General features: G+C 55.4%; 47 protein-coding genes, 4 tRNA genes and 1 rRNA gene. 38 read left to right on the top strand and 14 right to left on the bottom strand.

From position 1 onward, the window contains the following. Window positions 1-10: 10 nt before the first annotated feature. The 6 genes from rrf to ACWVX6_RS07875 all read left to right on the top strand — a co-directional run bounded on the left by rrf (window position 11) and on the right by ACWVX6_RS07875 (window position 1,079). A 5S ribosomal RNA gene (gene rrf, locus ACWVX6_RS07900) occupies window positions 11-127 on the top strand. Window positions 128-154: 27 nt separating this feature from the next. Then, window positions 155-230 (top strand) — tRNA-Asn (locus ACWVX6_RS07895). A 60-nt stretch (window positions 231-290) separates the two neighbouring features. Further along, window positions 291-367, top strand: a tRNA-Ile gene (locus tag ACWVX6_RS07890). A gap of 14 nt (window positions 368-381) precedes the next feature. Then, window positions 382-458: transfer RNA gene (locus ACWVX6_RS07885), tRNA-Asp, on the top strand. A gap of 35 nt (window positions 459-493) precedes the next feature. Further along, window positions 494-569: transfer RNA gene (locus tag ACWVX6_RS07880), tRNA-Thr, on the top strand. Between the two features lie 141 nt (window positions 570-710). Beyond that, on the top strand, window positions 711-1,079 hold the full coding sequence (locus tag ACWVX6_RS07875; protein ID WP_118360649.1) for an Hpt domain-containing protein: 369 nt from the start codon (window positions 711-713) through the stop codon (window positions 1,077-1,079). Between the two features lie 8 nt (window positions 1,080-1,087). Here ACWVX6_RS07875 and ACWVX6_RS07870 read toward each other — a convergent pair whose 3' ends face one another. Beyond that, window positions 1,088-1,312 (bottom strand): DUF6514 family protein, encoded by a 225-nt coding sequence (locus ACWVX6_RS07870; RefSeq protein ID WP_118360650.1) that lies wholly within the window; start codon window positions 1,310-1,312, stop codon window positions 1,088-1,090. A gap of 187 nt (window positions 1,313-1,499) precedes the next feature. Between ACWVX6_RS07870 and ACWVX6_RS07865 the strand changes: the two genes are divergently transcribed. Continuing rightward, on the top strand, window positions 1,500-2,216 hold the full coding sequence (locus ACWVX6_RS07865; RefSeq protein WP_455152843.1) for a LytR/AlgR family response regulator transcription factor: 717 nt from the start codon (window positions 1,500-1,502) through the stop codon (window positions 2,214-2,216). A gap of 131 nt (window positions 2,217-2,347) precedes the next feature. On the opposite strand, the gene ACWVX6_RS07860 is transcribed toward ACWVX6_RS07865, so the two are convergent. Further along, on the bottom strand, window positions 2,348-3,145 hold the full coding sequence (locus tag ACWVX6_RS07860) for a ZIP family metal transporter (protein ID WP_455152842.1): 798 nt from the start codon (window positions 3,143-3,145) through the stop codon (window positions 2,348-2,350). 140 nt (window positions 3,146-3,285) lie between these two features. On the opposite strand from ACWVX6_RS07860, the gene ACWVX6_RS07855 reads away from it, so the two are divergent. The 18 genes from ACWVX6_RS07855 (at window position 3,286) to ACWVX6_RS07770 (ending at window position 20,189) form a co-directional block, all read left to right on the top strand. Continuing rightward, a complete protein-coding gene (locus ACWVX6_RS07855) occupies window positions 3,286-3,660 on the top strand; it encodes a DUF3783 domain-containing protein (protein WP_455152841.1) in 375 nt (124 codons plus the stop codon). Continuing rightward, complete coding sequence (locus ACWVX6_RS07850; RefSeq protein ID WP_455152840.1) at window positions 3,657-4,469, top strand: DNA-3-methyladenine glycosylase family protein; 813 nt, start codon at window positions 3,657-3,659, stop codon at window positions 4,467-4,469. The genes ACWVX6_RS07855 and ACWVX6_RS07850 overlap by 4 nt, the downstream gene beginning before the upstream one ends. 12 nt (window positions 4,470-4,481) lie before the next feature. Continuing rightward, complete coding sequence (trxA, locus tag ACWVX6_RS07845; protein WP_116705145.1) at window positions 4,482-4,790, top strand: thioredoxin; 309 nt, start codon at window positions 4,482-4,484, stop codon at window positions 4,788-4,790. A 215-nt stretch (window positions 4,791-5,005) separates the two neighbouring features. Beyond that, window positions 5,006-6,916, top strand: coding sequence for a glycoside hydrolase family 13 protein (locus ACWVX6_RS07840; protein WP_455152839.1), 1,911 nt, complete (start codon window positions 5,006-5,008; stop codon window positions 6,914-6,916). Between the two features lie 15 nt (window positions 6,917-6,931). Continuing rightward, complete coding sequence (locus tag ACWVX6_RS07835) at window positions 6,932-7,471, top strand: NUDIX hydrolase (protein WP_118285006.1); 540 nt, start codon at window positions 6,932-6,934, stop codon at window positions 7,469-7,471. 40 nt (window positions 7,472-7,511) lie between these two features. Further along, complete coding sequence (locus ACWVX6_RS07830) at window positions 7,512-8,207, top strand: response regulator (RefSeq protein WP_110436083.1); 696 nt, start codon at window positions 7,512-7,514, stop codon at window positions 8,205-8,207. 3 nt (window positions 8,208-8,210) lie between these two features. Then, window positions 8,211-9,986, top strand: coding sequence for an ATP-binding protein (locus tag ACWVX6_RS07825; RefSeq protein ID WP_455152838.1), 1,776 nt, complete (start codon window positions 8,211-8,213; stop codon window positions 9,984-9,986). Next, entirely contained in the window at window positions 9,983-11,299 is a 1,317-nt protein-coding gene (locus ACWVX6_RS07820; RefSeq protein ID WP_455152837.1) for a hypothetical protein, read from the top strand. Before ACWVX6_RS07825 ends, ACWVX6_RS07820 begins: the two co-directional genes overlap by 4 nt. Window positions 11,300-11,322: 23 nt before the next feature. Next, a complete protein-coding gene (locus tag ACWVX6_RS07815; RefSeq protein ID WP_455152836.1) occupies window positions 11,323-12,150 on the top strand; it encodes a hypothetical protein in 828 nt (275 codons plus the stop codon). Window positions 12,151-12,338: 188 nt separating this feature from the next. Then, the gene (locus ACWVX6_RS07810) at window positions 12,339-13,625 is read left to right on the top strand and encodes a UDP-N-acetylglucosamine 1-carboxyvinyltransferase (RefSeq protein ID WP_118761256.1); all 1,287 of its coding nucleotides are present in this window, start codon (window positions 12,339-12,341) and stop codon (window positions 13,623-13,625) included. Window positions 13,626-13,703: 78 nt separating this feature from the next. After that, complete coding sequence (locus tag ACWVX6_RS07805; RefSeq protein WP_455152835.1) at window positions 13,704-14,162, top strand: GNAT family N-acetyltransferase; 459 nt, start codon at window positions 13,704-13,706, stop codon at window positions 14,160-14,162. Window positions 14,163-14,184: 22 nt separating this feature from the next. Further along, the gene (locus ACWVX6_RS07800) at window positions 14,185-14,994 is read left to right on the top strand and encodes an MBL fold metallo-hydrolase (protein WP_455152834.1); all 810 of its coding nucleotides are present in this window, start codon (window positions 14,185-14,187) and stop codon (window positions 14,992-14,994) included. Further along, window positions 14,976-15,458, top strand: a complete 483-nt coding sequence (rlmH, locus tag ACWVX6_RS07795; protein ID WP_270579837.1) for a 23S rRNA (pseudouridine(1915)-N(3))-methyltransferase RlmH — start codon at window positions 14,976-14,978, stop codon at window positions 15,456-15,458. The genes ACWVX6_RS07800 and rlmH overlap by 19 nt, the downstream gene beginning before the upstream one ends. Before the next feature lie 13 nt (window positions 15,459-15,471). Then, complete coding sequence (locus tag ACWVX6_RS07790; RefSeq protein ID WP_270579838.1) at window positions 15,472-15,696, top strand: hypothetical protein; 225 nt, start codon at window positions 15,472-15,474, stop codon at window positions 15,694-15,696. Between the two features lie 166 nt (window positions 15,697-15,862). Further along, a complete protein-coding gene (locus ACWVX6_RS07785) occupies window positions 15,863-16,804 on the top strand; it encodes a 1-phosphofructokinase family hexose kinase (protein WP_158580252.1) in 942 nt (313 codons plus the stop codon). Window positions 16,805-16,889: 85 nt separating this feature from the next. Further along, the gene (locus ACWVX6_RS07780) at window positions 16,890-17,732 is read left to right on the top strand and encodes a hypothetical protein (RefSeq protein WP_455152833.1); all 843 of its coding nucleotides are present in this window, start codon (window positions 16,890-16,892) and stop codon (window positions 17,730-17,732) included. A 54-nt stretch (window positions 17,733-17,786) separates the two neighbouring features. Further along, complete coding sequence (locus tag ACWVX6_RS07775; protein ID WP_455152832.1) at window positions 17,787-19,535, top strand: S-layer homology domain-containing protein; 1,749 nt, start codon at window positions 17,787-17,789, stop codon at window positions 19,533-19,535. A 102-nt stretch (window positions 19,536-19,637) separates the two neighbouring features. Continuing rightward, window positions 19,638-20,189: an ECF transporter S component gene (locus ACWVX6_RS07770; RefSeq protein WP_455152831.1), complete on the top strand. Its 552-nt coding sequence runs from the start codon at window positions 19,638-19,640 to the stop codon at window positions 20,187-20,189. Window positions 20,190-20,420: 231 nt separating this feature from the next. Here the strand turns inward: ACWVX6_RS07770 and ACWVX6_RS07765 are convergent, their stop codons facing one another. Both ACWVX6_RS07765 and ACWVX6_RS07760 read right to left on the bottom strand, forming a co-directional pair. After that, the gene (locus tag ACWVX6_RS07765; protein WP_455152830.1) at window positions 20,421-22,559 is read right to left on the bottom strand and encodes a hypothetical protein; all 2,139 of its coding nucleotides are present in this window, start codon (window positions 22,557-22,559) and stop codon (window positions 20,421-20,423) included. Continuing rightward, window positions 22,546-25,032 (bottom strand): efflux RND transporter permease subunit, encoded by a 2,487-nt coding sequence (locus tag ACWVX6_RS07760; RefSeq protein ID WP_455152829.1) that lies wholly within the window; start codon window positions 25,030-25,032, stop codon window positions 22,546-22,548. The genes ACWVX6_RS07765 and ACWVX6_RS07760 overlap by 14 nt, the downstream gene beginning before the upstream one ends. A 198-nt stretch (window positions 25,033-25,230) precedes the next feature. On the opposite strand from ACWVX6_RS07760, the gene ACWVX6_RS07755 reads away from it, so the two are divergent. Beyond that, complete coding sequence (locus tag ACWVX6_RS07755; protein ID WP_118478834.1) at window positions 25,231-25,806, top strand: TetR/AcrR family transcriptional regulator; 576 nt, start codon at window positions 25,231-25,233, stop codon at window positions 25,804-25,806. A 66-nt stretch (window positions 25,807-25,872) separates the two neighbouring features. Here ACWVX6_RS07755 and ACWVX6_RS07750 read toward each other — a convergent pair whose 3' ends face one another. Continuing rightward, on the bottom strand, window positions 25,873-27,003 hold the full coding sequence (locus tag ACWVX6_RS07750) for an MGDG synthase family glycosyltransferase (protein WP_455152828.1): 1,131 nt from the start codon (window positions 27,001-27,003) through the stop codon (window positions 25,873-25,875). A 386-nt stretch (window positions 27,004-27,389) separates the two neighbouring features. Here ACWVX6_RS07750 and murC point away from each other — a divergent pair, with 386 nt between their 5' ends. From murC to ACWVX6_RS07725, 5 genes are all read left to right on the top strand, one after another. Then, window positions 27,390-28,766, top strand: a complete 1,377-nt coding sequence (murC, locus tag ACWVX6_RS07745; protein WP_118761265.1) for a UDP-N-acetylmuramate--L-alanine ligase — start codon at window positions 27,390-27,392, stop codon at window positions 28,764-28,766. A 281-nt stretch (window positions 28,767-29,047) separates the two neighbouring features. After that, window positions 29,048-29,659, top strand: a complete 612-nt coding sequence (locus ACWVX6_RS07740) for a cytidylate kinase-like family protein (protein ID WP_110436100.1) — start codon at window positions 29,048-29,050, stop codon at window positions 29,657-29,659. Window positions 29,660-29,757: 98 nt separating this feature from the next. Then, complete coding sequence (locus tag ACWVX6_RS07735) at window positions 29,758-30,138, top strand: hypothetical protein (RefSeq protein WP_455152827.1); 381 nt, start codon at window positions 29,758-29,760, stop codon at window positions 30,136-30,138. Window positions 30,139-30,202: 64 nt separating this feature from the next. Beyond that, window positions 30,203-30,823 (top strand): hypothetical protein, encoded by a 621-nt coding sequence (locus ACWVX6_RS07730; protein ID WP_243105721.1) that lies wholly within the window; start codon window positions 30,203-30,205, stop codon window positions 30,821-30,823. A gap of 12 nt (window positions 30,824-30,835) precedes the next feature. Continuing rightward, complete coding sequence (locus ACWVX6_RS07725; protein WP_202183523.1) at window positions 30,836-31,456, top strand: LptM family lipoprotein; 621 nt, start codon at window positions 30,836-30,838, stop codon at window positions 31,454-31,456. A 40-nt stretch (window positions 31,457-31,496) separates the two neighbouring features. Here ACWVX6_RS07725 and ACWVX6_RS07720 read toward each other — a convergent pair whose 3' ends face one another. Beyond that, on the bottom strand, window positions 31,497-32,063 hold the full coding sequence (locus tag ACWVX6_RS07720; protein WP_117489964.1) for a hypothetical protein: 567 nt from the start codon (window positions 32,061-32,063) through the stop codon (window positions 31,497-31,499). Between the two features lie 164 nt (window positions 32,064-32,227). On the opposite strand from ACWVX6_RS07720, the gene ACWVX6_RS07715 reads away from it, so the two are divergent. Continuing rightward, window positions 32,228-32,608, top strand: a complete 381-nt coding sequence (locus ACWVX6_RS07715; protein WP_455152826.1) for a metallopeptidase family protein — start codon at window positions 32,228-32,230, stop codon at window positions 32,606-32,608. A gap of 300 nt (window positions 32,609-32,908) precedes the next feature. Here ACWVX6_RS07715 and ACWVX6_RS07710 read toward each other — a convergent pair whose 3' ends face one another. The 5 genes from ACWVX6_RS07710 to ACWVX6_RS07690 form a co-directional block, all read right to left on the bottom strand. Beyond that, window positions 32,909-33,433, bottom strand: coding sequence for a transcription repressor NadR (locus ACWVX6_RS07710; RefSeq protein WP_118360670.1), 525 nt, complete (start codon window positions 33,431-33,433; stop codon window positions 32,909-32,911). A 653-nt stretch (window positions 33,434-34,086) separates the two neighbouring features. Next, window positions 34,087-34,533: a HEPN domain-containing protein gene (locus ACWVX6_RS07705; RefSeq protein ID WP_117489955.1), complete on the bottom strand. Its 447-nt coding sequence runs from the start codon at window positions 34,531-34,533 to the stop codon at window positions 34,087-34,089. Further along, window positions 34,517-34,828: a hypothetical protein gene (locus ACWVX6_RS07700; RefSeq protein ID WP_110436107.1), complete on the bottom strand. Its 312-nt coding sequence runs from the start codon at window positions 34,826-34,828 to the stop codon at window positions 34,517-34,519. Before ACWVX6_RS07700 ends, ACWVX6_RS07705 begins: the two co-directional genes overlap by 17 nt. Then, complete coding sequence (locus ACWVX6_RS07695) at window positions 34,825-35,565, bottom strand: acyl-ACP thioesterase domain-containing protein (protein ID WP_161274643.1); 741 nt, start codon at window positions 35,563-35,565, stop codon at window positions 34,825-34,827. Before ACWVX6_RS07695 ends, ACWVX6_RS07700 begins: the two co-directional genes overlap by 4 nt. Window positions 35,566-35,592: 27 nt before the next feature. Next, window positions 35,593-36,891 carry a family 10 glycosylhydrolase gene (locus ACWVX6_RS07690; RefSeq protein WP_161274642.1) on the bottom strand — a complete coding sequence of 433 codons (1,299 nt, stop codon included), beginning with the start codon at window positions 36,889-36,891 and terminating at the stop codon, window positions 35,593-35,595. 251 nt (window positions 36,892-37,142) lie between these two features. Between ACWVX6_RS07690 and ACWVX6_RS07685 the strand changes: the two genes are divergently transcribed. Continuing rightward, window positions 37,143-37,988, top strand: coding sequence for a PfkB family carbohydrate kinase (locus tag ACWVX6_RS07685; RefSeq protein WP_455152825.1), 846 nt, complete (start codon window positions 37,143-37,145; stop codon window positions 37,986-37,988). A gap of 60 nt (window positions 37,989-38,048) precedes the next feature. After that, window positions 38,049-38,687, top strand: coding sequence for a phosphoribosyltransferase (locus ACWVX6_RS07680; RefSeq protein WP_110436111.1), 639 nt, complete (start codon window positions 38,049-38,051; stop codon window positions 38,685-38,687). 469 nt (window positions 38,688-39,156) lie between these two features. Here ACWVX6_RS07680 and trmB read toward each other — a convergent pair whose 3' ends face one another. Beyond that, on the bottom strand, window positions 39,157-39,816 hold the full coding sequence (gene trmB, locus ACWVX6_RS07675) for a tRNA (guanosine(46)-N7)-methyltransferase TrmB (RefSeq protein WP_110436112.1): 660 nt from the start codon (window positions 39,814-39,816) through the stop codon (window positions 39,157-39,159). 287 nt (window positions 39,817-40,103) lie between these two features. On the opposite strand from trmB, the gene malQ reads away from it, so the two are divergent. Continuing rightward, window positions 40,104-41,597, top strand: a complete 1,494-nt coding sequence (malQ, locus tag ACWVX6_RS07670; RefSeq protein WP_455152824.1) for a 4-alpha-glucanotransferase — start codon at window positions 40,104-40,106, stop codon at window positions 41,595-41,597. Window positions 41,598-41,680: 83 nt separating this feature from the next. Continuing rightward, window positions 41,681-42,919: an HAD-IA family hydrolase gene (locus tag ACWVX6_RS07665; protein ID WP_455152823.1), complete on the top strand. Its 1,239-nt coding sequence runs from the start codon at window positions 41,681-41,683 to the stop codon at window positions 42,917-42,919. A gap of 40 nt (window positions 42,920-42,959) precedes the next feature. Here ACWVX6_RS07665 and ACWVX6_RS07660 read toward each other — a convergent pair whose 3' ends face one another. Together ACWVX6_RS07660 and ACWVX6_RS07655 are read right to left on the bottom strand one after the other, a co-directional pair. After that, on the bottom strand, window positions 42,960-43,892 hold the full coding sequence (locus ACWVX6_RS07660) for an AEC family transporter (protein ID WP_455152822.1): 933 nt from the start codon (window positions 43,890-43,892) through the stop codon (window positions 42,960-42,962). A gap of 87 nt (window positions 43,893-43,979) precedes the next feature. After that, a complete protein-coding gene (locus ACWVX6_RS07655; protein ID WP_118284986.1) occupies window positions 43,980-45,650 on the bottom strand; it encodes a formate--tetrahydrofolate ligase in 1,671 nt (556 codons plus the stop codon). A gap of 289 nt (window positions 45,651-45,939) precedes the next feature. Here ACWVX6_RS07655 and ACWVX6_RS07650 point away from each other — a divergent pair, with 289 nt between their 5' ends. Together ACWVX6_RS07650 and ACWVX6_RS07645 are read left to right on the top strand one after the other, a co-directional pair. Beyond that, on the top strand, window positions 45,940-47,085 hold the full coding sequence (locus ACWVX6_RS07650; RefSeq protein WP_455152821.1) for an FtsW/RodA/SpoVE family cell cycle protein: 1,146 nt from the start codon (window positions 45,940-45,942) through the stop codon (window positions 47,083-47,085). Between the two features lie 54 nt (window positions 47,086-47,139). Next, window positions 47,140-47,706: an HD domain-containing protein gene (locus tag ACWVX6_RS07645; protein ID WP_455152820.1), complete on the top strand. Its 567-nt coding sequence runs from the start codon at window positions 47,140-47,142 to the stop codon at window positions 47,704-47,706. Window positions 47,707-47,806: the final 100 nt, after the last annotated feature.

The raw sequence follows: 47,806 nt of genomic DNA, 5'->3' as shown, positions 1-47,806 counted from the left end.
CAACGAAATAGTAGGTGTTAATGGTGACGAGGGTACACCTGTTCCCATTCCGAACACAGTAGTTAAGCTCGTTTACGGTGACAATACTTGGCTGGCGACGGCCCGGGAAGATAACTCAACGCCTACACCTGCGGATCGCAGATCCGCTCGATATTCCTCAATAGCTCAGTTGGTAGAGCATGCGGCTGTTAACCGCAGGGTCGTTGGTTCGAGTCCAACTTGAGGAGCCATTCAGACAATGCTTTGCCGTCACTTTATCGTGACGGCAGGGTAAAGTCGATTCCCTATATGGGCCTTTAGCTCAGTTGGTTAGAGCAACCGGCTCATAACCGGTCGGTCCCGGGTTCAAGTCCCCGAAGGCCCACCAAATTAAGTTAATATGGCCCGGTAGCTCAGTTGGTTAGAGCGCTAGCCTGTCACGCTAGAGGCCGTGGGTTCAAGTCCCATCCGGGTCGCCAAAAAACGGTACCGTAATCGTGCCGTTTTTTCTTTCGCTGCTATAGCTCAGTCGGTAGAGTGCATCCTTGGTAAGGATGAGGTCACCAGTTCAAATCTGGTTAGCAGCTCCATAAAAACGCCTGATCATTTGATCAGGCGTTTTTCTTTTACTGCAAAACGCGATCTTTGTCGAGAAATGACGATAGAAAACTATTTTCACCTCTTGCTAGTCGATTTTTGAAATGATAGAATATCTGTAGGGAGATGTCGATATGTCTCTGTATAAATTTTATCGAGCGATAGATGGAGATTTTGAAGCAGCCTGCCGTCGCTTTTACAACGAGAATATGCTGCAGAAATTCCTGATCCGATTTTTGGACGAGCCCTGCTGCGCGGAATTGAACGATGCCTTGGGTCGGCACGATCGCGATGCGGCAATCAAAGCGGTACACACGCTGACCGGACAGGCACGCAGCTTTGGCTTTATACGGCTGGAAAAGAAGAGCGCAGCACTGTTGCAAGCGCTGCGCGGCAATCGGGATGAGGAAATCACGGAACTGCGATACGAAGTCACGGCCGAATACATCGGCATTGTGCAGGCAATTCGCTCTCTGGCCTCTGAACTGGGCATTTTTATGTAATCTGCGTGTTAAACGCCTAATGTGTCCTCAATCACATCAATCAAATGGATGGGCGACACCTGAAGCGTATTTAGGCGTTCGGTAAAGGCGCGAGCTTCCGGCTCACCGATGAACACATCGGGGACGAAGCAGGTTTGTCCGTGCTGCGGATCGTGAGCACTGATACCGAAAGATATGTAAGCTCCGGTCTCAGGCGAATAGTGATTTTTTCTGATTACTTTGTAGACAAACATGATGCTTCCTCCGTCGATATTTGCTGATGTTCCCACTTCATTTGGGAACATGTTTATTTTATCAGAAGAATCACGCGGTTTTTGCTATTCTGTGAAATTGGAACAGAATCTTGTGAAATCGGCAGAATGTGTTAAGAAACCGCTAAGAAATTCGACAAAAACTGACGAGAAAGGACTGTCAATAACCATGCTGCGGGTCGCAATTTGTGATGATTCGGCGTTAGAACGAGATATCCTTGCGGATTTTCTCAGTCATTACTGCAATTCACATGCGATTGACTATTCCTACAAAATGTACGACAGCGGTGAACCGCTTTATTATGAGCTTGGGGATGGCGGATGGTTTGATATTATTCTGCTGGATATTCTGATGGACCCGCCGCTCGGCATTGACGTAGCACGCCGTCTGCGTGAGATTGGCTACAAGGGCACGATCGTATTTTGTACTGCTGCGCTGGATTTTGCACCGGACAGCTTTGAAGTCGGTGCATCCGGTTATCTGCTCAAGCCATATACCCCGAAGACGTTCGAGCGAACCATGCACCGTGTATTGTCCGATATCGTCGAGAATACATACGCGATCAAGAATCGTTTGCAGGTGCTACACATTCCGCGCGAAGAGATTATGTATGTGGAAAGCCATAACTCACAGTGCATTCTGCATCAGGCGGGCGAAAAGACATACACACTATATAAAAAACTCAGCGAGATTGAGCAGGAACTGACGGCTCCGTGTTTTCTGCGGTGCCACCAGAGCTTCCTTGTGAATATGAACTACGTCAAAGCTGTGGATAAGGACTTTATCCTTACAAACGACGATGTGGTGCTCATTCGCAAGAAAAATCTGAAGGAATTGCGGCAAGTCTATTTTGATTACTGCAAACAGATTCATAATAGATATTGAGGATAATCTGTATTAGGCAAAGTTAAAACACGGATTATCTGAAAAACGAAAAGCGTCCCATTGGGACGCTTTTCGTTTTGGGGGAAGGAGAAAGAAAACTTCATTTTCCATTCTCAATTCTTCATTTTCAATTATCCCAAAGCTGTATCCAGCACCATCATCACCAGAAAACCCGCCATCACACCAAGCGTGCCCGGATGTGAATGCTCACCGAGATGTGCCTCAGGAATCAGCTCCTCGACCACAACGTACAGCATCGCGCCTGCCGCAGCGGACAGCAGCCACGGCATGAACGGTGTCAGCGCGGACGCGCACAGCACGACAAGCACGCCGAAAATCGGCTCAACGATGCCGGACAGCGAACCGTAAACGAACGAGCGCGTACGGCTCAGCCCCTCCTGATGGAGCGGAAGCGCGACTGCGGCTCCCTCCGGGAAATTTTGAATGCCGATGCCAATGGCAAGCGCGCCTGCCGCTGCAAACAATCCTGCGTTGCCGGTGTGCTGCGCAGCGCGAGCGAATGACAGACCGACAGCCATGCCTTCCGGAATGTTGTGCAGCGTCACTGCAAGAACAAGCAGCGTGGTTCGCCGAAAGGAGGATGGCAGACCTTCGGCCTGCTCTGCGCCGCTGTGCAGGTGCGGCATTAAGCCGTCCAGCGTAAGCATAAGCACCAAACCAAGGATAAAGCCGCCTGCAGCGGGTATCCAGCCCGGCTGGCCGTTCTGCGCGGCCTCGTCAATCGCGGGAATGAGCAGACTCCAGATGGACGCGGCGATCATCACACCGGACGCGAATCCGAGGAAAATCTGCTGCATCAGAGCGCTGGACTGCCGTTTCATAAAGAATACCATGGCGGCGCCGATCGTGGTCATCAGGAAGGTGAAGCCTGTGCCTGCGGCCGCCCAAAGCAATGTCTGCTGTATCATACGCACCTCTCTTTTTAATTGGTTGGTTGTTGCTAACTATGAGCATAGCACCGAACACACTGTCTGTCAATAGGGGACTTGACAGAAATGATATAATATTAGTATACAATCCTATGAGAATAAAACAGGAGGGTTCCACTATGGCGGCATCCCGTGAAAAAGTGTTATATTTCGAGCCGCAGCCGAGCGAACAGACTGCGGCACTTAAGACCGTGCTCGTTCGCATGGGCGTGCGGATTAAGAACGTCGAAGCAGTCTCTGCCGGTCAGACGGTCGGCTTTCTGCTGAACCGCAGGGGCTTTGAGCCGACTGATGGGACTGCAGATGCGCCTTCCGCACCGATGATGGTGCTGGACGGCTTTACCGAAAAGAGACTGGACATTCTGCTCCGTGAAATGAAGGCATACGGTGTTTCCGTGCCGTACAAAGCCATGGTCACCGAGCACAATATCGGTTGGACGCTGAGTGACCTGTTTGCCGAGCTGGTGCGCGAGCATGAGGCTATGCACCAATGATCGAGCGCGTACTGAACGATTTCGACATCGACCAAATCGCAAACTCCGGTCAGTGCTTCCGCTTCCACAGGGTTGGGGATAAGTCGTACAACTTAATTGCGGGAGCACACCTGCTGAATATTCAGCAGAATGGCCGGACCGTACGGTTCGACTGCGATGAAGACGAGTTTAACGCCATCTGGCGGCCGTATTTCGATCTGGATGCGGACTACGGCCGCTGCAAAGCCGCGGTTGCCAAACGCGATACCTATCTGCAGAACGCCGTTGCATACGGCGGCGGACTGCGTATTCTGCGGCAGGATCTGTGGGAAACTATTCTATGCTTTATCATCTCGCAGCAGAACAATATCGCGCGGATTACCAAGTGTGTCGAAAATTTGTGTTCCCTTTTCGGGGAAATCTGTTATAATAAGAGTGAACAGGTATACAATAGCATTCCCACGGCAGAGCGTCTGGCGGTGTGCACGCCCGAGGACCTTGCACCGGTGCGGCTCGGCTACCGCGCCAAATACATTTGCGCTGCAGCACGGCAGGTCGCGTCCGGTGAGGTCGATCTGGAAGCTATCCGGCACATGGATTACGCCCGCGCCAAAGCCGAGCTGTTGCGTCTGACCGGTGTCGGCATCAAGGTTGCGGAGTGTATCTGTCTGTTTGCGCTGCATCACATCGACGCGTTTCCGGTCGATACGCATATCCGTCAAATGCTGGACACACACTATCCGAAAGGGTTTCCGCTGAAACGCTATAAAGGCTTTGCGGGTGTCATGCAGCAGTATGCATTTTACTATGAATTATCACTGAAAGGCTAAGGAGTGTTCAATATGGCAGTAGTAACCATTACGAAGGAAAATTTTGAGAACGAAGTGCTGAAGTCGGACAAGCCGGTCCTGCTGGACTTCTGGGCAACGTGGTGCGGTCCCTGCCGCATGGTTTCGCCGATCGTGGACGAGATCGCAAACGAGCGTGACGATATCAAGGTCGGTAAGATCAATGTAGACGAGCAGGGTGAGCTGTCCATGCAGTTCCGCATTGTCTCCATCCCGACCCTGATCGTGATGAAGAACGGCGAGGTTGCCAATAAGGCTGTCGGCGCTATGCCGAAGGAAGAAATTCTGAACCTGCTCGGCTAAAATCAAAACCGGATCAAAAGAGCTGACTCCATCGGAGCCAGCTCTTTGCTTTGCACCTAAAAAGTTTGTATTGAGCCGGTTTTCTTTTCTTTCGTGCGACAGCTTTTGTTTACCGTTCTGCGGTTTTGTGCTATACTAAAAATACTACCGCCAATATTTCTGATATAATGGTAAGGTATGATTTGGCAAGAGGATATATGTTTGGAGGAGCTTGCGTGAATCGCATTTCTGATAGTATGTTTCACTCCCGCAGCACTGCATGCAAGAAGCCGTATGGCGCGGTACCGGCAGGGCAGGCGGTCGAGTTTTCTGTTTATCCGCAGCGGGCACAGGGCGCGCTGCATGTTACCCTTTGGATTGAGGAAGACGGCTGTCAGGCCGAATCCTATCCGCTGCACTGGTGCGGCTATCAAGGCTCGCACGATCGGTATACGGTAACCTATACGCCGCCGCACCCCGGTCTGTACTGGTATTATTTCTCGGTGGAGCTGGCGGATGGTCTGCACTACTGTGCACGCGGCTACGGCGGTCAGGCGGAGTTGCTCGAGTCGGTCGGCGATAAGTACCAGCTGACCGTATACGACGGCGAGTACCATACGCCGCGCTGGTTCGGTGAGGGCATCACCTACAATATTTTTCCGGACCGCTTTTGCCGCGACAAGGCGCCCGAGCAGCCGGAGGGCGAAGGCGTGATCCCGCGTGTGCTGCATCAGAACTGGGACGATATTCCGGTATACCTGCCGGATGAGCACGGCGAAATTCTCAATAACGACTTTTTCGGCGGTACGCTGCGCGGCGTATACGCCAAGCTGGATTATCTGGAGAGCCTGCACGTTACCACCATTTATTTCAATCCGATCTTTCAGGCGTATTCCAATCACCGCTACGATACCGGCGATTACAAGCGCATCGACCCGCTGCTCGGCTGTGAGGAGGACTTCCGTGCGCTGTGCAGCGAAGCCACCAGACGCGGCATGCGCGTTGTACTGGACGGCGTGTTCAATCACACCGGCTACGACAGCCGTTACTTCAACGCACGCGGCCATTATGACAGCGTAGGCGCGTTCCAGTCCAAGGAATCGCCGTATTTCAGCTGGTTTGACTTCCACAACTGGCCGAACGAGTACGGCTCGTGGTGGGGCATCTACACGCTCCCGCAGGTCAATGAGACCGACGGCAGCTATCAGGATTACATCATCGAGGACGAGGACAGCGTGGTCCGCCGCTGGCTGCGGCTGGGCGCGTCCGGCTGGCGGCTGGATGTTGCCGACGAGCTGCCGGACAGCTTCATCCAGAAGCTGAACGCTGCCGCCCGCAGGGAGAAATCCGATGCGCTCATCATCGGTGAGGTGTGGGAGGATGCGTCCAACAAAATTGCGTACTCCGAGCGTCGGCGTTATTTCCAGGGCGGCGAACTGGATTCCGTCATGAACTACCCGCTGCGAGACGCCATCTTCGGCTTTTTGAACGGCGGCACTGCCGAGCATTTCGCGGAGAGCATGGAGTGCATCCGCGAAAACTACCCGCGGGACGTGTTCTACAACCTGATGAACGTTGTAGGTACGCATGACACCGCGCGTGCGCTCACCCTTCTCGGCGTAACCGAGAACGAGTGGAAGATGGACAGAAACGGCCGCGCACACTATCAGCTGCCGCCGGACCGTCTGGAAATCGCCTTGCGCCGTCTGCGGATGGCGGCGGTCATCCAGTTCACCATGCCGGGTTCGCCGACCATTTACTACGGTGATGAGGCCGGTCAGCAGGGCTTCGAGGACCCGTTCAACCGCCGGACCTACCCGTGGGGACACGAAAACCAGGAGCTGCTAGCGTTCTACCGCAAGCTGTGCGAAATCCGTGCCGAGGAGCAGACGCTCGCGGACGGCGACCTGCAGTTCAGCGATACGACAGCCGGTGCACTGCTGCGATACGAGCGCACGAGCGGAGACTCGCGTCTGGTGATCGTGGTCAACCGCGGACACCAGTATGCGGAAACAAAAATTGATGCGCTGTATGCGCTCGACCTGCTCAGCGGCGAGGGCTTCGCGTACGCCGACCCGGACGGTCTGATCGTATCCGTCCCGCCGGAGACCGCCTATATCCTGCGCTGTGTAAATGCAGCCGATTAAGGAGGATTTTTTTCTATGGATATGACAGAAAAACAGCTTTCCAGCGAATATAAGTTCAGAGGCAGGATCATGACCGCTCGTGTGGACGAGGTATCGCTGCCGAACGGCAAAACCGCGCCGCGCGAGGTTTGTGAGCATGTTGGCGGTGTCGGCGTGCTGCCGATCGACAAGGACGGCAACGTTATTCTTGTGCGGCAGTTCCGCTATGCGTTCGATACCGAGCTGCTCGAAATGCCCGCCGGCAAGATGGATCACGGTCCGGAGGACGCTGAGGAATGCGGCATCCGCGAGCTGAAGGAGGAGACCGGCTGTACCGCCGGACGCATCGTGCCGCTCGGCGCGATTTATCCGTCGCCCGGCTTTCTGACCGAGGTGACCTACCTGTTTGCCGCGCTTGACCTGACCGAAGGAGAAATGCAGCCGGATGAGGACGAATTTGTCGAGGTCGTGCGCCTGCCGATCGCAGAGGTAGAAAAAATGATCGAGCGGGATGAGATCCGCGATGCAAAAACGGTGGCGGCTATGTATAGAGCAAAGCTGAAGAATCTTTACTAAGATAAGAGTGGAGATTGGAGAGTGCAGAGGAGGAAAGGGTTTGGATAAGAAAAAAATCCTTGTGGTTGAGGACGAAAAGGCCATTTCAGACATTCTGGTATTCAATTTACAGCGTGAGGGCTACGACACACTCGCGGCGTATGACGGCGCGGAAGGTCTGCGCTGCGCGCTTGAGGAAGCGCCTGACCTGATTCTGCTGGACGTGATGCTGCCCGAGATGGACGGCTTCGAGGTCTGCAGGCGGGTGCGCGCGGAAAAGGACACGCCGATCATCATGCTGACCGCCCGTGAGGAAGAGACCGACAAGGTCATGGGTCTCGAGCTGGGTGCAGACGACTATATCACCAAGCCGTTCTCTATGCGTGAGCTGATGGCGCGCGTCAAGGCGAACATGCGCCGTACCTACGCAGGAGAGGACAGGGAAAAGGCAGAAGCGCCGTCCGGCGGCGGTCTGCGTGTATCCAAGGACAACGGCATGGTGTACAAAAACGGCCATCCGCTCGAGCTTTCCGCGCGGGAATTTGATATTCTGTGCTTCCTGTCCGCTGCTCCGGGACGGGTTTTCTCCCGTGAGGAGCTGATGGAGCAGGTCTGGGGCTATGACTACTACGGCGACTTGCGTGCGGTGGACGTGGCGATCCGCCGTCTGCGCGAGAAGATCGAGGATGAACCGGCAAGTCCCAGATACATCATCACAAAAAGAGGCATGGGATATTACTTTGCTGACGGGGAGTAAGCTATGTTCCGTTCACTACACAGAAAACTGGTGCTGATTCTGGTGCTGCTGATCGTATCCGTTATGGCGGTGGTCGGCACGTTTCTGATCAACAGTATCAACACCTTCTATCTGAACAGCTTTTATGAGCAGATGCAGGCGGTGTTCACGACCGACACCATCCGCTCCATGCAGGAGGCGGCTGCCGAACCCGGCACGGATGGTCTGAAAACCATCATAGATGCACACAAGAGCCGACTCGGCATTGACGATTACCGCAACTATGCTATTCTCGACAGTGAGGGCGGCTTCCTTGACGGCTCCAACCCGAACGTATCCGTCACCCGCACGAGCAACGTCATTGCCGCAATGGCAGGAGAGACCGGAACGCGCTCGGCGGTGTCCGACAGCATTATGGACATTGCGGTGCCGCTCGACAAGAACGGCGACGGTGCGGTGGACTACATCGTGTATATCGCGGACAACAAGCGGGAGATTTCCGATTTGTCGTGGCGGTTCTTCCAGATTGTCATGCAGGCGATGATGTTCGGCCTGCTGGCGGCTATCCTGCTGTCCTTCCTGCTCAGCAAGACCATCACCACGCCGATCGAGCGCATCACCGAGGGGGCGCGGTCGATCGCGGAAGGCAACTTCGATCAGGACCTCGGCGTGCAGTCGTCGGATGAGATCGGCGAGCTGACCCGTTCGTTCAATTACATGGCGCACCGTTTGAAAAACACGGTCGGCGAGGTGCAGGGCGAGCGCGACAAGCTGAACACGCTGTTCCTGCACATGACCGACGGCGTAGCCGCCTTCACGACCGACGGCACGCTCATCCACATGAATCCGGCAACCGAAAATCTGCTGGGCGTGCGTGTAGAGCAGAAGCTGAGCTTTGATGAGATGTTCGCCGATCTGGACATGCCGGATACGGACGAAACCGTCTCGCGCAGCTTCCTTACGAACGAGATTACGCGATTTGGGCGCGTGCTGTCCGTCACGCTGGCGCCTTACGGCGCACTGGACGGCGAGGGCGGCGTCATCGCGGTCATTCACGATGTCACCGAGCAGCGCCGTCTGGATGACGCACGCCGCGAGTTTGTGGCAAACGTGTCGCACGAGCTGCGCACGCCGCTGACGAATATCCGCTCGTACACTGAAACGCTGCTCGATGCCGCCGGAGAGCTGCCGCTTGACACGGAAAAGCAGTTCCTGGGCGTTATTTCGAGCGAGAGCGAGCGCATGGCGCGCATTGTCACCGATCTGCTGACGCTTTCCAAGCTGGATTACGGACGGATGGAGCTGCGTATGACGCGGTTCTCGGTGTCCGATCTGCTGAAAAAGGTGACGAATGCCATGAAGCTGACCGCCGAGGACAGCGGTCACATGATCCTCGTTGAGACCGAGCCGAACCTGCCGCCGATGGTCGGCGACAGAGAACGCATCGAGCAGGTTGTGGTAAATATTCTGTCCAACGCGGTCAAGTACACGCCTTCGGGCGGCAGGATCCGTCTGACGGCACAGCGCGCAGGCGTAAATCATGTGCGCATCACAGTTGAGGACAACGGTGTCGGCATTCCGGCGGACGATGTGCCGCGCCTGTTTGAGCGATTCTACCGCGTGGACAAGGCACGCTCGCGTGCCGCAGGCGGCACCGGACTGGGTCTGGCGATCGCCAAGGAGATCGTTGAGCAGCACGAGGGCAAGATCGCTCTGACCAGTGAATACGGCAAGGGCACGACCGTGACGATCACGCTTCCGACCGACCTCAAGCCGCACGGCAGGGAGGGTAAGGTATGAGAGGTGCGAAACGCTCAGCGAAGAACACCGCAAAGAATATCTCGCTTTTGGTGCTGTGCGGACTGATGGGCGTGCTGTGCGCGGTAAACTGGCTGATGGGTCTGAACATTGCGCAAATGCCCGCAGACAGCGCACTCCGCCGTCTGCACGACCGCTTTGTAGGCGGTGCGGTGGGCTATGAGATACGGTCCTCCGGTGTTTCGGCGGCGGATCCGGCACAGATGGCGCTGACCGTTGACGGCAAGCTGTACGGCGTGCAGTACAATCTGACCGATATTGACGCCGGCATCACGGCAACGCGTTCGCTGTGGTCGCAGGCGCTCACAGGTGAGGGGCTGCGGCCGGCTGATGAGAGTGAACTGTGCACGGCTCTGCGGTCGGGCAGCTGTGCGCTGCTGCGCTACCACGGTGCGATCCCGATGCAGTCTATTGCGGGCTGGCTGGGCGGCTCGTGGAAGGATAACGACCGCCTGCAGGTCGAAACACTGGTGTATGCCGCCGGTGTGCAGCGGCTGTTTGTCCGCATGGCAGATGGCGGACTGTATGCTGCAGATGCAGCGGTCTCGCAGAATGCGCTCGGGGAGGCACAGAAGAACTTCCGCGGTCTGTCGTGCAGCTTTGCGGGAGATGCGTATGCGGTCTATCCGGAAACGCTGCTGTTTGACAGCGAGGCGCTGTCGCTTCCGGTGCTGAAGCCGGCGCAGATCAATCTGTTTGCCGGACAGAGCGGCACCGGACTGGAGGATTTGCTTGGTGCATTCGGCTACACGGCCTACACGGATTTTTACAACGAGCAGGACGGAACTGTCCGCGTGTTCCTCGATGATACGAGCACGCTGCGGCTGAATGCGTCCGGTCTGGTGCAGTACGCGTCCACGGACGGCTCGGCAACGGTGAGCGCTTATGACGAAAGCGATATCACGGATGCGGCGGCGCTGGATGCACAGCTGGACTGCGCCCGGCTGATTCTCGATGCGGCGCAGCGAGCGGGCGATACGGATACGCATGCGTCGCTGTACGCGGTGGAGCGCAGCGGCGAGCAAACCACACTGATTTTTCTGCAGATGTACAGCGGCGTGCCGGTGCTCGGTGACGCGGACTTTGCAACTTTCGTATTCGATGGCAGTGCGCTGCGCACGGCAACGATTCGGCTGCAGAAATTTCAGCCGACCGGCGGCAAACGCACGGTCATGCCTGCAAAACAGGCGGCAGCCGGAGCCTCCGGCGCGGAACGCGGTCTGATGGCAGCCTACCGGGCACAGGACGGACAGTATGTACCGAGCCGGTTCTATCTGAAAAATGCGGCAGAGTGACCGCAGAAGGGAGATGAGAGCGCTTGCAATGGGATAAAGTCAAAAATATACTGATCGCAATACTGCTTACAATCAACCTGTTTCTGCTGGGCAATCTGGCGGTACGCGGCTGGCAAAGCCACCGGAGAACGAGTGAGCTTGAGGCCAATCTGTGCACGCTGGTGAGCGCCAGAGGGATGCAGCTGGATACGGCGTTCTCGTTTCCGGAGGACATCACGCTGCCCGAGCTGTCGCTCGACCGCAGCCGTGCAGATGAGGAAAAAATCGCAGCCGCCATGCTGGGCGAACACGCTGAACGCACCGAGCAGGAGGACGGCACGGTGTGCTTTGAGAGTGACAAGGGCACGCTCGAGTGGCAGGCGGACGGCAATGTGCAGGCGGACTATACGCTGACTGAATCTGCGCCGACTTCCGCATCGGAAGCGCTCGAGCAGGCGCGCCGGCTGTGCAGCCGGTGGGGCTTTCAGGCCGAGCAGGCCCACTGGACGGCGGAGGACATGGCAGTTACGCTGACCGGCTCGGTCGCCGGACTGCCGGTGCACAACCGGCGGCTGACACTGGACTTTTCTGCCGGAGACGGCTCGGTGTCGCTCGTCGGACTGTGGAGCTTCGGCACGCCGTATACCACCGCGAACGGCATCAGCATTACCTGCAGCGCAGCAGATGCTCTGCTGCAGTTTGCCGCAGAAAGCGGCGAAACCGGTACGATCGAGTCGATGACGGCCGGTTATCGTATGCAAACCGACAGCAGCCGCCGTATTCGTCTTACACCTACTTGGAAGATTGACACCGAAACAGGCGAATATTTGGTGGATTGTGACAAAAAGACGATCATCGGTGAAGAAAACTGAAAAACTGCTTTTCTTTATCTGAAATTGTGGTAAAATGTATTAGTGAGATTTTACGCGAATGGGTTTAGCCGCTGTCGGAGCTGCCTGCAAAGAGGGTCGGCACGGACAGTCATTCGCTGACATAAGATACAGTATTCGGAGAAAAACGCGGAGATTTCCGCGCCAAGGCTTAGTGAGGAGTAGGTAGATTGACAAAGTATGTAATCAACGGCGGCAAGACGCTGAATGGTGAGGTGACCATCTCCGGCGCAAAGAATGCAGCGGTCGCAATCGTTCCGGCGGCTCTGCTGGCAGATGGCCCGGTTCGTCTTGAAAACGTGCCCAAGATCATTGATGTAACGCTGCAGATGGAGATCATGCGCGAGTTGGGTGCGCAGATCCGCCAGATCAACGCCACTACGGTGGAAATCCAGAATGCGCAGAACCCGAGCCTCAAGCCGCACGAGCTGGAGCGCAAGCTGCGCGCATCCTACTATCTGCTCGGCGTGCTGCTCGGCAAGTACGGCTTTGCTGAGGTAGCAATGCCCGGCGGCTGCAACTTCGGCGGCGTCCGTCCGATCGACCAGCACATCAAGGGCTTTGAAGCTCTGGGCGCAAAGGTAACGCTGCCCAAGGGCGGTTACATCCGGGTCGAGGCACCCGAGGACGGTCTGCACGGCGCACATATTTATTTTGACGTTGTTACGGTCGGCGCGACCATGAACATCATGCTCGCAGCTGTTCTGGCCAAGGGTCAGACGATTATGGAGAACTGCGCGAAGGAGCCGCACATTGTCGATCTGGCGAACTTCCTAAATGCAATGGGTGCGGATGTTAAGGGCGCCGGCACCGATGTGATCAAGATCCGCGGTGTAGAGAGCCTGCACGGCGGCAGTTACTCCATCATTCCGGATCAGATTGAGGCGGGCACCTTCATGGCAGCCGTTGCAGCCTGCGGCGGTTCGGTTCTGGTGAAGAATGTTATTCCGCGTCATCTGGAGTGCATCACCGCAAAGCTGCGTGAGATGAGCGTTGAGGTCACCGAGTTTGACGATGCGGTGCTCGTTCGCCGCGAGGGCAAGCTGACCAAGACCAACATCAAGACCCTGCCGTACCCGGGCTTCCCGACCGACATGCAGCCGCAGATGACGACGGCGCTGTGTCTGGCAGAGGGCACCAGCATCATCACCGAGGGGATCTGGGGCAGCCGCTACCGCTATACCGAGGAGCTGACCCGCATGGGTGCGAACATTCATGTGGATGGCGCGATCGCGGTTGTTGAGGGTGTCAGGGAGCTGAATGGTGCTCCGGTTCGTGCACACGACCTGCGCGCAGGCGCGGCGATGGTTATCGCCGGTCTGGCAGCCAAGGGTGTTACCGAGGTCGAGCAGGTGCAGAACATCGAGCGCGGCTATGAGACGCTTGTAGAGAAGTTTGTTGCTCTGGGTGCGGATATGTATCGCTCCGAGATTCCGGAAAGCGCCGAGAACAAGTAATTTCTAATTGTAATGAGGAAAAAAGGCGGAGGGAGCATCCTTTCGCCTTTTTTGCAGAATATAAGGCAGATGAGCAGAATGCAAGCAGAATGCATGGTTCGGCGTGCGTCTGATGCGGACATGGATGCGGTTCTCGCTTTTGCTGCGCAGATTTTCGCGGACGAGCAGGATATTCCGAAGGAGCTGAACTTCATTCCGGCGGATAAGCAGCCGCAGTGGTGGTGCATGGAGCAGGACGGCGAACTCGTCGGCACAGCGGCCATCTACCGCGAGGGCGGGCAGTGGCACATGGGCCGTATCACGGTCGCGCGCAGACTGCGCGGACAGCACAAGGGAACCTTTCTGCTGAAATGTGTGCTGGAAGATGTTTTTGCACAGGATGTGGATAACATTTCCCTCGAAGCGAGAGACGCAACGGTGCACATTCTTACCGGATTCGGCGCAGAGATTGCCGGGGAACCGTTCGCGTTTTACCGCGGCAATGTCACACCGATGATTCTAACGCGAACCGCCTTTCTGCAGCACACAAACGGATGAAAACAACTGCTGAAGGAGTACTATGGCAGAGCATTATTATTACAGTATCGCCAGTGGTTCGAGCGGCAACTGCGGCTTATATATGGCGGACGGCACCGCGATCCTGATCGATCTCGGTGTGTCGCTGCGCAGGATTACAACTGCGCTGAAGGCACTGTCGCTCACGTTGGAGGATATTTCGGCGGTGGTGCTGACGCATGAGCACATTGATCATGTGAAGGGACTGCCGATGTTTCTTAAAAAAGCGAAGGCGCCGGTGTTCGCCACTCGCGGCACAGCCGAGGCTTTCGAGGAAAAGAATCCGGAGTACGCCGACCGTCTGAACGTATTCGACAGCGGCGAGCGCTTCTGGGTCAGGGATGTGGACGTTGTGCCGTTTCCGACGCCGCATGACGCAGCCGAGAGCACGGGCTACATATTCGAGCACGGCGGCAGCCGGTTCGGCTTTGCGACCGACCTTGGCTTTGTGCCGCGCGATGCGGCCGAGCTTCTGCGCGGCTGTGAAATGGTCGTGCTGGAGAGCAACCACGATCCGTATATGCTGCAGGCCGGTCCGTACCCGTATTCACTCAAGATGCGCGTTGCCGGACCGAGCGGGCACCTGTCCAATCCGGACTGCGCCGTGTTTGCAGCGGATCTGGTGAAAAGCGGCACGCGAACGCTTGTGCTGGCGCATCTGAGTGAGAAAAACAACATGCCGGAGCTGGCGCGGCAGCAAACGCTGTCGGCGCTGCGCGGACTGCCCGCGTGCGAGGTGCTCGTTGCGCCGAAGGAGCACATGGAGCATCCGGTATCATTTGGGGAGGAAAGGCTATGCTCTCTGTCCGGCTGATCTGCGTCGGAAAGCTCGGAGAAAAATTCTGGGCAGACGCCGTAAAGGAATATACCAAGCGCCTCGGCGCATATTGTAAATTAGAGATCATCGAGCTGCCCGAGCAGCGCTTGCCGCAGACGCCCTCTGAGGGCGAGGTCGCGCAGGCGCTCGAAAAGGAAGCCGCGCTCATCGAGAGTAAGCTGCTGCCCGGCGCGTCTGTGATTGCGATGTGCGTGGAAGGCAAGCCGATGTCCTCTGAGCAGCTGGCGGACTATTTCGGCAAGCTGACCGTATCGGGGACAAGCAAGATCTGCGTACTCATCGGCGGCTCGTGCGGCCTGTCCGAGCGGGTGAAAAAGAAGGCGGCGCTGCGGCTGTCCATGTCATCGATGACGTTTCCGCATCATTTGGCAAGAGTGATGGTGCTCGAGCAGATTTACCGCGCGCTCAATATCGCAGCGGGCGGCAAGTACCACAAGTGAGAAGAGGGACAGCATGACAAAAGAACAGCTCGCGGCGATCGCCGTGGTGCTGCTGCTCGGCGTAGTCTTTTTTGTGCGGCTGTACCGTCGGCAGCAGGAACCGCCGAAAGAGCCGCCAAAGCCGAGGCCGCAGCCAAAGACCGGCAAAATGCGCTGTCCGATGTGCGGCGCGGAAGCAAAAGTCACGGGCAAACAGTGGGAGTGTCCGTGGTGCGGTGACTCCGGCTGGCTCAAATAAAGTTTGGGTATAAAAACAACCCGGTTAAATGTGGCTAACATCAAGAAAAACCATTTACTTTATTCATAAGATTTTGTAAAATGTAATATAGATGAGAACGCGGTTATTCGCACGGGACAAATGCGAAGCCGCGATGAGGGAAATTATATTTCAGGAGGGGCGTCCCATGATTATCACGATAACGCTTAACGCTGCACTGGACCGTACGCAGCGTATCGAGCACCCGCTGCAGGTGGGCAAGCTTAATCGCGCGGTGTCCAGTCATCTGGAACCGGGCGGCAAGGGCATCAACGTGTCGCGCGCGATCAAGGCGTTGGGCGGCAGCAGTATTGCGCTTGGCTTCAGTGCGGGCACAAACGGCCGCATTATGAAGGACATGCTGACAGCAGCGGACATTCACCACGATTTTGTTGATATTGCGGGACAACTCCGTGTCAATACGCAGATCATTGATGCGCAGGGCGGCCATACCGAGGTAAATGAGCCGGGCAACAAGCTGGATGATTCGGATTTCCTGCGTTTGCTCGACCGCATGGAGAACTATCTGGACGAGGGCAATATCTTCGTTCTGTCGGGTTCTACGCCGCCGGAGTTCCCGCTGAAGAACTACCGTAAGCTGTGCAAGACCATCAAGAAGCACGGCTGCAAGCTGATCATCGACGCACAGGGCGAGCTGCTGCAGGAGGCACTGAGGTGCGAGCCGGACTTTGTAAAGCCGAACATCTTCGAGCTGGCTGAGGCTGTAGGCGACAAGCCGTCCGCCGATCCCGAGGTCGTTGTACATTCCGCACGCAAGATGCTGGATATGGGCGCAAAGGCTGTTTGTGTTTCCATGGGTCAGGAGGGCGCTCTGCTGACCGCAAAGGACGAGCCGGAGTCGCTGTACGTTACTACCAACCCGAAAATCTACGACGAAGGTGCGGTCGGTACCGGTGATGCAATGGTCGGTGCGATTGCAAACGCTATGCATGCGGGCATGAAGTTTGACGAGGTGGCACGCTACGCCGTTGCGATGGGCCGTGCATGTGCCCGTCTGGCCGGCACCGAGATGGCCTCTCTCAAGAAGGTTTACGAGGTGTACGAGACCACGCAGGTTTACGTTCTGTAAGCAATACACAAACTATGGAGAGAACAACGAAACACGTTGTTCTCTCTTTTACTCTTTTCGCGATTACTTCAAGGAGTTAACAAATATGGATAAAAAACAATTACAGCAGCGCGTCACGGAGCAGCGCCGCCGCGTGCGCCGCAGACTAACCATTCGCGGCGTACTGTCGCTGCTGGTCGTGCTGACATTCATCCGCTGTGCGTTCATGCAGCGGTATGAGAATATGTTCGTGTGCGTGCTGTCGCTTGTGCTGCTGGCGATGCCGACGCTGATTGAAAAACAGCTTGCCATCGACATCCCGCCGATGATGGAAGCTATCATCTACTGCTTCATCTATGCCGCCGAGATCCTGGGCGAGATCAACTCGTTCTACACCATCATTCCCGGATGGGACACCATGCTGCACACGATAAACGGATTTCTGGTCGCGGCCGTCGGCTTCTGCCTGGTCGATCTGTTCAACCGAAGCGAACGATTTACCTTCAAGCTGTCGCCGCTGTTCCTGGCTATCGTGGCGTTCTGCTTCTCCATGACGGTCGGCGTGCTGTGGGAATTTTTCGAGTTTACCGCCGATCAGGTGATGCACACGGACATGCAGAAGGACTATGTTGTGCACGAGGTCAACACGGTGTCGCTCAACCCGGACGGCCTGAATGTGCCGGTGCATGTGCCAATCGAGTCGGTCATCGTCAACGGTGAGGACTGGACCGAGCAGCTTGGCGGCTATCTGGATATTGGCCTGATCGACACGATGAAGGATCTGCAGGTCAACTGCATCGGTGCAATCGCGTTTTCCATCATCGGCTTTTTCTACGTCAAGCACCGCGGCAAGGGCAAGCTGGCGGCAGCGCTCATTCCGGTCGTGCTCGATCCCGAAAAAGAAAAAAGTAAAAAAGATGAGCAAAACAGGGAACCAAATGACGAGTGATTCCGTCTAATTCAATACTATCCCCGAAAACGATCTGAAGGAGAGTATGGAAGTATGATGAAAAAACGAATGACCGCAGGTGCGCTTGCGGCTTTGATGGCGGCTTCGCTGCCCATTACCGCGTGCGCGGCTCAGAATTCGGCGCCGCAGCCGCAGCTGAATACCGCAGAGCATATGCAGTATATGAACGGCTACACGGACGGCACCTTCCGCCCGGATGCATCCATCACCCGCGCAGAGGCGAGCAAGCTGCTCACGTCCCTGCTGGTGGACTGGGGTGAGCATAGGGATTATCTGTTTAGCGATGTTTCGGTTTCCGCGTGGTATGCGAATGCCGTCTGTCAGATGATTAATTTCGGTCTGGTGAACGGTTACACGGACGGCACATTCAAGCCGAACGCCAAGATCACCCGTGCAGAGTTTGTAGCGATTCTGTCGCGCTTCCCGCACACCGACATCGGCACGGACAAGTCGTTTGCCGATGTACCCAGGACCAACTGGGCGTACAATGCGGTGCAGACCGCTCTGGCACAGGGCTGGATTTCGGCAGGCACGAATTTCCGCCCGAATGCGCCGATTACCCGTGCGGAGACGGTAACTATCCTCAACCGTGTGCTCGGCCGTCAGGCGGATGAGTTTACGATCAATACGAGTGAGGGCATCCGTATTATGCCGGATGTGCCGAACACGCACTGGGCATACTGGGATATGCTTGAGGCAACCACCGACCATAAGTTTGACAAGTCGAGCGGCTCCGAAAAGTGGACTTCGTTCGATAAGGAGACTACCGATTTGACGCCGGGCTGGCATAATATTGGCGGCAAGCTGTTCCATGTCAACGATGACAAGCAGTTTGACCATGACAAGTTCATCGGCTCGCTCGAGCTTGACCATAACGGCTACTACATCACCGGCTCGACCGAACTGGACGCGCTGCTGGCTTCGGCAGTAAAGAGCGTTGTCAAGGACAGCATGACCCAGCAGCAGAAGCTGCGTGCGGTGTATGATTACGCGAAGAATACGTTCGGCTATCTCGGCATCGGCGCGGCTGACACTTCGAAGAGCGACTGGGCGCTGACCTCCGCGACCGATATGCTTAAGACCCACAAGGGCAACTGCTACTCGTGGGCGGCAGGCTTTACTTACCTCGCCCGTCAGGTCGGCTTTGATGCACAGGCGATTCCGGGCACCGGCGTTTCGCCCAAGGGCAGTGAGTCGGTTCACGCGTGGACCGAGATTACCATCGACGGCACGGCTTACACCTTCGACCCGCAGATCGAAAGCGTGTATAAGAAGCGCTACAACGAGAATTACGACCTGTTCATGAAGAAGTACGGCGAGGCTGCCTGGGGCTATAAAAAGCCGGAGGTGACCGAGCCGGAGCAGCCGGAGACCGTCAAGGTGGACGAGCAGCTTTCCGCACTGGTGAGCAAGATTTACGGTGCGCGTCCGTTCGGCGGCATGGGCGTTGCCGAGGAGGCACTCTACAACGGCATGGGTGAGGACGGCATGAGCCGCGGCCTGTTCTGGTACCTTGGTACGGATGACATCAAGTTTGAGGCAGGCGTGGCCTCCGAGTCTATGATTACCTCGCAGGCACATTCCATCGTTGTTCTGCGCTTTGCGGATGAAAAGCAGGCGGCAGACGCGGCGGCTAAGCTCAAGACCACGGTTGACCCGCGCAAGTGGATCTGCGTAGGCGTTGATGAGGCCAAGGTTGTCTCCAAGGGCAAGCTGGTCTGCGTTGTGATGGACGACGAAAACGGTGATTACTACATCAATAATTTCAAGGCGAATGCCTGAAACTGACCTTGTGAAACTTGCGTGAACTGACACTTTCCTAAAGCCACAATATCGCATACAATAGGCTTACAGACAGAATTACTGGAAAAGAGGGTATGCGATATGACAGGAAAAAACATCAGAAAGCTTGTGCTGGCAGCACTGCTGGCGGCACTGACGGCAGTTGCTACGATGATCATCCGCATTCCGACGCCGACACAGGGTTACATTCACCTCGGTGACGGCATGGTGCTGATCTGCGGCATTCTGCTCGGTCCCGGTCTGGGTGCACTGGCAGCCGGTATCGGTTCGATGATGGCAGATCTTATCGGCGGCTACATGGCATGGGTGCCCGGTACGTTTGTCATCAAGGCGCTGACCGCTCTGCTCGGCGGCTGGCTGTATCACCACATGGCAGGCAAGGGCATGAATACGATTACCCGTGTGGTTCTGTGCGGCATTCCGGCAGAGATCATTATGGTTCTGGGCTACTTTGTGTATGAGGTCGGCATGGAAGTCGTGATGGGCAGCAGCATGGGCGCTGCGGCAGCCGCGGTTGTTCTCGGCGTGCCGATGAATATCGTGCAGGGCATTGCGGGTATTATCGTTGGTGCGGTGCTGCTTCCGGTACTCAGTCACGCAAGCGCGGAGATGGGCGAGAAGATTCGCGCTTGATAAATGGATAGGAAAAACGGTTCCGTCTCCGGAACCGTTTTTTTATGCGAATTTTGATTTGTTATCGTGTGATTCTCTGTGGAACGGCGGGATGGGGTCATCCCGCCGCTGCTTTAATTGTGCGGTATTGCCTTAATAAACGGTTTCACACCATACGGTTACGCGATTATCCCCAACCTGTGGATAAAGAAAAGGACAGGAAATTTTCCTGTCCTTTTGGTTTATATGCGGTTACTCTTCCGAAGCAAATACGCCGTAAATCGCGCTTGCGAGCTTCTTGAAGATATTCACGATACGCGCAAGAACGCCTTCGTCGGCAGCATCCTGATCCGAGGTGATAGCACCATCGTCATCGTCGGTCGAAATCTCCTGCGTGCGCAGGATGAACTGCAGACTGCTCGGTGTCGGGTTCATACTGCTCGTGACAGACTGCAGGTCGGCCGAGGAGTCGATATTGAGGATGTTGGTATCGTCCTCAAGGTCGGTCTTAGCGTCGTCGATGGCATTATGAATATCATCGGTCGCGTTCTGCAGCTTATTCGAGCTGTTCGAGCGGGAAGCCTTATCAAGCACATCGAGCAGGCCGTCGAGCGTGGTCTGTGTGCTGGCATCCGCGTCGCTGCGGACCGAGCGCAGTGTGCTGTTGACCGTGTCGAGCAGCTGGTAGGACGCGGTGAGCGTTTTGGTGGTGGTACCGATCAGCTCGGTGCCCTTGTCGATGGAGGACGAGGTGCTCGAGGTCAGCTGGTTGAGCGACTCGGTCAGTGCCGGAATCTCGGTCAGCTGCTGGTTGACGCGGCCGAGTGTGGTGTTGGCGAGTTCGGTCAGCTTTTTGCCCTCGGCGGTGAAGTCCTGACCGAGGCCCTTGTAATCGTCGAGAATGTCGCAGATGTCGTCGAGATTGTCGAGGATACCGTCCGAAGTGGTGAGAAATCCGGAAAGGGAATCTGCAGTACCGGAGATGGTAGAAGTCAGATTTCTCATCGAAGTGGTCAGGTCACTGCACTTCTTAGAAATGTCCGATATAAGTTTACCAAAGGTTTCTGCGGTTGTTTCGTCGATGACTTGCTTCTTTACCAGTAATTGCAGGATGTTAGTCAGTGCAGAACCAATGCTGTCATTCGTGTTTTCAAGGGCTTTGATACGATCATTCAGGGTTTTCATATCTCTTTGAATATCGCTCAGGTCATCCTTCAGATTCTTAATATCACTCTGCAACTCACTGATGTACAGCCATTCCGAACCTGTCTTGTCATCCAGATCATCCATGAGATCCTCGAGATTATTCAGCGAGGTACGGATATTCTGCAGCAGCGTCTGGTACTCGGTGATATCCGCACCGGACTCCTCGAACGTATCGAGAATGCTGTTCGTGGTCGCGTTCAGCTTAACGAGCGTGTCCTTGGTGTTATTCAGTTCCGGGATCAGCGAATCGCTTTCGCCGGTCAGCTTTTCCAGAGCGGTCAGCGCGGCATCCGTTTTGGGATCAATCGTGCCGCGGTCCTTGATCAGCTGCTGGCGCACGGCATTGATGCCCGAAATACCGCTCGACATCGTACCCATGCCGTTCTGCATGGACTGCATGGTGTCGAGCATGCTGCTCATGCCGGAGTACAGGCTGTCGCCGGAATCGCTCAGGCGGTTCTTGACGTCCTTCAGGTCGGAGATGATATCTAGCGAGGACAGAGTAGCCGGCGTCATAAACATAAACATACCCATGCTCTCAAAGTTCTCCGAGCCGATACGCACGGTGAATGTGCTTTCCTCGCCCGGCATACCCATGAATACGACCAGCTTGTAGGTGCCCACGGACTGAACCTGTGCACCCGGTGCATCAATGGAAAGCGCCTTGCTCATGTCGATACCGGTGCCGCAGACGAGCATCATATTGTTTTTGTAGTAGTCGCTCGCGTAGCTGTTCGGCACCGCGTGAATGGTGATCTCTACCAGACCGTTTGCGCCTGCACAGTCCTCCGCCTTGACCGAAACACCGTTCAGCTTGTAGGAAACATCAAAGTTCCACGGCATCTGGATATTGACCTTGTCGGTCGGGATGCACTCGTAGTAGAAGCGCTGCTTGCTGGTGTCGGACAGCTTCCAGTACACCGAATTGTCCTTGATGACCGGCTCGTCATAGGTGCTCATGTTGTACACATCTGCGTAGCTGCCGAAATCGGTGAACTCGGTGTGGCCGTTCAGGCTGACACCCTTTACGATGCGCGTATTGGTCGGCGCACCGTAGTAATCCATGTTGATATATACCGATTCGTCGGTTTCTACCGTGGGCGCGGCGGCCTGTGCCGCCTGCGGCAGCGTGAACGCAAGAACAAGCGAGGCTGCGGTCAGTCGGCGCAGCTTATCTGTTTTCATGGTCGTTCTCCTCCGTATTATCGTTCTGGTTGTCGTTCTGGCTGTTGTTCGGCTTGTTTTTGTCGCTGCCGAGGCGCTGGGCCAGATGCTCAAGCTGTTCCTTCCGCATCTCAATGCGGTTATGGATGCGCATACGCAGCTTTTTGCCGATCATGCGCTTGTGTGCGGATTCTTCGGTCTGCTGCTGTTTGGACGGCTCCTGCGTCGGCGGCATGTAGTTCTGCGGCAGTTTGAAGCCATCGCCGTTCATCAGGTTCTTGAGTTTGAGGCGCAGCTCCTTGTTGCGTGCCTTGCGGTTTTCGCGGATCTGGTTCTGCAGGTTGACGCGCTGCTGGTGCAGCTCGCTCAGGATCGGCAGCTTGATCTTGGTCGCGCGGATCTTGTTCATCTTGGCGTGTTTCTTTTCTGCGTAATCCGACTTGACGATCCAGCGGTCGAACAGCATCAGGCACATCGGCAGGAAGAACAGTACGAGAATGACCGAGATCAGCGCACCGCGGCCGATCAGCTGGCCCAGACCGGAAATCGCTTCGACCGAGGTCATGAAGTACAGACCGTAGGCAACCGTCATAACGATCAGACCGGAGGTCATAACCGATTCGGCGCTGACCGATACCGCCCGTATTGCGGCTTCTTTTTTATCTCCTTGTGAGCGGGCATCCAGATAGTTGCCGGTCATCAATATTGAATAGTCAACCGTAGCACCCAGCTGGATACAGCCGACGATGATAAAGCCAAGGTACATGGTTCGCTGACCGTAAATGTACGGCAGAGCGGTGTTGATGAAGATCGCGCACTCGATCGGGATGAGTACGACGATCGGCAGGATCAGTGCCTTGTAGGTTATCGCGATAACGAGTGCTACACCCAGCAGGGAAACGATGTTGACGCGGTTGTAGTCCGGCACAATAATATCCTTAATATCCTGCGTGGACGGCGTTACGCCGACAAGGTAGGTCGTTTCGTTCGGGTAATACTTATCAATGATCGCGCGGATGTTGTCCGAGAATTTGAAGGCATCGTCACTTTCACCGGCGGAACGCACGTTGATAATCACGCGTGCCCAGTTTTTCGAGTGCATCAGGCTGGTGATGTTCTCCGGCAGGAAATCCTCGGGAATGCCTTCCGGCAGAACGGACGACAGACTGAGCGCGTACTTGACGTAGGACAGGTCGTCGATCTCCTCGGTCATCTTTTTCTCGGTGATGTTGCTGTCGGGCGGGACAAGTGCGATCATCATGTTGCTCTTGCCGAACTTGGCATTCATCTGCTGCTCGGCCTCGTAAACCGGTGTACCGGGTGAGTTTGCAACGGCCTCGTTGCCGTAAGAGAAATTCGCCATACCCTGTGCAATATAGCACGGAATGATGATGATAACAACCACAAGAAATACGATGCGACGGATTTTGTACGCAAATTCACCGATGCCGCGGCCCTGTTTGGGGATAAACGGACGGTGCTGCGTCTTGGCAATGATGTTCTGCGAACGCAGGATAAGCGCCGGCATGAGCAGCAGCACGGTCAGCAGGCTGAGCGCGATGCCCTTGGCCAATACGAAGCCCATATCCGGGCCGATGCCGAAGTTCATCAGTGCCATGGCGGCAAAGCCGACGATGGTCGTCATGCCGGAAGCACCGATGGATGAAAAGGCGGTTCGCCAGGCGTTCGCCATCGCCTGTTCGGGTTCGGCACCGGTTGCGCGCTCCTGCGTGAAGGCGTGCAGCAGGAAGATGGAGTAGTCCATCGAGCAGGCCAGCTGCAGCACCGCACCAACGGCGTTGGACAGGAACGAAATCTCGCCGAAGATGATGTTCGTGCCCATGTTGATGAGGATTGCAATGCCGAGCACGGACAGGAACAGCACCGGCTCAAACCACGAGGTGGTCGTGATTGTCAGAATGATGTAAATAATGACAACGGCCAGTGCCATAACACGGGCGACCTCTTTGTTAATGGTCGGGCCGAGGTTGGTATCCGATACAGCGGAGCCTGCTACCAAACCTCTGTCACCGACGATGTTTTCAATCTCACGCACCGCCTTGTGGGTCTGGTTGGACGAGTCCTTGTCGGTGAAGATAACATCCATGTAGGCGGTGTTATCCTTGTAGTAGTCGTCGATATTGTCATAGTTGATGAATTCGCTCGAGCCGTAGATATTGGTGGCCATATCGCACCACATGACCATGTCCACACCGTCAACGTCCGCGATACGGTCCTTTATGTTTTTGGCTTCGTACAGCGTCACATCCTCGAGCATGACGCGTCCCATGCCGGGATAGGTAAATTCGTCCTCCATGATGTCCAGCGCCTGTGCGGACGGAGACGAATCCGGCAGGTATTTTGTTAAATCGTAGTTGATCCCAACCATCGGCACACAGATTAAACTGAAGATGATCAGTACGATATAGATCTTTTCAATCAGTTTTCGATTGTTAATGATCAGGTCAACAGGGCTATGTCCTTTAAGTTTCACAAAGAAAACACCATCTTTCTCAGAAATAGATATTGTGTAGGATTTCTTTTCGTGTTATAGTATAGTACATAAGGATAACGAACGCAATAATCAAATATGATAAGAGTGAATGATAACATACAAAAATATTGTATGTGTTCGTTAAAATGCGAATTACGGAAATGGACGGAAAAAGCAATATGAATGGAGTGAAATACCATGGCAGAAGTGGAGGATAAGCGCATCCGACGAACGAAAAAGCTGCTGCGGCAGGCACTGACGCGGCTGATGCAGCAGAAGGACTTCCAGAGCATCACCGTGACCGACGTAGTGCGCGAAGCGGATATCAACCGCGGCACATTTTATGCGCATTATCGGGACGTGTATGACCTGCGCGATAAGATCGAGACAGGGATGATCGAGGATTTCCGCGGGATGATCGCGGCCATCCGCCCGAGTGAGACGGTAACGCTCAAGCTGGTGCTCAGCCGTCTGATGGATTATCTGGAGGAGAATCGTGAGATCGTCACCGCACTTATCAAGGTCAATGCGCCGGATGGTTTCGGCAAAAAGATGATCGGCGTTATCGAGGAATGCCGCATGGAGCTGCTGCCGTACCGCAGTGTCGAGGATGCGTATGCTGCACGCTTCCTTGCGACCGGCGTCATCGGCATGACCGAAAAGTGGATCACTGAGTCGCAGCCCATCCCGAAGACCGAGATGGTCAGCCTGATCACTAAGCTGCTGACACCGCTGACACCGCTGGTGCCGCAGTCGGATGCAGTGCAGAACTGAGTAAATCAGTAGGAATTTAACGGCACGAAAGGGAGTACCCGCAGGCGGGTACTCCCTTTCACTGTATTATCGTTTACGCAGGACAAATTCAGCCAGCCGTTCGGTGGCATCCGGATGGGCGATCTCGCCCATGGTTCTCCGCACGGTCTCCAGCCGCACCGGATTGCGGAACAGCTCGTACACCGCCTCGTCGATCGGGAAGTGCTTGGTAATGAGCGCCGCCATGCCGTTGTTGACCAGAAAATCAACATTTCGCTCCTCGTGACCGGGGATCGGATCGAACAGCAGCATCGGCAGGTTTTTCGCCAGAGCCTCGGACACGGTAAGACCGCCCGGCTTGGATACAATGCAGTCGGACGCGCTCATCATCACCTCTACGTTGTGTACAAAGCCGTAGGGATAGATCCTGCAGCTGCCCTGATAGTGTGAGGCAAACTGCTCTACATGGTAGAGCATCTTTTTGTTGTTGCCGCATACCACAAGAAACTGGAACGGCGTACCGATCTGCGACAGGCTTTCGATGTTCTTCACATGGTCGGCGTGGCCCATGCTGCCGCCCATCAGCAGGATGGTTTTCCTATTCGGGTCAATACCGAGCTGTGCCGCCGCGTCCTCGCGGGACAGCTTTTCGTTGAATTTCGGGTGCACCGGAATGCCGAACGGCAGGATGCGGTCCTCTGGAATGCCGCGCTGCACACAGCGGTAGGTGAGCAGTTCACTCGCGGTGACGATGTACTGCACGCGTGGCACATCCTCCCAGTACGGGTGGAGCGTGTAGTCGGTAACAATGCCGATAGTCTCGATATCGGCGAGTTTTTTGCGCTTTTTCAGTTCATCAACCATCTGCGCTGCAAAAACATGCGTGCAGATGATAACATCGGGCACATGGTTCGCAATGACCTTGGCAAACTTGGACGCACCGAGTGCGTTGATGATATTGATAATGCTCGGCGCAGAGTTAAAATAGCTTGCGCCGTTGTTCTCGGCCAGCTGGTAGACCAGACGGTACAGCGTCTGCATGTGCTTGGAGGAGAACAGATAGCCCTTGTCGATGGTGGTTTTGATCAGGTTGCTGATATAGGCGTAAACATCCAGCGTGTGAACTTCCGCGCCCTTGGATTCCAGCATGTCGCCGATGGCCTTTGCGGTGGCATGGTGACCGAAACCGGCGGTGACGGATAAAATCAGTACTCTCATACAATGCCTCTCCTTATATTGCGGCATTTGTGCTGACCGGACAGGACAGCATGCCTAAGGATATTTTATCGTAAACATGCGAAAAAATCAAACTACACTTTTGTGAGGCTGTCGCGAAACTGCAGTTTCGCCGACAAGCAGGAACGGACCGTGGGCCGTTCCAAAGTCGTCCAAAAGTTCCTATACAGAAACTTTTTCCCTCCAGAAGTCAAAAAAGAGTGATACATGCTCCCTCTTTTTTGGCATTTGCAATGCAAATGCTATTTCATGCGCGCTATCGCGCGAATTTTCAGTCAGACGCGAGTTTTTCTCGGTTAGCTATTTTATTCCGGGCGATTTTGTACTATAATAAATCTAATAAACGAAAATACAGGAGGCTTAGGGAAATGGCTCTGTCTATTAAGCCCTACATTGAAAATAAGGAACGCATCCACCTGATCGGCATCGGCGGTGTGTCCATGAATTCGCTTGGCGAGCTGCTGCTCAGCCGCGGTGTGCCGATTTCCGGCTCCGACCGTCTGCGTACGGATGTTACCGCGCGGCTGGAGGCTCTGGGCGCAAAGATTACCTACGAGCACAAGCCGGAGAACGTCGAGGGTGCGTCGCTCATCGTGCGTACCGCTGCCGTGCATGATGACAATCCGGAGATCGTCCGCGCCCATGAGCTGGGCATTCCGGTCATGGAGCGTGCCGAGGCATGGGGACACCTCATGCGCGATTATGACAACGTGGTTTGTCTGGCAGGCACGCACGGCAAGACAACTTCCACCTCGATGATGACGCTCATGACCATGGAAGCGCAGATGGACCCGACCGTTATGGTCGGCAGCAACCTGCCTGCCATCGGCGGTACGCTCCGTATCGGCGGCAAGGGCTGTTTTGTGGCTGAAAGCTGCGAATACTGCAACTCGTTCCTGCGCTTTGCACCGACCGTTGCGGTTATCCTCAATGTAGAGGAGGATCATCTCGACTTCTTCAAGGATATCAACGATATCATCCACTCGTTCCATGAGTTTGCCGAGCTGACCCCGATGAACGGCCTTGTTGTCGTCAACGGCGATGACCCGCATGCAATGCGCAGTGTGGCAGGCATCAACCGCAAGGTTCGTACCTTCGGCACGAGCGCAACCTCGGACGTTTACCCGACCGACGTGCGCGATGAGAACGGCTACTACCGCTTTACCGTTATGGTAGAGGGGAAGAAGTACGCTAAGGTGGCGCTGTCCGTTCCGGGCCGCCATAACATGCTGAATGCACTGGCGTGCTGTGCCGCTGCCGAGTTCCTCGGTGTGCCGGGTGACGCTGCCGAGCGCGGTCTGAACAAGTTCACCGGTTCGTCCCGCCGTTTCCAGCTGGTCGGCAAAATGCCGAACGGCGCAACCGTCGTGGACGATTACGCACATCATCCGAGCGAGATGAAGGCCACGCTGAACACCGCAAAGGAAATGCACTTCGACCGTATCCTGTGCGCGTTCCAGCCGCACACATATACCCGCACTAAGGCGCTGTTCCACGAGTTCGTGGAGGCGCTCAGGATGTGCGATCAGGCGGTTCTTGCTCCGATCTATGCCGCCCGCGAGAAGAATACCATCGGCATTTATTCCTCGGATATCGCCAGGGAGGTGCCGGGCGCGGTATCGTTTGACAGCTTTGACGAGATTGCAGATTATCTCCGTAAGGAGGCAGGCCCGAATGATCTGGTGCTCACCATGGGCGCCGGCAATATCAATGAAGTCGGACCGATGCTGATCAAGAATAAGTAAAGAGATAACGAGAAAACCCGCTTTCGAGCGGGTTTTCTTTTGCCAAAATAGATACGGTGTGCCGAGTTGTACCCCAGGGTACCTTCTCTTGCCCTTCGGGCAATTCACCTTGCGCCCCTGCCGGGCAGGCAAGGCGCGTTCGCTTTGAAGCGAAAACCAATCAAATTTACAGAATGAAAAAATTTTTGAATCCTACTTGACAAAAACGCATAAATGGTTCATACTACAGATATAGAGAATTGTACAATTTGTATAATTCCGGTTGGTAAGGAGGGTGCGTTATGAATAACAACTTGATTATTACTATTGGTCGTGAATATGGTACCGGTGGTCGTGAGATCGGTCAGAAGCTGGCGCTCCGTCTGGGCGTTCCGTTCTATGACCGGGAACTTATTACCCGTGCGGCTAAAAAGACCGGATTTGACGAAAAACTGTTTGAGCAGCTCGACAAGCGTGCCACCAACAGCTTCCTGTACTCGCTGACGATGTTCGGTTCGGTTGGTCTGAACGGCATGAGCCTGACCGATCAGCTGTATCTGGCTCAGTCCAATATCATCCGCGAGATGGCAGAGGATTCCTCGTGTGTTATCGTTGGCCGCTGTGCAGACCATGTACTGCGTGACTTCCCGAATAAGTTCGATTTCTTCATCCATGGCTCGATTGAGGACCGTGTAAAGCGTGTTCAGACCTGCGGTGATTACGTCATCGAGGGCAAGACGCCCGAGGCTGCTCTCGAGAAGATGGATAAGCAGCGTTCTACCTATTACAATTACTATACCGGCAAGGTATGGGGCAAGTGCGACCATTACGACCTCTGCATTAACGCAGGCCGTCTGGGCGTTGAATATTCCACCGATATTATTCTGGAGTACATCAATCGCCTGAAGAAGTAACTGCTGTATAGGGAAAAGAGAAAAGAGAGAGTGCGGAAAGGTCGTCCCTTGCGGACGGCCTTTCGCATTTTTACAGATAAAAGGATAGGAGAAAAACGATGAAAATACGAAGAATTATTGCTGTATTCGCAGCGGTTTTTGTGCCGTTTCTGCTATTTCGTGTGGGATCGGGATTGACCGAGCAGCAGAATGTCACACTGCGCGATTATACGGTTTCCGAGGATGGGAAAACGCTGACACTCCATGCAGCTGTCTTTCCGCCGATTGAGGATATCCGGGATTATAAGGACGAGCCGAAGAACGGCGAACATTATCTCACGTTTTACAACACATTCGGCAGTGCAAACACGATGAGTGCGGGATACACCGTTGTCCTGCCGATTGAGGATACGGATAAGGCGGTTTATTTTAATGATGCCGACGGCTTCCAGCTGGTTCTGCAGAAGAATACGCTGATCGGTGAGTGGGTACGACCGTAAATTTCCGCAGAACAGGGAACCAAACCGCCCCGATTTCGTCTAACCGAACAAAGGAGGAATCGCTATGAAAAAATTGCTTGCAGGGACACTCGCAGCGGCGTTTGCACTCGGATTGACCGCCTGCGGACAGCAGGAGGAGTGCAGTGCCAAACCCGTCATCTACCTCTACCCTGAGCAGGAAACGACAGTTTCCGTGTCGCTGGACTACGCGGGCACGCTCACCGCGACCTATCCGGACTACGAGAACGGCTGGCGCGTTACCGCCGAGCCGGACGGCACGCTGTACGATGAGAACGGAAACGAATACTCCTACCTGTTCTGGGAGGGCGAGAACAACACCGACTACGACTTCTCCACAGGCTTTTGCGTCGCCGGAGCGGACACGGCGGATTTTCTCCGCGAAAAACTGGCCGAGATCGGCTTGACACCGCGCGAGTACAACGAATTTATCGTGTACTGGCTGCCGAAAATGCAGGATAACCCGTACAATCTCATCTCGTTCCAGTCGGAACGCTACACCGACACCGCAAAGCTGGATATCGACCCGGAACCGGACAGTGTGCTCCGCGTATTCATGGCGTGGAAGCCGTTGAGCAAGCTGCAGACCATCGAGCCGCAGACGTTCACGCCGTTTGCGAGAGACGGCTTCACTGTCGTTGAATGGGGCGGCTGCGAGGTGAAGTAAGGAGGGAACGGCATGAAACGATTGTTTGCGGGAACGCTCACAGCCATGCTGGCACTGAGCTTGACTGCCTGCGGTCAACAGGAACAGGGCGATGCCAAACCCGTCATCTACCTCTATCCCGAGCAGGAAACGACGGTTTCCGTATCGCTGGATTATGCGGGCACGCTCACCGCGACGTATCCGGCGTATGAGGACGGCTGGACTGTCACCGCCGAGCCGGACGGCACGCTGTACGATGAGAACGGCGACGAATACTCCTACCTGTTCTGGGAGGGCGAGAACAACACCGACTACGACTTCTCCAAGGGCTTCTGCGTAGCAGGAGCGGACACAGCGGATTTCCTCCGCGAAAAACTGGCCGAGATCGGCTTGACACCGCGCGAGTACAACGAATTTATCGTGTACTGGATGCCGAAAATGCAGGAAAACCCGTACAATCTCATCTCGTTCCAGTCCGAGCGCTACACCGACACCGCAAAGCTGGATATCGACCCGGAACCGGACAGTGTGCTCCGCGTATTCATGGCGTGGAAGCCGTTGAGCAAGCTGCAGACCATCGAGCCGCAGACGTTCACGCCGTTCGCAAGAGACGGCTTCACCGTGGTAGAATGGGGCGGCTGCGAGGTGAAATAAGAAAAGAAAAACACCCGTCATTGACGGGTGTTTTTGCAGTTTACGAAACTCTGCTAGTGCGCATCGTGCCGCTGACCGGACGCCAGATCAGCAGAGACAGCGCATAGTCGATCATCGAATGAATGAACGAGCCGAGCAGCACCAGACCGAGCAGAATGCGAACGGTTTCCGCGCCGGACAGGCCCTGACCGAAGTAAACCGGTACGCAGACTAGGGTTTCCAGTGCCGCGTGGATGATGCTGAGTACCGCACCAAGACCAAACAGCTTTGCGTTGCGGTTTTCAACCTGCTGACGGAAGTCGATCAGCTCCGGGTGCTTCTGCAGATAGTATGCACCGAGCGCAACCCAGACAACGTGGGTCAGCGCACGCAGGACGACCGGCATGGTGAAGCCGCCGACCAGAAAGCCAAGCGTCGTGCCGACTGAAACGGCCACGCCGACAGCCGGAGAAATGAACATCGCCAGAAAAATAGCAACGTGGCTTGCCAGCGTGAAGCTCATCGGGTCGAGTCGAATCTTTACAGGAGAAAAAATCGGGATGATGATGCCGATCGCACACAGTACGCCGGCCAGCGCCAAATGATACAAACTTTTACTCTTAACCATGGGAACAGGTCCTTTCAAATATTTGAGTTGTGAACAGATAGAAGTATACAACATAAAACAACACCTGTCAAGACACCTTGTTCACAAAAAGTTTGGTTGCCTGTAAAAACAGGTTATGCTATAGTAAGGGCAGACAAGCAGCAAGGTCAGAAAGGAAGACAGGCATGATCTCGATCGACCGATTTGAAGAAATATTATCCGATCTTGCGGAGGAGATTCCGCAGTCGTTTTACGAGGAGCTGAACGGCGGTATAGTCGTGGAACCCGGCTATCTTCTGCACCCGGAGGACCGCAGCGGCACGCTGTATGTGATGGGGCAGTACCGCGTTGATCCGGCGATGGGCAAATATATTGTAATGTACTACGGCTCGTTCAAGCGGGCGTACCGCCATATGGATGAGGATGAGCTGACCGAAGAAATGCGAAAAGTCCTGCGGCATGAATTCCGTCATCACGTCGAGGGACGCGCCGGTGTGCGTGATCTGGAGGTATGGGATGCGGAGCAGATCGCTATGTATAAGGAGCAGCAGGCAGATAACGAGTAAAAGAAAACCACCCGAACGAAATTTATCGTTCGGGTGGTTGAGGATGCCGCGAAACTACAGTTTCGCCGACAAGCAGGAACGGACCGTAGGCCGTTCCCAAGTCGTACGAAAGTTCCTCCCGATGGTCGAAACTTTTTTCCTCCAGAAGTGTAAAAAGCCAGATACATGCTCCGGCTTTTTACGAATTTGCACAGCAAATTCTATTTCATGCGCGCTGCCGCGCGGCAGCGTTAGCATCGTGAAAACGGACTTTATTGATAGACTGAACCACCCGAACGAAATTTATCGTTCGGGTGGTTTTTAGTTATCCTCGAGAAGCAGAAAGCCTTTGTCCTTGAGTCCCTGAATTACGCGTTCGAGCGTTTTCTCATCCGTGGCGCGGATGGTGTGCAGGTGGATGCCGCCGGTCAGGTTGGACAGCGGCCGGGAGCCGGACTGCTGAATCTTCTCGTTAAACGCGTCGGCATCATACCGCGAGAAAATATGCAGCGGTGCACAGATTTGGCCGTATACAGCGTGCTCGACCGTCACATCAATTACGGCTCCGCCGAGATCGACGACCGTGTACAACTCCTCAAGCATGCGGCTGTTGTCGTGGTGGCTGACAATGTGCCGCTCCGCACAGGTCGGCGCCGAGGTGTTCTCCAGAATATATCCGCGCGGCGTAGCGAGCACGGCCAATCCGCCTGCACGCAGCAGCGCAACATCGCCTACAATAATCTGGCGGCTGACACCGCATTGCGCGGCCAGCGCGGTCGCCGATAACGGCCCGTTCGCCTGTGCAAGCAGGTGGGTGATTTTAGTGCGTCGTTCCGCAGCGTTCATGGTTAGTCACTCCTTACATTCTTATATGATAGCAAAAGTTGACGGAGTATGCAAGTGTCAAGATGGGAGAGATTATGCAAGGTAGGAGTGAGGAGTGAGGAGGTAGGAGTTTTGTAATGATTGGGCGTTGCGTGGGCGGCCATTGGCCGCCCCTGCGGTTAGGCAATGTGCAGATGGTTGACAAACGGTGCGCCGAGGTCGCACCCCAGGGCACCTTCTCTTGCCCTTCGGGCAATTCACCTTGCCGCACCCTACGGTAAAATTGGTTAATAATTGTAATTCGTAGGTGCTGTCCGTAGCCATCAGACAAACGAGTTGCGCGGCACAGTCATCCCCCAGGGGACCCTCTCTTGCCCTTCGGGCAATTCACCTTGTGCCGCGCCTGCGGAGAGTAGCCGATATGTGTAGCAGTAAGGAATCTGGCATTGCGTAGAGGTAAAGAAATGGGCGGACACATTGGTCCGCCCCTACGGTAGAAAAAATCCTTTGCCGTTCCTTTATAGTCTCAGTTCTGAAAATTTCGCCGTGTTTTCTAAGGGAAAGGGGAGATTCGCAAGAGGGTGGAAACCGCAGGTGTCTACCCTCTTGTGCGCTCCGCCGCGTAGGCGAGTTCCGTTCGCTTCGCAAGCGAAAATTTTACGATTTAAGACGAGTTATCGTCTTTGAACAATCTCATGCGGTCTCCCGCCCTCATACAGCTGCTGCCGAATCGCGGCAAACATCCGCTCCGCCATATCCAGATACCGGCGGACCTCCAGCTCATCAATCTCAAACGGCAGGTCAGTTGGATACCGCGTCTCAATATACAAATCGTTGAGCGCTGCACTCTCGTCCAGATATTCGGAGAACGCCTTCGAGTCCAGCTGGATCGCCTGACGGCACAGGTACGTCAGGTTGTGTCCGTCAAAATGCCGTCCGGTGCGGAACAGCAGATAGCCCTTCAGCGCCTTTTCGATCGCCTGCTGGCAGTGGAACGCGATGTTGTAATGATCGCCGCCGTAGGTCAGCAGCAGACGTGCAGCCTGCAGGTCGCACAGCGCCTTGTCCAGCCATTTGTAGTAAAAACAACTGTCGGATGCACCTTTACGCCGTCTGGTCATAAATCACCTTGCCTTTCCGGGCGATCCATGCGGCATACGAGGTACTGTCCGTGCAAAGCTCCGCCCATTCCTCGGTGGTGTAAACGCTCAGACTGACGGGCACGGAAACCGTGATCGCCAGATGCAGGTGTGTGCGCAGTGTGCGGCAGTTGGCGCTCTCCGGCACGATAACGCAAAGGCTGAACGCCTTGAGCTTGTCGGTTGCCATCGTACGCTTTTCTGCATACAGGATGATTTTGACCGGCTGGCACGCGCCCAAAATGTCGCATACAGCCTGCTCGATCGCTTGCGTCATACCAATCCCTCCTTCAGGTCGGGCAGCGGCGAAAGCGTGGCAAGCGCCTCAAAGCGGGTTTTGCCGTCGGCTTCACCGCGAATGTAACGTGCGCTGTCCGCCGTGCCGGTCAGCAGCGAAAGCGATTCGCCGCAGGCGGTTTCGGCGGTGTAGTTGACCTGCAGCTCGGAGACAAACCCCGGCTGCCTGTGCAGGTCGAGCGCGTCCGAGATCAGCTCGACCGCACGCACGTTGTTGACATGATTGTTGACATCCAGATCCGAATAACGGACCTCGTGAACATGATGCAGGCGCACATTGTCGCACGACAGTTTGGGCAGCGGTGCAAACAGCTCTCCGCGGGAGGTGTGCAGGTACTGCTCGGCTTCGGGGAATGCGCCCGGACGCACAATACGGCGGGTCTCCGGGTCGAGCGTTACCCACATGGACTGTGCGTCGCCGACCGGCTTGTTATCCACAAAGAACGAGAAACTGCGGTACCAGCTTGCACCCTTGATGCCCGGACACCACGTTTCGCACCGCAGCCGCTCATACGGCAGCAGCGGACGTGTCAGCCGCGCTTTCATACGCGAGAGCACCCAAACGATCCGCAGATCGAGCGGACCGATATGCAGCGCTTCTGCGTGGACGGTCGCCGCGTCCTGCATGATATTCCACAGGAAGGACGGCCTGGCAATGCCGCGGTTGTCAATGTGGCTGTAATTCACCTCATATTCACGGGTGAGTAGATCGACCATGGGAATGCACCTCCGAAAAATGTGCGGTTAGCGGAACAGGGAAACGATAAAGCGGGAAAGCATATCCAGCAGGGTAGCCTGCCGCTGCGCTTCCTCCTGAGTGATGGTGCCGGAATTGTCGGTATCCGGCTTTGTGACCGGCTTATCCTCCGCGTAGTGCGCGGTCAGAAAGGCCGGACAGCCGTCGATGGACTCAAGGGAGGCATAGCTGAAAAATACCTCGCCCTGGATATCAATGCTGTCATCGAGCAGGGCAAGCTGACGCTCGATTTCATCCGTGCCGTACCAGGTATCACCGGGCTGCGCTTCCGCCGAGCGGTATGCGCCGATGCCGATGTACAGCGCTACATCGCTGGTGGAAACCGCCTTCTGCCACCACTGGACGAGTGTCTGGAAGTCAGCAGGCTCAAAGCCGATCGACCAGTACAGCTGCGGACAAATATAGTCTACAGTGCCGGCGTTGATCCACTGCAGGGAATCGCAGTACAGCTCGCTGTACGAGGACTGTCCCTGCGTGTCGCTGCCCTTGGAGTTTGCGCTCTTGTTTTCCCAGATACCGGCGGGACTGACACCGAACGAGAGGTTCTTATCCAGCGTATGCAGTGTCTCATCCAGAGCAGCGATGAGTGTGTTGACGTTGTCGCGTCTCCAGTCACCGATCTTGCTGAAATCCTGACCGTAGCGCTCGTAAGTCGCTTCATCAGCAAAATCCGTACCCGGATAGAAATAATCATCCAGATGGATGCCGTCCACGTCGTAATTCTTGACGATTTCAGTCGCACCGTCCACGACAAGCTGCTGCACCGCCGGAATACCGGGATCGAAGTAGTAGTTGTCGTTGTACTTGACCACCCACTCCGGATGCTGCTTGGCCGGACTGGAATCCGGGATTGCGCTCCATTCGTCCTCGCCGTCGATCGTAATGCGGTACGGATTGATCCACGCGTGCAGCTGCAGACCGCGCTCATGTGCTGCGGTTACCCAGTAGCCGAGGATGTCAAAATCGCCGTCCGGCGCCTGACCGGCCGTGCCGCTGACATAGCGGCTCCACGGGAACAGCTTGGACGGATACAGCGCATCGGCGGAAGGCCGGACCTGCAGGAATACCGTGTTCAGTCCCATTGCGGCAATATTGTCCAGCTCGGTGTCGGCCTCGGCCTTGAGCTGGTCGGCGGTCATGCCCTGCTCGGAGGGAAAATCAATATTATGTACGGACGCGACCCAGACGCCGTGCATATCGTCCTTTGCGGGCTGAGCGGCGTAAGCGCCCGGTACCATCAGCATGGTCAGCACCAGCACGATGGATAGAATGCGTTTTTTCAGCATGAAGAATCTCCTTTTATCCGGAAGCTGCTTTCATAACCATTGCATACCCTGCTTGTGAAAGCAGCTCCGCCAATTTGTTACCCTATATTATACCACAACTGCTCGGGAAATTTAAGTACATAATGTGAATTCTGGCAGACAGGTGCGTTGACAGAAAAGGCTTTTCATTGTATGCTGAAATACAGACAGGGCAATACCGCCGCGGCTTTAATTGTGCGGTGTTACCCTAAAGTAAGAAGGAGAGCAAATCCATGCAGAAAAAGGTTTTAGCGCTGCACGATCTGTCGGGTTTCGGACGTTCGTCGCTTGTGCCGATCATTGCAGCGATTTCGGCGGCAGGACACCAGTGCGTGCCGCTGCCGACCGCATATTTTTCCACGCACATGGCCATTCCCGGCTGGGAAACGGTCGATCTGACCGGTGTTATGCCGCGTGTCATCGACCAGTACGACCGGTTAGGGTTGCGGTTTGAGTCAGTGTACGCGGGCTTTCTCGGCTCAGCGGATCAGATCGACTGCGTGCGGGATGCGGTACTGCGGCTGAAATCCGAAAACGGCACGGCGTTCATCGATCCGGTGATGGGTGACAACGGTGAGGTCTACGCCACCTATACACCCGAAATGTGCACGCGTATGCGCGAGCTGTGCGAAATTGCGGATATCATCACGCCGAATACGACCGAAGCGGCGATTCTGCTCGACCGCGACCCGGCCTCCGCACCGCAAAACGAAACGGAAGCGCAGGAGTGGCTGCATGCACTTCACAGCCGCTACGGCGCACAGGTTGTGCTGACCGGCCTGGATTACGAGCCGGGAAAGGTCGGCTCCGGCTGTCTGTCTGCGGACGGCGGCACCATCAGCCTGCACGAGAGGATCGCGCAGTATTACCCCGGTACCGGAGACCTGTTTGCGGCGGTCGTGCTCGGCGCGCTGCTGAACGGCAGGGCGCTTGCCGATGCCTGTGCGCTCGCCGGCGAGTTCGTCAAGGACTGCATCGCCTACACTGCCGCGCAGCATACCGACCCCATGCATGGCGTGCAATTTGAGAAGCTCCTGCCGAGCCTTTTTTCTTGCCACGAGAACCGGACTGAGGTATAATATAGATAGATTCTCAGATATTCCCCGATAGGGGTGCGCTGTAAGAAAGGTGGTTTTTGTATGAAGCAGTCGATCCGCATCACCTCCCGTGTGAACAAACGGCTTTACGCGGACGCGATACCGGGGCATTTTGCCACGAATCATTCGCACATCAACTACTATATTGATATGTCCGAGATCAAGCACAGCATGGCAATGTCCAGAGAAGCCGCACGCAGCATTGCATACCAGTTCTCGTCCACCAGCATTGATACACTGCTGTGCATGGAAGGCACGGAGTACATCGGCGCGTATCTCGCCGGTGAGCTGTCGAGCGTGGGCATGGGCAATGTCAACAGCGGCAAGGATATTTATCTTGTCGAGCCGGACAGCAATGTCAACGGTCAGTTTGTGTTCTCGGATAACCTGCGCCATATGATCGAGCACCGCAATGTGCTTGTGCTGGTCAATTCCGCATCCACCGGTCAGACCTTCTCGCAGGCGAAGGAGTGCGTCGAGTATTACGGCGGCCGCGTCTCCGGCTTTGCGGCGTTGTTCTCCAATATCAGCGAGCTGAGCGGCAAAAAGGTTGTCAGCCTGTTCTCCGGCGCGGATTTCCCGCATTATCAGAACTTTGTGCGTGGCAAAGCCTGCCCGGACTGTGCCGCAGGCACTCCGCTGGATGCAATCGTCACCCCGAGAGGGTACAATAAGCTGTAACGAGCAAGAGGAAAGCGTGTGCTTTCCTCTTTTTTTATGCGTATAGAATGGAAAATTGAAAATTGAGAATGGAAAATGAACGCGATGGTTTCTCTCGCCCTTCGGGTAATTCACCTTGTGTCGCGCCTGCGGAGATGAAATGATATGTGTAGCAGTATGGAATCTGACACTGCGAATAGGTAGAGAAAGGGGCGCACCCTGTGCGCCCCTATGGAAGAAAAAATCCTCTGCCGTTCCCCATTTTCGAAGCGGTCGCCGGTCTCTGGTCTGCGCCAGACTATCTTAGGAAAGGGGTGATTCACAAGAGGGTGGAAACCTTGGTGTCTACCCTCTTGTGCCCCTGCCGGGCAGGCAAGATTTCGTTCGCTTCGCAAGCGCTCAACCACTGTCTGGCAGAGACTAACAAACAATACTGATAACCGGAACTTTGAAAAAGCAAAAGAGGAAGGCAAAAACCTTCCTCTTTCGTTTACTTTTTCAGAAATTCCGGCAGACGGCGGCGTGCCTCCAGACGATAAATCCGGTAGCCCTCCGCGGAGAACTTCTCCTCATACTCGGTCATGACATTGCCCTCAAAGTCCGAGTTATGCAGATCGAGCGAGATATTCTGAATCAGCCAGCCAAACTGGCAGATCTCCTGCAGACTCCACTCGAAAAAGCGCTGATTATCCGTCTTAAAGCACAGATCACCCTGCTGACGCAGGATTTCGTCATATACTTCCAGATATGCACGCCAGGTCAGGCGGCGCTTGCGCTGACGATTAGGCGGCCACGGATCGGAGAAATTCAGGTAAATGCGGTCCACCTCACCGGGCGCGAACACCTCGCGCAGCTCAGCCGCGTCGAAGGATACAAACCGCAGATTGGGCAGCGGCTGCTGCTGGCAGCGCTCGGCTGCCATGATGAGCGCACCTTCCTCGCGCTCGACCGCGATAAAATTCACATCCGGGTGCTGCTCGGCCATGCCGATGGCGAAACGGCCCTTGCCGCAGCCGATCTCCAGATGGATCGGATTGTCGTTGCCGAACAGGGCGCGCCACTTGCCGCGTTTTTCCTTCGGCTCAAACGCCATAACGTCCGCGCAGGCGGCAAATCGAACGTCCAAGTTTTTCTTTTTGCGCATTCTCATGCGTGATAAACCCCTTACATCAGTGTTATAGTACGGAAAACTGTCCTCAAACGGGACGAAAAAAGAATAAGCTGCCGCAGAATACTCCGGTCTGCGGCACATCTTCTGCAATAATAGACATAATATTATACCACAGAGATATAGTATAACACAACCGTTATCTCAGCCAAATTTACAGAAAGACCACAACTTTCACAAAAAATATGCAAATTTGCAGATAGTTCTTGGTTAAATGCTACATCTGTGCTATAATAACAATAGTTCCACTGACAGGGGGAGAGAAAGAAATGTTTAAGCGTTCCAGCGGCGTGCTTGCACACGTCACTTCACTGCCCTCGCCGCACGGCGTAGGCACCATGGGCAAGACCGCCCGTGATTTTGTAGATTTTCTGGCGGCGGCGCACCAGACCTACTGGCAGGTGCTCCCGCTTGGCCATACCGGCTTTGGCGATTCGCCGTACCAGTGCTTTTCCGCAGCGGCGGGCAATCCGTACCTCATTGACATGGAGCTGCTCGTTGAGGACGGTCTGCTGACCGCCGATGAGGTTCGTCAGGGCGATTTTGATGCTTCGCCGGATACCGCGGATTTCGAGCAGCTGGCCGATACCCGCTGGCCGCTGTTCCGCAAGGCGTACAGCCGCGTGACACCGGAAATGCGCGAGAAAATCGCCGCCTTCACCGAGAAGAACAGCGAATGGCTGCCGGATTACGCGCTGTTTATGGCGCTCAAGGAGGAGAAATACCATCACATGCCGGTCTACATGTGGCCGGACAAGGATGTGCGCGACCGCAAGCCTGCAGCACTCGAAAAAGTGACCGCAGAGCTGCGTGACGAGGTGGATTTCCGGATTTTCCTGCAGTATATCTTCTTCAAGCAGTGGACGGCACTGCGCGAGTATGCCAACGAAAAGGGTATTCAGATCATCGGTGATATCCCGATTTACGTTTCCGCCGACTCGTCCGATGTATGGACACACCCAAAGCTGTTCAAGCTGAAGCCCGACCGCAGCCCCAAGCTGGTGGCAGGCGTACCGCCCGATTACTATTCTGCAACCGGTCAGCTGTGGGGCAACCCCGTGTACAACTGGGCAGCGCACAAGGCGGAAAACTACGCGTGGTGGATCTGGCGCATGAAGAGCAACATGGCGCTGTTCGACGTGGTACGTCTCGACCATTTTCGCGGTTTTGCCGCTTACTGGGAGGTCGGCGCGGACGAGGAGACCGCCATCAACGGCAAGTGGCGCAAGGGTCCCGGTGTGGAGCTGTTTAACGCCATCGAGAAGGCGCTCGGTCCGGTGCCGCTCATCGCGGAGGACCTCGGCGTGCAGACCGATGAGGTCAAGGAGCTGCTCGAGGAAAGCGGTTTCCCGGGCATGCGCGTGCTGATTTTCGGCTTTACGCCGGATTACGACAACGAGCACCTGCCGCACAACTATAAGCCGAACAGCATCGTCTACACCTCGACGCATGACTCACAGACTGTGTGCGAGCAGATCATGGACATCTGCTCCGAGCCGGAAAAGCAGTTTGCATACCGCTATCTGCGTACCTCGCACGCCGAGGCCATGGGCTGGAGTGCCATCAAGTGCGTATGGGCGTCCTCGGCGAACATCGCTATGACGACCCTGCAGGATTTGCTCTCGCTCGGTGCGGATTCCCGTATGAATACGCCTGCCACCATCGGTGGCAAAAACTGGCGCTGGCGCGTGCGCGCGGAAGCGCTCAACCCGACGGTTTCGTCCATGCTCGGTGAAATTACCAAGACGTATATGCGCGGGTAAGAAAATGTGCTATAATGATACCGCATCACGGGATTCTGTGGTGCGGTATTCTATTTTCACGGACAAGAAAAGGACGAATATGTATGAAAATGACAACTGCCATTTTTGATTTAGACGGTACGCTGCTCAACTCGCTCGGTGATCTGTGTGACAGCGTGACCCATGCCGTCGAGAAGCACGGCTTTCCGCCGGTGAGCATGGAGCAGACGCGCATCCGCATCGGCAACGGCGTACGCAAGCTGGTCGAGCGCAGCATTCCCGAGGAGAGCCGCACGGACGAGATGATCGACATCTGTCTGGCGGATTTCCGCGCGTTCTACGGCGAACACATGATGAACCGCACGCATCCGTATGAGGGCATGGTTTCAGTGCTCGAAACGCTCAAGGAGAACGGCGTGACGGTCGGTGTGCTGTCGAACAAGTACGATTCCGCCGCGAAAGCGCTGATTGAGCACTATTTCGGTGATTTAGTAAGCATTACCTATGGCGAACGCCCGAATATCCCGCGCAAGCCGGATCCGACAAGCGTGCTGCAGCTGCTGGACGAGCTGGGCGGCGATAAGGAAACGACCCTCTACATCGGTGACAGCGCGACCGATATGCAGACCGCCGTCAATGCGGGCCTGACCGCTGTGGGCGTTGCATGGGGCTTCCGCTCGACGGAGGAGCTGCGTGCATCCGGTGCGGACGCGCTTGCGTATGAGCCGAGCGATCTGCTGCCGCTGTTCGAGTATGGCGTGCCCGATGTGAGCAAGGCGGAGAAAGCTCTGACCGGCTACGGCTTCGGTTTCCACTATTTTGCAACAAAAGACGAGGCGGTTTCCTACCTGAGAGACACCTGTGCAGGCAAATCCGTGTCGATGGGCGGCTCAATGACGATGAAGCAGCTTGGTTTTCCGGAGAACTTTGCGGACAGCACGGACGTGCACTGGCATTGGATCGACAAGGGCATGTACTGCCAGACGCCGGACGTTTACCTGTCTTCAGCGAACGGACTGAGCGAGACCGGCGAGATCGTCAACATCGACGGCAAGTGCAACCGCGTGGCGGCCACGCTGTTCGGACCGAAGCGCTGTATTTTCGTGTGCGGCGTGAACAAGCTGCGTCCCGACCTGCAGAGCGCCATCGAGCGGGCAAGAAATATTGCCGCTCCGCTCAATGCCAAGCGGCTGAATAAAAAAACACCGTGTGCGGTTGACGGCAGATGTCACAACTGTAAAAGTCCGGAGCGTATCTGCCGCGCCATGGTCATTCATATGGGCGTGCCGAGCGGATTTGAAAGCTGTGAGGTCGTGCTCATCGGCGAAAAACTGGGATATTAACAAAAACCCGTGTATTTCACAAGAAATACACGGGTTTTTGTTAAATGAGCACCTCAAACACCCATACCATCAGCGGCATGGTGAGGATGGAGAACAGCGTTGTGAGCACATACAGTGCACTGGAATACTCAGCATCACGGTCGTAAAGCTGCGCCATCGAAGTAACCGTAGCGCACGCAGGCGTGATGCACGCGAGATACACGGTCAGCAGAATGCTGTGTCCATCCGGAATCCAGCTTGCCGCATCGATGACACGAAGCAGCAGCACTGTGATAATCGGACAGATAATCAGCCGCAGCAGCACAGGAACATAATGCCGACGGCGCATAAACAGCTGACGGAGCGGCGTGTCCGCAATGACGATACCGGCCAGCAGCATGCCGATCGGGCCGACCATCGCGCCGAGCTGAGAGAACAAATCGTTCACCAGACCGGGCAGCGGCAGCCGCAGGATGAACAGTGCACCGCCAATCAAAATGGCGATGATATTGACATTGCCGATGATCTTTTTCCACGCAAAGCCGCGCGTACCGCAGAGCAGACTGCGGCAGTGCGTCCACAGGAGAACCTGCTGTGCGACGAGGAACGCACAGGAATAGATCACATAATCCTCGCCAAGCAGTGCCCGCACCAGCGGAATGACCAGAATGCCCGCATTCGTGTAGATGATGCAGGTGCGCTCAATCACATCCAGCCGCAGCGGACGGCGCAGCAGCCGCGCCAGCAGAAGAAGTAGCGCGTGCAGCGCAATCGCCAGCGCAAAGGCGTACAGCAATCCGGTAACAACGGCAGGAGAGTAATCCACCTGAAAGGCGTTGATGATGACGCACGGCATGACCGCATACACCATCACGACCGACAGCACGCGGCTGTCCGCACTTTTGAGCAGCCGGACCTTGACGAGCACGCAGCCGATCAGAAGAATGAGAAACAGCTCGGCAATCTGCTGCGCTAAAATAAGACTGATTTGCATAATATCACTTTCACAGCAAAAAAGAAGAGGGAAAAGTGGAGAGCATACCGCAGCCGGTGTTCTCTCCACTCTTCATTTGAATTGTATTTAGAACAGACCGGTGATCTTACCGTTGCTGTCTACGTCGATCTTCTCCGCAGCCGGAACCTTGGGCAGACCGGGCATGGTCATGATCGAGCCGGTCTCCACAACAACAAAGCCTGCACCGGCAGCCAGACGAGCGGTGCGCACGTTGACAACAAACTCGGTCGGGCGGCCGAGCAGCGATGCGTCATCGGAGAGCGAATACTGCGTCTTTGCAACGCAGACCGGCAGGTTGCCGTAGCCCATCTCGGTGATGTTTGCCAGCTCCTTCTTTGCGGCAGGCGCGATGGTCACGCCGAGTGCACCGTAAATCTCCTTGGCGATCTTGCGGATCTTGTCCTCGAGCGGGAGCGAATCCTCGTACAGCATGTGGAAGTCGGCCTTGCTCTCGTCAAGCACAGCCAGAACCTCGTCGGCTAGCGCCTGACCGCCTTCGCCGCCCTTGGCAAATACCTCGGAGAGTGCTACGCGCACACCGCGCTCGGCACAGTGCTCGCGGATGAAATCCATCTCCTCATCGGTATCGGTCGGGAATGCGTTGACGGCAACAACGACCGGTACGCCGAACTTCTTCATGTTATCCAGATGCGCATCCAGATTGCAGATACCGTGCTTCAGCGCGTCCATGTTCGGCTGGTTGAGATCAGCCTTGGCTACACCGCCGTTGTACTTGAGCGCGCGGACGGTCGCAACCAGCACGATGCAGTCCGGAGCCAGACCGGCCTTGCGGCACTTGATGTCCATGAATTTCTCTGCGCCGAGGTCAGCGCCGAAGCCTGCCTCTGTGATGGCAATATCACCCAGCTTGAGTGCCAGCTTGGTTGCCTGCACGCTGTTGCAGCCGTGTGCGATATTGGCGAACGGACCGCCGTGCATCAGACAGGGCGTGCCCTCGAGCGTCTGAACCAGGTTGGGCTTGATGGCATCCTTCATCAGTGCCGTCATGGCGCCCTCTGCATGCAGGTCGCGGGCGTAGATCGGCTTGCCGGTGTAGCTGTATGCCACCAGAATATCACCGAAACGCTTTTTCAGGTCGTCCAGATCAGCGGCCAGACACAGGATAGCCATAACCTCGGACGCTACGGTGATCATGAAGTGATCCTCGCGCGGCACACCGTTCACCTTGCCGCCCAGACCGATGGTGATGTTGCGGAGAGCACGGTCGTTCATGTCCATTACGCGGGTGAACACAATACGGCGCGGATCAATGTTCAGCAGATTGCCCTGCTGCATGTGGTTGTCCAGCATGGCGCACAGCAGGTTGTTTGCTGCCGTGATGGCGTGCATATCGCCGGTAAAGTGCAGATTGATGTCCTCCATCGGCACGACCTGCGCGTAGCCGCCGCCTGCCGCGCCGCCCTTGATGCCGAATACCGGACCGAGAGACGGTTCACGCAGTGCGATAATAGCGTTTTTGCCCTGTTTGCACAGTGCCTGACCCAGACCGACCGAGGTCGTGGTCTTGCCCTCGCCGGCAGGCGTCGGGTTGATGGCGGTAACGAGGACCAGCTTGCCGTTTTCCTTGTCCTTCACCTTGGTCCACACGTCTGCGGACAGCTTCGCCTTGTACTTGCCGTACAGCTCCAGATCATCGGCGTCCAGACCGGCAGCAGCGGCAACCTCGGTGATCGGGCGCATCTGACAGCCCTGTGCGATTTCAATATCGGATAACATGAAATTCCTCCTCTATTTTGCAGCGGGTAACATAATATATTCATTATATCAATACTTCGTCCGGTTTTCCATACAAGCACGCGAAAAATTTGCCGAAATTGTTACTCGCAAAGCGGGGTGTGTTGTGGTATCATATAGAAATGTAATTGAGAATGGAAAATGAATAATGAAAATGAGTGTGGCAGTGCAAAGCACTGCAATTTAATTCCGCTGCTTTGCGGCGATACCTTGATTTACGAGATTTCCGATTCTCAATTCTCAATTTTCCATTTTGAAAGGGAGGGGTTTGATGGACACTGCTCGCTCCATTGTATACTCTGTTACGCATTATATCAAAAACACTGACCTGTATCTGATGCTGCTGGGACTGGTCTGCTCGATCTACGGCATGTTCCTCATTTACTCGGCAACGCTCAATCCGGTGACGGCGCTGGACGGCTCGACGAAAAACCTGTATGTACAGGGTGCCGCGATCATTCTCGGTCTGGCGGCGTTTGTCGCGCTCAGTCTGATCGACTTGGAAAATCTGGGCGACCTATGGAAAATATTCGTGATCGGCAATATTCTGCTGCAGTTTCTGCTGTTTACGCCGCTCGGCACCGAGGTCAACGGCCAGCGTGCATGGCTCAATCTGGGCGTGACAAGCCTGCAGCCGGGCGAGCTTGGCAAGCTGATCTTCATCTTCACGATTGCCGCGCACATGACCGAAATACAGGATCATATCACCGAATGGCGCGGACTGGTTTCGGTCGGTCTGCACACGCTGGTAATGATGGGGGCGGTCGTGCTCTCGTCGGGCGACACCGGCATGGCGATCCAGTACCTGATGATCGCGGTTATCATGCTGTTTTCGGCCGGTCTGCCGCTCAAGTGGCTGGGCATTGCTGCCGGAGTCGGTATCGCAAGCGTGCCGATCCTGTGGAATTATGTGCTCAAGGATTACCAGAAAACGCGAATCCTTGTGCTGTTTGACCCGTCCATTGACGTGGAGCAGTCCCGACAGGCGACCTACGGCAAGATCGCCATCGGCTCGGGGCAGTTCACCGGTCAGGGCTGGACCAACGGCACGATGACCCAGATGCAGTATGTGCCGGAGAACCAGACCGACTACATTTTCTCGGTCGCAGGTGAGGAACTGGGCTTCCTCGGCTGCCTGCTTATCATCATTCTGCTGATGGCGCTGATCATCCGTTTGTTTTATGTGGCGTACCGCGCCTCTACGCCGTTTTCGGCGCTGATTGCGGTCGGTGTAAGCGGCATGCTGCTGTTCCAGACCTTTATGAATATCTTTATGAATGTCGGTCTGCTGCCTGTCATGGGCCTGACGCTGCCGTTCTTCTCCTACGGCGGTACGTCGATCGTAACCATGTTCGCCGCGCTTGGCATCGCCGCCGGCGTCAGAATGCGAGAAAAGCCAAGCTGGCTGCAGAACTGATATGGGCATCCCGCCCTGCGCATACATTGAAAATGACAGAAGGGATTTTGCAAAATGACCAGACAACAAGCATGGGAGCTTCTTCGCAGGTACAACGCAGAGCCGTTCCATTTACGGCATGCGCTGACGGTTGAGGGCGTCATGCGCTGTTTTGCGGAGCAGCGCGGCTATGACCCGGAATTATGGGGCATTGTCGGTCTGCTGCATGACATTGATTTCGAGCGGTGGCCGGAGCAGCACTGTGTCAAGGCATCTGAGCTGCTGCGCGAAGGCGGTGCAGACGAAAGCATTATTCATGCAGTATGCAGCCACGGATGGGCGATTTGCGTGGACATCAAGCCGGAGCACGAGATGGAAAAGCTGCTGTATGCAGCCGATGAGCTGACCGGCCTGATCGGTGCGGCGGCGCTCATGCGCCCGTCCAAAAGCGTGCAGGACATGGAGCTCAAGAGCCTGAAGAAAAAATACAAGGATAAAAAGTTCGCGGCAGGCTGCTCGCGTGAGGTCATCGAGCGCGGCGCGGAGCTGTGCGGACTGACGCTCGAGGAGTTGTGGCAGCAAACGTTGGACGCCATGCGTTCCTGCGAGGATTCCATCAACAGGCAGATGGAAGAGATTTAAGGCAACACCGCACAATTAAAGCGGCGGTGCTTTGCGGAAATTTTGTGTCCTGACTTTGTTGCAGTTTCACGGTAATACATCAAGTATTACCGCAAAACTG

This window comes from Butyricicoccus sp. (assembly GCF_977037065.1).
This window is presented reverse-complemented; position numbering and strand designations above follow the sequence as displayed.

Bases quoted from the DNA above. Each gene is read 5' to 3' on its own strand.
- ACWVX6_RS07800 (WP_455152834.1), top strand. From the start codon at position 14,185: ATGGCAGAGCATTATTATTACAGTATCGCCAGTGGTTCGAGCGGCAAC.
- ACWVX6_RS07710 (WP_118360670.1), bottom strand. From the start codon at position 33,433: ATGAACGCTGCGGAACGACGCACTAAAATCACCCACCTGCTTGCACAG.
- trmB (WP_110436112.1), bottom strand. From the start codon at position 39,816: ATGAGAATGCGCAAAAAGAAAAACTTGGACGTTCGATTTGCCGCCTGC.
- ACWVX6_RS07750 (WP_455152828.1), bottom strand. From the start codon at position 27,003: ATGAGAGTACTGATTTTATCCGTCACCGCCGGTTTCGGTCACCATGCC.
- ACWVX6_RS07780 (WP_455152833.1), top strand. From the start codon at position 16,890: ATGGATAAAAAACAATTACAGCAGCGCGTCACGGAGCAGCGCCGCCGC.
- ACWVX6_RS07720 (WP_117489964.1), bottom strand. From the start codon at position 32,063: ATGGTTAAGAGTAAAAGTTTGTATCATTTGGCGCTGGCCGGCGTACTG.
- ACWVX6_RS07685 (WP_455152825.1), top strand. From the start codon at position 37,143: ATGCAGAAAAAGGTTTTAGCGCTGCACGATCTGTCGGGTTTCGGACGT.
- ACWVX6_RS07715 (WP_455152826.1), top strand. From the start codon at position 32,228: ATGATCTCGATCGACCGATTTGAAGAAATATTATCCGATCTTGCGGAG.
- ACWVX6_RS07755 (WP_118478834.1), top strand. From the start codon at position 25,231: ATGGCAGAAGTGGAGGATAAGCGCATCCGACGAACGAAAAAGCTGCTG.
- ACWVX6_RS07870 (WP_118360650.1), bottom strand. From the start codon at position 1,312: ATGTTTGTCTACAAAGTAATCAGAAAAAATCACTATTCGCCTGAGACC.
- ACWVX6_RS07865 (WP_455152843.1), top strand. From the start codon at position 1,500: ATGCTGCGGGTCGCAATTTGTGATGATTCGGCGTTAGAACGAGATATC.
- murC (WP_118761265.1), top strand. From the start codon at position 27,390: ATGGCTCTGTCTATTAAGCCCTACATTGAAAATAAGGAACGCATCCAC.
- rlmH (WP_270579837.1), top strand. From the start codon at position 14,976: ATGCTCTCTGTCCGGCTGATCTGCGTCGGAAAGCTCGGAGAAAAATTC.
- ACWVX6_RS07855 (WP_455152841.1), top strand. From the start codon at position 3,286: ATGGCGGCATCCCGTGAAAAAGTGTTATATTTCGAGCCGCAGCCGAGC.
- ACWVX6_RS07695 (WP_161274643.1), bottom strand. From the start codon at position 35,565: ATGGTCGATCTACTCACCCGTGAATATGAGGTGAATTACAGCCACATT.
- ACWVX6_RS07660 (WP_455152822.1), bottom strand. From the start codon at position 43,892: ATGCAAATCAGTCTTATTTTAGCGCAGCAGATTGCCGAGCTGTTTCTC.
- ACWVX6_RS07775 (WP_455152832.1), top strand. From the start codon at position 17,787: ATGATGAAAAAACGAATGACCGCAGGTGCGCTTGCGGCTTTGATGGCG.
- ACWVX6_RS07655 (WP_118284986.1), bottom strand. From the start codon at position 45,650: ATGTTATCCGATATTGAAATCGCACAGGGCTGTCAGATGCGCCCGATC.
- ACWVX6_RS07820 (WP_455152837.1), top strand. From the start codon at position 9,983: ATGAGAGGTGCGAAACGCTCAGCGAAGAACACCGCAAAGAATATCTCG.
- ACWVX6_RS07700 (WP_110436107.1), bottom strand. From the start codon at position 34,828: ATGACGCAAGCGATCGAGCAGGCTGTATGCGACATTTTGGGCGCGTGC.
- ACWVX6_RS07645 (WP_455152820.1), top strand. From the start codon at position 47,140: ATGACCAGACAACAAGCATGGGAGCTTCTTCGCAGGTACAACGCAGAG.
- ACWVX6_RS07785 (WP_158580252.1), top strand. From the start codon at position 15,863: ATGATTATCACGATAACGCTTAACGCTGCACTGGACCGTACGCAGCGT.
- ACWVX6_RS07735 (WP_455152827.1), top strand. From the start codon at position 29,758: ATGAAAATACGAAGAATTATTGCTGTATTCGCAGCGGTTTTTGTGCCG.
- ACWVX6_RS07805 (WP_455152835.1), top strand. From the start codon at position 13,704: ATGCAAGCAGAATGCATGGTTCGGCGTGCGTCTGATGCGGACATGGAT.
- ACWVX6_RS07770 (WP_455152831.1), top strand. From the start codon at position 19,638: ATGACAGGAAAAAACATCAGAAAGCTTGTGCTGGCAGCACTGCTGGCG.
- trxA (WP_116705145.1), top strand. From the start codon at position 4,482: ATGGCAGTAGTAACCATTACGAAGGAAAATTTTGAGAACGAAGTGCTG.
- ACWVX6_RS07725 (WP_202183523.1), top strand. From the start codon at position 30,836: ATGAAACGATTGTTTGCGGGAACGCTCACAGCCATGCTGGCACTGAGC.
- ACWVX6_RS07740 (WP_110436100.1), top strand. From the start codon at position 29,048: ATGAATAACAACTTGATTATTACTATTGGTCGTGAATATGGTACCGGT.
- ACWVX6_RS07650 (WP_455152821.1), top strand. From the start codon at position 45,940: ATGGACACTGCTCGCTCCATTGTATACTCTGTTACGCATTATATCAAA.
- ACWVX6_RS07765 (WP_455152830.1), bottom strand. From the start codon at position 22,559: ATGAAAACAGATAAGCTGCGCCGACTGACCGCAGCCTCGCTTGTTCTT.
- malQ (WP_455152824.1), top strand. From the start codon at position 40,104: ATGTTTAAGCGTTCCAGCGGCGTGCTTGCACACGTCACTTCACTGCCC.
- ACWVX6_RS07850 (WP_455152840.1), top strand. From the start codon at position 3,657: ATGATCGAGCGCGTACTGAACGATTTCGACATCGACCAAATCGCAAAC.
- ACWVX6_RS07790 (WP_270579838.1), top strand. From the start codon at position 15,472: ATGACAAAAGAACAGCTCGCGGCGATCGCCGTGGTGCTGCTGCTCGGC.
- ACWVX6_RS07825 (WP_455152838.1), top strand. From the start codon at position 8,211: ATGTTCCGTTCACTACACAGAAAACTGGTGCTGATTCTGGTGCTGCTG.
- ACWVX6_RS07875 (WP_118360649.1), top strand. From the start codon at position 711: ATGTCTCTGTATAAATTTTATCGAGCGATAGATGGAGATTTTGAAGCA.
- ACWVX6_RS07690 (WP_161274642.1), bottom strand. From the start codon at position 36,891: ATGCTGAAAAAACGCATTCTATCCATCGTGCTGGTGCTGACCATGCTG.
- ACWVX6_RS07730 (WP_243105721.1), top strand. From the start codon at position 30,203: ATGAAAAAATTGCTTGCAGGGACACTCGCAGCGGCGTTTGCACTCGGA.
- ACWVX6_RS07705 (WP_117489955.1), bottom strand. From the start codon at position 34,533: ATGACCAGACGGCGTAAAGGTGCATCCGACAGTTGTTTTTACTACAAA.
- ACWVX6_RS07835 (WP_118285006.1), top strand. From the start codon at position 6,932: ATGGATATGACAGAAAAACAGCTTTCCAGCGAATATAAGTTCAGAGGC.
- ACWVX6_RS07665 (WP_455152823.1), top strand. From the start codon at position 41,681: ATGAAAATGACAACTGCCATTTTTGATTTAGACGGTACGCTGCTCAAC.
- ACWVX6_RS07860 (WP_455152842.1), bottom strand. From the start codon at position 3,145: ATGATACAGCAGACATTGCTTTGGGCGGCCGCAGGCACAGGCTTCACC.
- ACWVX6_RS07680 (WP_110436111.1), top strand. From the start codon at position 38,049: ATGAAGCAGTCGATCCGCATCACCTCCCGTGTGAACAAACGGCTTTAC.